Origin of the sequence: Candidatus Nitrospira neomarina, from assembly GCF_032051675.1 — a bacterium.
GTDB lineage: Bacteria > Nitrospirota > Nitrospiria > Nitrospirales > UBA8639 > Nitrospira_E > Nitrospira_E neomarina.
Genome location: NZ_CP116968.1, coordinates 2248002 through 2305672 on the forward strand (window position 1 = coordinate 2248002; position 57671 = coordinate 2305672).

The 57671-nt window shown below is 49.5% G+C and carries 42 protein-coding genes, 1 tRNA gene, 4 pseudogenes and 1 riboswitch (1 of these 48 only partly in view); of the genes and pseudogenes, 28 read left to right on the forward strand and 19 right to left on the reverse strand.

Annotated elements, in window-relative coordinates; all coding sequences use genetic code 11:
- Nucleotides 1-134: 134 nt before the first annotated feature.
- The gene (locus PQG83_RS09810) at nt 135-842 is read right to left on the reverse strand and encodes a polysaccharide biosynthesis/export family protein (protein ID WP_312748919.1); all 708 of its coding nucleotides are present in this window, start codon (nt 840-842) and stop codon (nt 135-137) included.
- 915 nt (nt 843-1757) lie between these two features.
- Here PQG83_RS09810 and PQG83_RS09815 point away from each other — a divergent pair.
- Nucleotides 1758-1940, forward strand: coding sequence for a hypothetical protein (locus tag PQG83_RS09815; RefSeq protein WP_312748920.1), 183 nt, complete (start codon nt 1758-1760; stop codon nt 1938-1940).
- A 96-nt stretch (nt 1941-2036) separates the two neighbouring features.
- Here PQG83_RS09815 and PQG83_RS09820 read toward each other — a convergent pair.
- Nucleotides 2037-2195: pseudogene (locus PQG83_RS09820) on the reverse strand (hypothetical protein); the annotation flags it as partial.
- Nucleotides 2196-2359: 164 nt separating this feature from the next.
- Here PQG83_RS09820 and PQG83_RS09825 point away from each other — a divergent pair.
- Nucleotides 2360-2506: pseudogene (locus PQG83_RS09825) on the forward strand (IS4 family transposase); the annotation flags it as partial.
- Between the two features lie 179 nt (nt 2507-2685).
- A complete protein-coding gene (locus tag PQG83_RS20965; protein ID WP_376753589.1) occupies nt 2686-2907 on the forward strand; it encodes a transposase in 222 nt (73 codons plus the stop codon).
- A gap of 415 nt (nt 2908-3322) precedes the next feature.
- On the opposite strand, the gene PQG83_RS09830 is transcribed toward PQG83_RS20965, so the two are convergent.
- Together PQG83_RS09830 and PQG83_RS09835 are read right to left on the reverse strand one after the other, a co-directional pair.
- Nucleotides 3323-3399: transfer RNA gene (locus tag PQG83_RS09830), tRNA-Arg, on the reverse strand.
- Nucleotides 3400-4398: 999 nt separating this feature from the next.
- Nucleotides 4399-6693 (reverse strand): tetratricopeptide repeat protein, encoded by a 2295-nt coding sequence (locus PQG83_RS09835; protein ID WP_312748921.1) that lies wholly within the window; start codon nt 6691-6693, stop codon nt 4399-4401.
- A 607-nt stretch (nt 6694-7300) separates the two neighbouring features.
- On the opposite strand from PQG83_RS09835, the gene PQG83_RS09840 reads away from it, so the two are divergent.
- Nucleotides 7301-7873 (forward strand): PEP-CTERM sorting domain-containing protein, encoded by a 573-nt coding sequence (locus PQG83_RS09840; protein WP_312748922.1) that lies wholly within the window; start codon nt 7301-7303, stop codon nt 7871-7873.
- Nucleotides 7874-8815: 942 nt separating this feature from the next.
- On the opposite strand, the gene xrtA is transcribed toward PQG83_RS09840, so the two are convergent.
- Nucleotides 8816-10414, reverse strand: coding sequence for an exosortase A (xrtA, locus tag PQG83_RS09845; RefSeq protein ID WP_312748924.1), 1599 nt, complete (start codon nt 10412-10414; stop codon nt 8816-8818).
- Between the two features lie 159 nt (nt 10415-10573).
- Nucleotides 10574-10807, reverse strand: a complete 234-nt coding sequence (locus PQG83_RS09850) for a hypothetical protein (protein ID WP_312748926.1) — start codon at nt 10805-10807, stop codon at nt 10574-10576.
- Nucleotides 10808-11269: 462 nt separating this feature from the next.
- On the opposite strand from PQG83_RS09850, the gene PQG83_RS09855 reads away from it, so the two are divergent.
- The 8 genes and pseudogenes from PQG83_RS09855 (at nt 11270) to PQG83_RS09885 (ending at nt 19108) form a co-directional block, all read left to right on the forward strand.
- Nucleotides 11270-11500, forward strand: coding sequence for a transposase (locus tag PQG83_RS09855; protein WP_312748928.1), 231 nt, complete (start codon nt 11270-11272; stop codon nt 11498-11500).
- Between the two features lie 71 nt (nt 11501-11571).
- A pseudogene (locus PQG83_RS09860) lies at nt 11572-12186 on the forward strand (IS3 family transposase); the annotation flags it as partial.
- On the forward strand, nt 12183-12581 hold the full coding sequence (locus PQG83_RS20970; protein ID WP_376753563.1) for an integrase core domain-containing protein: 399 nt from the start codon (nt 12183-12185) through the stop codon (nt 12579-12581). The pseudogene PQG83_RS09860 and the gene PQG83_RS20970, both read left to right, overlap by 4 nt.
- A gap of 194 nt (nt 12582-12775) precedes the next feature.
- On the forward strand, nt 12776-13795 hold the full coding sequence (locus PQG83_RS09865; RefSeq protein WP_312748932.1) for a PA0069 family radical SAM protein: 1020 nt from the start codon (nt 12776-12778) through the stop codon (nt 13793-13795).
- A gap of 319 nt (nt 13796-14114) precedes the next feature.
- A complete protein-coding gene (locus PQG83_RS09870; protein ID WP_312748933.1) occupies nt 14115-15347 on the forward strand; it encodes a tetratricopeptide repeat protein in 1233 nt (410 codons plus the stop codon).
- Nucleotides 15348-16330: 983 nt separating this feature from the next.
- Nucleotides 16331-17509: an SGNH/GDSL hydrolase family protein gene (locus PQG83_RS09875; RefSeq protein ID WP_312748935.1), complete on the forward strand. Its 1179-nt coding sequence runs from the start codon at nt 16331-16333 to the stop codon at nt 17507-17509.
- A 339-nt stretch (nt 17510-17848) separates the two neighbouring features.
- Nucleotides 17849-18706 carry a hypothetical protein gene (locus PQG83_RS09880; RefSeq protein ID WP_312748937.1) on the forward strand — a complete coding sequence of 286 codons (858 nt, stop codon included), beginning with the start codon at nt 17849-17851 and terminating at the stop codon, nt 18704-18706.
- 12 nt (nt 18707-18718) lie between these two features.
- A complete protein-coding gene (locus tag PQG83_RS09885; RefSeq protein ID WP_312643091.1) occupies nt 18719-19108 on the forward strand; it encodes a hypothetical protein in 390 nt (129 codons plus the stop codon).
- A gap of 34 nt (nt 19109-19142) precedes the next feature.
- Here the strand turns inward: PQG83_RS09885 and PQG83_RS09890 are convergent, their stop codons facing one another.
- The 3 genes from PQG83_RS09890 to PQG83_RS09900 are packed head-to-tail and all read right to left on the reverse strand — an operon-like array spanning nt 19143 to nt 22418.
- The gene (locus PQG83_RS09890) at nt 19143-19739 is read right to left on the reverse strand and encodes a VOC family protein (RefSeq protein ID WP_312748939.1); all 597 of its coding nucleotides are present in this window, start codon (nt 19737-19739) and stop codon (nt 19143-19145) included.
- Between the two features lie 15 nt (nt 19740-19754).
- Nucleotides 19755-21275 (reverse strand): L-piperidine-6-carboxylate dehydrogenase, encoded by a 1521-nt coding sequence (gene amaB, locus PQG83_RS09895; protein WP_312748941.1) that lies wholly within the window; start codon nt 21273-21275, stop codon nt 19755-19757.
- Nucleotides 21276-21311: 36 nt separating this feature from the next.
- A complete protein-coding gene (locus tag PQG83_RS09900; RefSeq protein ID WP_312748943.1) occupies nt 21312-22418 on the reverse strand; it encodes a saccharopine dehydrogenase family protein in 1107 nt (368 codons plus the stop codon).
- A 405-nt stretch (nt 22419-22823) separates the two neighbouring features.
- Here PQG83_RS09900 and PQG83_RS09905 point away from each other — a divergent pair, with 405 nt between their 5' ends.
- From PQG83_RS09905 to PQG83_RS09920, 4 genes are all read left to right on the forward strand, one after another.
- A complete protein-coding gene (locus PQG83_RS09905; protein WP_312748945.1) occupies nt 22824-22982 on the forward strand; it encodes a hypothetical protein in 159 nt (52 codons plus the stop codon).
- A 63-nt stretch (nt 22983-23045) separates the two neighbouring features.
- Nucleotides 23046-23735, forward strand: coding sequence for a DUF2490 domain-containing protein (locus PQG83_RS09910; protein ID WP_312748947.1), 690 nt, complete (start codon nt 23046-23048; stop codon nt 23733-23735).
- Between the two features lie 633 nt (nt 23736-24368).
- Nucleotides 24369-25607 (forward strand): FG-GAP-like repeat-containing protein, encoded by a 1239-nt coding sequence (locus PQG83_RS09915; protein WP_312748949.1) that lies wholly within the window; start codon nt 24369-24371, stop codon nt 25605-25607.
- Nucleotides 25608-26747: 1140 nt separating this feature from the next.
- Nucleotides 26748-26829: riboswitch (cyclic di-GMP riboswitch) on the forward strand.
- Nucleotides 26830-26896: 67 nt separating this feature from the next.
- Complete coding sequence (locus PQG83_RS09920; RefSeq protein WP_312748951.1) at nt 26897-29752, forward strand: Ig-like domain-containing protein; 2856 nt, start codon at nt 26897-26899, stop codon at nt 29750-29752.
- 9 nt (nt 29753-29761) lie between these two features.
- On the opposite strand, the gene PQG83_RS09925 is transcribed toward PQG83_RS09920, so the two are convergent.
- Nucleotides 29762-30019, reverse strand: a complete 258-nt coding sequence (locus PQG83_RS09925) for a hypothetical protein (protein ID WP_312748952.1) — start codon at nt 30017-30019, stop codon at nt 29762-29764.
- A 594-nt stretch (nt 30020-30613) separates the two neighbouring features.
- Here PQG83_RS09925 and PQG83_RS09930 point away from each other — a divergent pair.
- The gene (locus tag PQG83_RS09930; RefSeq protein WP_312748954.1) at nt 30614-30979 is read left to right on the forward strand and encodes a cupin domain-containing protein; all 366 of its coding nucleotides are present in this window, start codon (nt 30614-30616) and stop codon (nt 30977-30979) included.
- Between the two features lie 117 nt (nt 30980-31096).
- On the opposite strand, the gene PQG83_RS09935 is transcribed toward PQG83_RS09930, so the two are convergent.
- Nucleotides 31097-31543, reverse strand: coding sequence for a hypothetical protein (locus tag PQG83_RS09935; protein ID WP_312748956.1), 447 nt, complete (start codon nt 31541-31543; stop codon nt 31097-31099).
- A gap of 323 nt (nt 31544-31866) precedes the next feature.
- Here PQG83_RS09935 and PQG83_RS20975 point away from each other — a divergent pair.
- The 5 genes and pseudogenes from PQG83_RS20975 to PQG83_RS09955 all read left to right on the forward strand — a co-directional run.
- A pseudogene (locus PQG83_RS20975) lies at nt 31867-32445 on the forward strand (DNA-3-methyladenine glycosylase I); the annotation flags it as partial.
- Between the two features lie 75 nt (nt 32446-32520).
- Complete coding sequence (locus tag PQG83_RS20980; RefSeq protein ID WP_376753590.1) at nt 32521-32862, forward strand: DUF488 domain-containing protein; 342 nt, start codon at nt 32521-32523, stop codon at nt 32860-32862.
- A gap of 1051 nt (nt 32863-33913) precedes the next feature.
- A complete protein-coding gene (locus PQG83_RS09945; RefSeq protein ID WP_312748959.1) occupies nt 33914-35494 on the forward strand; it encodes a sensor histidine kinase in 1581 nt (526 codons plus the stop codon).
- Nucleotides 35481-35942 (forward strand): response regulator, encoded by a 462-nt coding sequence (locus PQG83_RS09950; RefSeq protein ID WP_312748961.1) that lies wholly within the window; start codon nt 35481-35483, stop codon nt 35940-35942. Before PQG83_RS09945 ends, PQG83_RS09950 begins: the two co-directional genes overlap by 14 nt.
- Nucleotides 35943-35957: 15 nt before the next feature.
- Nucleotides 35958-39020, forward strand: coding sequence for a PAS domain S-box protein (locus PQG83_RS09955; protein WP_312748963.1), 3063 nt, complete (start codon nt 35958-35960; stop codon nt 39018-39020).
- Nucleotides 39021-39042: 22 nt separating this feature from the next.
- Here PQG83_RS09955 and PQG83_RS09960 read toward each other — a convergent pair whose 3' ends face one another.
- Both PQG83_RS09960 and PQG83_RS09965 read right to left on the reverse strand, forming a co-directional pair.
- A complete protein-coding gene (locus PQG83_RS09960) occupies nt 39043-39486 on the reverse strand; it encodes a CBS domain-containing protein (RefSeq protein WP_312748965.1) in 444 nt (147 codons plus the stop codon).
- A gap of 72 nt (nt 39487-39558) precedes the next feature.
- A complete protein-coding gene (locus PQG83_RS09965; RefSeq protein ID WP_312748967.1) occupies nt 39559-39699 on the reverse strand; it encodes a hypothetical protein in 141 nt (46 codons plus the stop codon).
- A gap of 435 nt (nt 39700-40134) precedes the next feature.
- Here PQG83_RS09965 and PQG83_RS09970 point away from each other — a divergent pair, with 435 nt between their 5' ends.
- The 3 genes from PQG83_RS09970 (at nt 40135) to PQG83_RS09980 (ending at nt 43225) form a co-directional block, all read left to right on the forward strand.
- Nucleotides 40135-40554, forward strand: a complete 420-nt coding sequence (locus PQG83_RS09970; RefSeq protein WP_312748969.1) for a DUF5069 domain-containing protein — start codon at nt 40135-40137, stop codon at nt 40552-40554.
- 598 nt (nt 40555-41152) lie between these two features.
- Complete coding sequence (locus PQG83_RS09975) at nt 41153-42067, forward strand: glutaminase (protein WP_312748971.1); 915 nt, start codon at nt 41153-41155, stop codon at nt 42065-42067.
- Nucleotides 42068-42166: 99 nt separating this feature from the next.
- On the forward strand, nt 42167-43225 hold the full coding sequence (locus tag PQG83_RS09980; protein WP_312748973.1) for a zinc-binding metallopeptidase family protein: 1059 nt from the start codon (nt 42167-42169) through the stop codon (nt 43223-43225).
- A 245-nt stretch (nt 43226-43470) separates the two neighbouring features.
- On the opposite strand, the gene PQG83_RS09985 is transcribed toward PQG83_RS09980, so the two are convergent.
- The 4 genes from PQG83_RS09985 to kaiC form a co-directional block, all read right to left on the reverse strand.
- Nucleotides 43471-45525 carry a response regulator gene (locus PQG83_RS09985; RefSeq protein WP_312748975.1) on the reverse strand — a complete coding sequence of 685 codons (2055 nt, stop codon included), beginning with the start codon at nt 45523-45525 and terminating at the stop codon, nt 43471-43473.
- Between the two features lie 76 nt (nt 45526-45601).
- Nucleotides 45602-45946, reverse strand: coding sequence for a circadian clock KaiB family protein (locus PQG83_RS09990; RefSeq protein WP_312748977.1), 345 nt, complete (start codon nt 45944-45946; stop codon nt 45602-45604).
- Nucleotides 45943-46302, reverse strand: coding sequence for a circadian clock KaiB family protein (locus tag PQG83_RS09995; RefSeq protein ID WP_312748979.1), 360 nt, complete (start codon nt 46300-46302; stop codon nt 45943-45945). The genes PQG83_RS09990 and PQG83_RS09995 overlap by 4 nt, the downstream gene beginning before the upstream one ends.
- Before the next feature lie 128 nt (nt 46303-46430).
- A complete protein-coding gene (kaiC, locus tag PQG83_RS10000; protein WP_312748981.1) occupies nt 46431-47855 on the reverse strand; it encodes a circadian clock protein KaiC in 1425 nt (474 codons plus the stop codon).
- A 436-nt stretch (nt 47856-48291) separates the two neighbouring features.
- Here kaiC and PQG83_RS10005 point away from each other — a divergent pair, with 436 nt between their 5' ends.
- Nucleotides 48292-48978: a tetratricopeptide repeat protein gene (locus tag PQG83_RS10005; protein WP_312748983.1), complete on the forward strand. Its 687-nt coding sequence runs from the start codon at nt 48292-48294 to the stop codon at nt 48976-48978.
- 76 nt (nt 48979-49054) lie between these two features.
- On the opposite strand, the gene PQG83_RS10010 is transcribed toward PQG83_RS10005, so the two are convergent.
- Entirely contained in the window at nt 49055-49924 is an 870-nt protein-coding gene (locus PQG83_RS10010) for a transporter (protein ID WP_312748985.1), read from the reverse strand.
- Nucleotides 49925-50168: 244 nt separating this feature from the next.
- Nucleotides 50169-53672: a PAS domain-containing protein gene (locus tag PQG83_RS10015; RefSeq protein ID WP_312748986.1), complete on the reverse strand. Its 3504-nt coding sequence runs from the start codon at nt 53670-53672 to the stop codon at nt 50169-50171.
- Nucleotides 53673-54723: 1051 nt separating this feature from the next.
- Here PQG83_RS10015 and PQG83_RS10020 point away from each other — a divergent pair.
- Together PQG83_RS10020 and PQG83_RS10025 are read left to right on the forward strand one after the other, a co-directional pair.
- Entirely contained in the window at nt 54724-56994 is a 2271-nt protein-coding gene (locus tag PQG83_RS10020) for an AAA family ATPase (RefSeq protein ID WP_312748988.1), read from the forward strand.
- A gap of 61 nt (nt 56995-57055) precedes the next feature.
- Nucleotides 57056-57671: the 5' portion of a CpsD/CapB family tyrosine-protein kinase gene (locus tag PQG83_RS10025; RefSeq protein ID WP_312748989.1), read on the forward strand. Its footprint extends 131 nt past the window's final position; 616 of the gene's 747 nt are visible here — the first part of the coding sequence; it begins with the start codon at nt 57056-57058; its stop codon lies off the right edge, out of view.

A 57671-nucleotide genomic window follows, 5' to 3' on the forward strand; every position in this document is an offset into this window, starting at 1 on the left:
CGGCTAATATCGTTTCTCAAATATCCCTATCGGTAAAAATCTAAGGAATAAAAGTAAACGAGCAAATAAACACGTCTGGTATTCTCCTCCTAAATACCCACTCAAATTCCTAAAGGTATTTGATCCCATCGAACCTATGGCAGGAATATCTGAGTTTGTGAGGGGACCACGATGGTATCACCGGGTTTAATTTCAATATTTTCTCCATCCCTCAAAATAATATCTTCATAATTTACGACAATTTTTTTCGGTGCCTCACCATTAATTCCTAATCGAAAGATCGTGATTCGACTCCTGACCGCATCGGAGCTTAATCCACCGGCTAGACCAATAGCTTGAACAAGTGTGGTATGGCTTAAGAGAGGTATTTTTCCGCCCCCTCCCCCGCTCTGCCCCTCTGCACTTCCGCCCCCTCCAATGGCCCCTTGAACAGTAAAAAAATAACTCTTTATAGCTTTCACAATTATGGCCACCGTAGGATTTTCCTTGTAAACTTTCAGCTTCTCCGTGATGTCATCACGGAGTTCCACCGTCGTACTACCCACTGCCATCACCTCTCCGATAAGTGGAAGCGATATTCGTCCGTCTGGGCGAACCACAATTTCGCGCGACAATTCGGGAGTTCGCCAGACACTGACCTCCAAAATATCCTCTGGGCCAATAATATATTGGTCTGTGACAATCAACGCCCTTTTCTCCGCACGACTTTCTGCTCGTTTTCCCTCTTGGGATTCCGGACCAAAATTTGAGTCAGCAAAAGTCAATCCCGCAAAGCCCATGTAGAACAAACTGACCACCAGTAAAACGAACTGGCCACTTCTAGGATACGCAATCCGAATCATGAGGCACCTCATTCCCCTTTAAAGATACCCTCGCACTTGTAATGTTAGGGATTAAAAATAAATTAAACAATAAGATTACATTCATTAGTTGATCTGCATGTAAAACTAATATGGGAAGGAAGAAAGCTTTCATTGTAATTTAGATGGTAGAAGGATAAAACTACAACGATAGCAATTCAGTTGAATAAGGTATATACCAAATCTGTCTGGTTGAACTGAGTGTGGAGTCATTGCAAGGAGCCTGGTCGGCGTTTTTGGCTCGTGGAGCTTCCTACCATAACCTTTGACCGCCTCATAATCCCAATTCCCTTGCCGGTAAAATTCGAGCAAATTCATATCCCATTTAGGAATCGATTCATTTACATCCACCTCCCTCTTGAGACTAGTTCCCAGCTTGATCAGCCTAACCGGCTGGCATCCAGAATACGTCCAATTAACTATACAATCGGTAGGGATACCATGAAAATTAAATAACGATATTCGAAAATCGCATTTAAAGTATACTCACATGGTTACAATTAATTGGAGATTAAGAGAATCCCCTATGAAGTTGGCGTGCTCCTGAAACGCAAGCATAAAAATAAGGCTGGAAAACTTCCAACTTCAATAGGACACACGATTGGTCCTATGAAATTTTTAATTGCTGTTTGGTTAAACGAAAGGGCAATTTGCTGAAAGCCATTATTAAGACTGGATTTCGAGCGATTGAGGGCGTCTTCGTTCGATATGAACAGCGAATGGTGGGGTTGGCAGACTTCTGGTTTTTCTTCAAATGAATGCTATCAACATCAGCAAGACGCTGTTCGCTCAACTCATAGACTGCCTACCACGAAAGACTTTATACCGTATCGTCGTATACTTCCCTTTTTGAAAGTGAGACACCTTTACCAATAGTAGCTTAAATAAGGCAGGGACATGGGACAGGACCAATCAGAACCGATTGAACTCTGGACGGCGAAACGACGGGCCAATTTGGTGTTGCAAAATCTCAAGGGAGAGACATCGATCCCTAAGGCAGCCCCGCGACATGGGCTAACGGTGGCGGAAGTGGTCTGCTGGCCGGACCAGTTTCTCCGGCCAGCCGGCCACTGGGGATAGCGTTTGGCCACTCCCGCAGGGCCTCGACCTCCAGCCTGGATGTCGTGTAGAGCCAGGTGGCCCGGGCTACCCGTCGTCGTGCCCGTGGGGTTCCCACTATTTAGCCTGCAGTTCCTTCATCACTTCCACCTCTAAATCCCATTCGGCCAAGACTTTTTTCAGTCGGGCATTCTCCTGCCGGAGGCGGCATAACTGCCAGACATCGTCCACGTCCCTCTTCCCGAACTGGTGCTTCCACCGAAAAATGGATTGATTTGAGACACCATGCTATCGAGCCGCCGCTTCAATGCTGGTAGTCTCCGCGGTCCGCAAAATCCGGATAATCTGTTCTTCGGTGAATCGCTCCTTCTTTATGTCGGTCTTCCTCAGGGTGAGGAAAACCTACCATAACGGTCTGGACCAAAATTCGTGGAGAACTCCAGAATCTGCGTATCAGAATTTTCTCCGGAAACTGCCAGAATGCGGTGAAGTCGCAATTCTGGACCGCCGTGCCGGTCCATGTTCCCGTCGCAGATGTCAAAAAGCCCCTCAACCTGGACGCTTCGCTCTATACGTTGTTACAGATTTTTCATTAAAACGAACGTGGAATTCCCGCTCTTTGATCGGGGAGGAACCGTTCAACTGGCCAGAGGCCAGTCTAGGTTGTGAGACTGTGGGGGCACGCCACTGAAGCGAACGGAAATGCGGCTTACGACACGAAATATCATCTGGTCTGAGCCCCAGGAGGTAAATCATTCGGGAAGATATCCGAGCACGCCTTAACCGGGTGTTTCGCAAAATTGCGGAGGACTTTGGCTTTGACCCGGTCGAATTGGAAGTGGCGAAGAAGCAGGTGCCTGTCTTTCTGAATTCCCCCCAGTATTCGATTGCCAAAGTGGTGGGGATCTTTAAGAACATTTCAGCCAGAAAGGTAATTAGGGAAAATCCAGAGTTGCAGAAGCATTTGAGGAAGCAATCGTTTTGGTAAGAGGGGTATTTTGTTCGCAAATTGGGAGATGCAGTAGCGGCGGCTGTGTTGCAACGACATATTCGATATCATCGGCCTGAAGAACACGAGGCTAAGCAATTGAAGCTGTGTAGGGTTTTGGAAAGCCCCGCCCATTGGGCGGGGAACCTTACTCATACCATACTTTTCGAGAACATGCCCATCCAGCAAACCTTTTCTGGCCGCAACAACAAAATGACGGACGGGAGAAACAATCAACTGAATCTGTTCTCGCTTAACCTGGGTAGCAGTAAAAATCAATACGTATTAGTAAAATTGATCAGCCACTAACACTAAGAAGATGAACAAAAATAGATAAGGGAAATTTTGGAAAGGGTAAGAACATGAATGGAACCACTACGTTAACTTCGAAAAACCGTTAAACTTCATATAAATATGGTGCCCCCGACACGAATTGAACGTGCGGCCCGCGGTTTAGGAAACCGCTGCTCTATCCGACTGAGCTACGGGGGCAGCCTTTAATTTAGAAATGGTACAGATTTCCCACCGGAAAAGAAATTGGCAAGTGCTATTAGGGTGTTTAGTTTACCCAATGACTTCAACCAATCCTCTTTTATTGAGGTTGCTGTAAAGAATTGAACAATTGGGCGTAATGCTCGTTTTTATGACCAAAGATCATCCCGCCAGTCCCAGTATCCAAACTAATCTTCACAGGTTCGGCATTGTTCAAAGCCTCAGATCATAAAAACGAAAGTTCTGAACAGCAAAATATCTGAAGCAATCTTGAACGCTTTTCAATAGAATCACCGTAAGAGCCATCCCCTTCGCCGAATTATACAAAAGAACATACATAGTTAATAGACTTCAAATCCTAACTTAAACAAATCCCCAAGATGATATTGTCGAATATTGGCAGTCGGAGGCACCAATAGTGAATTACATTTGTTGGTGGCTTCCTCTGATAATGGGATAAATCCCCATTGAAGGTCAAACTAATCTTTATGTTCGATTTAAAAATTCCTTCCAAGACAAAATCCCATGGAAGGACCCATTACCAGAACTGGCTTAAAGGGAGTACCAGAAAGATCTTATAAATTGGTCCATTCCCTTCACCGAGTACCAGGCCCACTCTTTCATCAGAACAGGCATTTCACATTTTAGCCACATTTATTCCAATCAATTTCATTGAGGGCCTGGTATCGACGAGATCAAAGACAATAGAGCCAATGGGGGGAACCAGAGGATTTTTAACTCACCTCACGCATCCCGAAAACCATGCTCTGGCTAAGAAAACCAATCTCATAGCCACCAGGCTCTTCAGGCTAAACCACGGAGGTCTGCGAAATCATGAACCAAGGCATATTCCGCTTTCATGCAAACGGACGTTCAAGGGGAGCCCGCCCAAAGTAATTCGCGCTCAAAAAATCGACGATCCAACGATGCTCAAAAAAGTGTGCCATTTTCCTTTAAAAAAAAGCGCACAAGAAACTTACATCACACCTCAATGGAAGATTACAAACTCTCCAGGGTCGTCCTGGCTTCCTCCGCTCCTGGAAAAGTTGGACTCATCTTTAAAGCAAACTCCAACGTCTTTTTGGCATTATTGGGCTCCCCCTTTTTAAGAAGGGCCATGCCCAAATGATACCGAACCACCGGGTTTTCCGGCAGTTTTTCAACCGCTTCCCCTAGGAGGGAAACCGCCTTAATATGGGCATTCTTTTTATAATAAATCCATCCCAAGGTATCCGCGATATGGGGATTACCGCCTTGCTGGGAGAAGGCATCTTCTGCATGCGCTAACGCCTCATCTAAATTGCCCCCATTTTCTGCCATGAGCCAAGCCAAATTATTGGCAGCCGGCGCAAATTTGGGTGAAATCTCCAACGTCTTCCGATAGTACCGTTGGGCCTTCTCGACTTCATTACGTTGTTCAGCCATTATCCCAAGGATCATATGTGCAAAAGCCGCCTTGGGGTTTTTGTCCAACAGACGTTCATATTCCATGACCGCCTCATCAACCCGATTCATTCGATGGTATAATTCGGCCAGGTTCATATAAGAATCTTGCAACTGATCGTTCAAATCCAGCGCTTGCTTAAACGCCTTCTCCGCTTGATCAATCTGCTTCGCCTGCATCCAGAGGCGTCCTAATAAATTATAGAAATACGGGTTTTTAGAAGACCGTTCAATTTGTTGTTGCACCCGTTCTCTAGCTTGCGGTGCTTCTCCCATCGACAGTCGGATATTGGCAATGTGACTCAAAGCTTGCACAAAATCGGGATTGTACTTAAGGGCTTCCTCAAAATGGTCGATGGCTTCTTGGACTTTCTTATCCTGTTGGTCAATGAGGCCTAATTGAAAATGGGCGATCGCATCTTGAGGGATTTGGTCAATGATCGCTTGATACACATTTTTCGCCGATGAAAAGTCTTTTTCACCAAAGTAGGCCTGTCCCAGGATATGGACGGCTTGGACATCACGAGGATTGAGACGAATGGCCATTTGTGCTTCCTCAATGGCCATTTTGTATGATCGCTCAGCCATACGGGCCACCGCCAAGGCCTTTCGCACCTCTCGATCTTGTGGAGCTAATTTCTTGGCTTCTGTGAATTCTTGAATCGCTTGGACCGTCTCATTTTTTTGCGCAAACGCTGATCCCAAATACTGATGGGCCATTGCCTGGTTGGGCTCATCCTTAATAATTGCTTGAAATAAGGGAATGGCTTCATCCACGTTTCCACGCCCCAGTATTAGTCTGGCTTCAAAAATCTTAGTCACAATGCTCTTCGATTTGGCTTCTAACAGCGGCTTCATAAGTTTTTCGACATCATCCCATTGTCGGTTATCCAGATAGAAATTGATCAGCGAATTTCTAGCCGGATCAGATTTGGGGTTCAACTCCACCCCCTTTTGAAAATGTGCTGACGCTTTCGCACCATCCCCAATAAACGTATAGAATTCACCCAAAAACATTTGGGGTACTTCACTCGCGGGTTTGCGTGTGGCGAGCCGTTGATAGATCTCTTCCGTTTCTTTCCATTTTTGGTTAGTTTGATAATAACCTGCAATTTTCACGTAGTAATCATAATTCTCTGGATCTAACGCCAGGACTTCCTGAAAAAGGGCTTCGGCTTCGGTATTTTTTCCTTGCAGCGAGTAGAATTCGCCCTTGGCCAGAATAAGCGTGGGCGAATTTGCCTTCTTGGTTAATCCTTTGTCCAGAACGTCCTCAGCTTCCTCGGGTTTTTCAAGGATCAGATAGGCACGCGCCAGATCGACGTATACCTGCTCATTGTCGGGATCAAGTTCCAAAGATTTTTTGAGTTCTTCAATGCCCTTCTCGAAGTCCCTTTCCATAATCAAACTTCGGCCTTGTAGCAGATGGCCTTTGGGATCGTTTGGGGAGGAAACCAACACGACTTCCGCATGTTGTTTCGCCTTTTGGGGTTGTTGGGAAAGCAGATACAATTCACCGAGTTTAAGTTGGGCATCCTGTATGGATGGATCCAACTCGACAGCTTTGGTAAGTTCCCCAAACGCCGACTGAAGATCAGGCATTCCACCCAATTTGAGGTGAATCAAAGCCATTTGATGATAGGCCTTAGCATCCTTCGGATCGAGGTGGACGACATTCTTCAATTCGATGAGTGCTTCTTGATATTTTTGCTCCTCAAAATAAGCTTTTCCCCGCTCCTGATGTCTAGCCTTTTTTTCCTCGTCCGATAACTGGGTACAGTTGGCGATATTGACGAGCAAAAATGGAAGAACCACACAGCACAAAAATGCCATTCTGGTTTTATGTCTCATACGAATCCCTAACTTACAGTCGTTCACTCGTTCCCATTCTTCAGTATTTCCCCCTCTATTATTAAACGGTATCAGACAAAATTAATTAGGTAAACCATTGTAATTTTAGGCAAAATCATTTTACTTAGAATGATTTCTGCACATAGCTTCGACCTGAAACCTTATGACAGGTCCTGGTTGATGCAAATGAACCCTTATGCCTACAAGTAAAGGAGCCTCTCCATATCTAGTCCAAACCTGGAAAGGTTCGCATGGAGGTGGGGTATACTTCCTTGGTGTCCCTGCCCCGCCGTCCCCTGAGCTGCTGTATTACCCATTGGAGTTATTGATCAATCAGATTAGGTTTTATTTTACTATCAAATCACTTAGATGGGGTGGGAATCTCAATAAAAAAGACGTAGGCTGGGAGTTGGAACAATTATGAAATTAACTGGATGCCTCATTAGAGTTATTGATTCCAGCGGTTGCCTATATTTTAATTACTAAACTTTGATAGCGAGGGATAAAAAGGACATAAACCGTTCTTAGGTAAAATATTAAGTAAAATTATTGAAATTGTCGGCCTAGCATCAAGTCAATGACAAAGGAGGGGGGTGTAATTTAATTTATGAACGCTAAACGATTCCTCACAACGTTATTAGGTGTGGCTTTAGTGTTTGGTATGGCCGGGCAGGCGCAGGCGGTCTCCATGCCATTTGACGTTTATGGCGGCCTCAGCGGCGAGGGTAGTATCGCTGGAACTATGGATATTGATTCCGACGCTGGATTTTTTGGTAACATAAACCCATTGACGTGGACGTTTACGACTGCAGGCGGGTTTGATCCAAATGGAAACCCAATAAATAGCTTTGCATACAATCCTGGCACAGCCAGCTTAAGTTTCAATTCGGCGTTTGGAACGCTCATTTTGACTGACTTTAGCACGGGCCGATCACTGACATTTTCGGGGTATAACCCCCTGCTGAATCAACCAGGGCCTTACAATATTGGACTAATAACGGAAACATACATGTACGCTAACTCTTTTCAATTATTTAGCCGAACTATCACGCATGATAGATTGGCTGCACGAACCGGATCGGGGACCGCTACTGTCCCTGAACCCGCTAGCGTTCTTCTTTTCGGCTCAGGGTTAGCTTCACTGGGGGCTTTGCGATATCGAAAAGGCAAGAAAGCCTGATCAAGGAGAAATTTATAGGTTTTTCAAAAAGCCTGGCTCCACCCGGAGTCAGGCTTTTTATTGGTGTGAAGTCTGGAAGAGCGTAGTTTTTGACCCTGAGAGGAACAAGTTGAAAGAAAAGAGACACCCATAGGGACAGGGAAAATCTTTCTACATTTTCCACTACTCTTCACTCTAGTTATGTGTGAGGGCCGGGACGATGCAATCAGAGCATTTGGGATGAGAGAGGAGATCACATTATGTGGAAACGGCTATCGGTTTGCACGGTCCAATTGTTCATCAATTGCTGTGCCTATAACCTCCAGCCCGTGAGATTGCTCTGGCTTGATGAAGGCAAAGTATCGGACAAATTTATAGATCTAATCACACTCAAATTAGCAATGTCCAATCGCCTTTTGCGCATGAATTGGGATGCTATGCCTGAAAAACTTTACCACCTTCTTCACTCTTCAACCCGGTGAACCTTGTTTTCTTGTTTTGGCGGTGATTCAAGGATCTGCTGACGCAGACCAAATATATCCCACCTAATATTGTGATTTACAATTATTGCATCAGAGAGAGCAGCATCTTTTCCTTCTCAATACAAACCTATTGATCTTGTCATGCATGGTTGTGAGTAACCATAAGTCCATCTGTAATCAGGAGCAAAACCATGACCAGCCATTCACAAACTATTCCATAAGATTCACCAATTGTTCACCCCTACTCCCAATGTGCACACCTCTCCCCCGCCAACTTGGGGAATGGGCCCCTCTCGCTCCCCACGAGTAGTAAATGTTTTTCTCCCTTCAAGCCCCTACTTCAGTTTGCAGCAACACACAAAAGCCCATCCCCTGAGAAATCAGGCCGGTAGACCAGGCCTTTTATCTCTTTTGCTAGGGTATGCTGTCAAAACTACTCATTTGCCGGACAACTTGCCCAATAAATTTATCCCAGCAACGGTTACGCTTTCGGGGAAGAGTTCGTGGCTTGAAGGAAAGACGTGTGTTGGAGAAAGTCCTCTATAACGTTCACGGCCTCCGCCGAGGAATAGCTGTAATCGGCTGCGATCGCGATGACGGCCCCTTCCGTCGCCCCTCCAAAAATATACGCTGTGGCATGCAGGAGTTTGGCCATATAGGCATTGGAAGTCATATGACCACCCAACCAATACCAACTCCACACAAGACGAGGGGCCACCTCGGACCGAAGATGACTCTCCTTCACTGTTAGAGGGAAATTCTCCACAAGGGTCTCTCTGCGACTCTCGGATACCAGCTCCCAGCGGTCCCCATCTATGAGCGAATTGGTCTGACTGACCAATTCCCTCCCCTGCTGCTGCTGGAAATACACGGCCAGGAACAGATGAACCTGCCGGTGCCCATCGGTGTAAGTCCTGGTCAGAACGGTGTCGGCTCCCTCAAAGTGTGGAGTCCAATTGCCAGCATAGTCCGACAGGGTGTGCCAGGGGGAGGAGACCACCAGGGAGAACGGAGAGGGACCCAACGACGTCGGAGGAGAAGGGGATAATGCCATCACACAAAGAGGCGCCAGGGCCACCACACCCACTCCACACCCCGCTGTCTTAGCCATCCGTGCGAACGATCTTCTCTGAGTGCTCCGACGAAACCACTCTCCTTGAGAAGGAAGGTCTGCCTCCCCGACGGATGACGCACGCACCTTTTCCTCCAAGAGAGAAGGCTCAGGTTCTCGCATCGCCAAACCTACCCAAAAGAGTAGGAACATGACTACACTAAAAAACACCCACCCATACAGAATATGATCCGCGCTCGCCGCCAGTTCGTGATCCACGAGATACCCTAAGAGCGTAATGCCGTATGCGCGCATCCCGTTGGCCAGAATAAGGGCTAGAACCGCGAACAGAACAAATACCACGCGCCTCGTCCAACTCCGATAAACAACGCCCGCAAAAAACACACCCATCGTGGCGCCGGAAATAAGATACCGGACCCCCGCACAAGCTTCGGCCACGTGCCACCTGCCTGATGGCGTCGTAATGTAACGTCCTTCCCAGAAGACCGGTATGCCCGACACCTGAAGCGCGTTGACGGTAAAGAAGGCAGTAAAGTCTTGCAGGGGCGGAACCAGATCCGCCCCAACGGGGACGGCGAAGAAAAGAAACGCCAAAGGGAAAAGCAATACCTTGGTTATCTTAGTACCAGCCAGGGCCCAAACCATGCCGGCGACCATAGTAACCCACGCGAATTGTTGGACTACTACCACCGAGGTCAGGTGACCCAGAAGCCACACCCCGGCGGACCCGCCAAGCAGCAACAGAGCCCACGAGTTCGGCCTGGGCACCAGAGTAGCCAGACGATGCCGCTCCCGCCATACGAGATACCCACTCAAGGGGAGAATCAGAAACCCATGGCCATACGTGTCCGAGCGAGACCACGTTTCGACCAGAGAAAAGGCCGTTTGGAAATAGAGGCCAAGCAGCGCGGCCCACCCAATGAGGAGATGACCCAGAACCTTCGCCCACTCGGATGAGCGAAAACGACCGGTGGGCACAGGAGAATAGGGAGTGCTATCGGTCTGCATCCGAACACCTTCCTACGAATTCCGGGCGATGGGTGGGAGTAGGAGCTTTTGTTGTGATGAGTAGGGTCATTCTACGGGATAAAGGTGGGTTTTTCCAATTGGATCCCGCAGGCAGGATGCTTACCTCATTCAGATAGAGAAGTGCGAAAAACTGAGTGGTTATTTTATCCGCCCGCTCGCCACCGCCACACTCCAATTCATATTTGAAAAGTTGCGCCAAATAATAGCATCGTGAAAAATCCGGGAATGAGTGCGACCACTTCGCCGAAATGAACAGGCCATGCGAAGGTGCGGTTGCTTTCGCCGTTGATCCGAAATTCCCTCTTCTGATTGGCGGTTCATCAGTCCATCAGCTTCAACTCCTGGAAGTTGGGCAAAATTGCCGTCTTTCAATCAGATGACGCCTTGATCATCAGCGTACACCAAAAGAACGGTTGGTCCCCCTGGAAATCCATCGGCATCAAACAGGCAGAAATCAAATAGATTCACGGAAGCGGCCGGCCAAATCTTGATCCCGATCAATACAACCAACAACAAGCTGAGCGAAATGAGAATTCACTTTGACCTTTTCCTGCACGTGCATTTTTCTACCCAATAAGATCCCCCGCAGCTCTATTCAAGCCAAGTAGTCACCACCATGCTACTCTTTACAACTTAATTTTCGTCTAAAGATGTGCTGAATTACCCGATCATCTGTCTCACGGTATCAACCTTCACATGGCTGGAATCTGGGTCATTTCCTGTAGGTATTAAAAGTTTTCCATTTTCTTCTGAAAAGGAATAGACAGGTGAAGTGGTCTAATAATCGTGGACACCCGTTTAGGTGGTAAACTCCAACCCAAAACGAGGTGAACGATGGGACGGATCCGACGCAGTTCTACCACAGCATTCAAAGCCGATGCGGTAAGGCTCGTTCGGCAGCAAGCCTATACCGTGGCCCAAGCCTGTCAGGCCTTGGACCTCGGCGAAACGGTCTTGCGCCGTTGGCTGCTGCAGTATGAGGGTAAACTCAGAGGGCAGACGCCCCAGGGTAAAGGCGCTGACATTGCAGCAACAACGCTTCCAAGCTTTGGAGGCCCAGGTTAAGGGTCTGGAAATGGAGAAAGCCATTTTAAAAAAAAAGCGGCCACACTCCTGGCGGAAGCCGCACCGCTCGGTATGGGCTGATGAAACAACTCGAGGGGGACTATCCACTCACGGTCTTATGCCGAGTATTGGCCATGCCCCGAAGTGGGTACTATGCCTGGCGGAAACGACCGGCACGAGAGCTAGCAGAGCACTGGCAGCAGCAAACATGTGAGTGCTATAGACAGATTCGAGGGGCGGCTGGTTCAAGAACGATTGTGAAAACGTTGGGGATGAGTCCATGGGGCGCGCGCCAACTCATGCAGGCCTGCCAGCTAGTGAGTAAACAAGCGGGGAAACCAAAATATCGGACCGCACGGAATGAGGCCACGGTAACTTCCAATCAGCTCGATCGCGCCTTTCAGCCGACGGCCCCGAATCGAGTGTGGTGCGGAGACATCACCTATGTGCGGATGGCTGGACAGTGGACCTATCTCGCCGTCGCGTCGGATCTCTACGCTCGCCAGGTTGTGGGATGGAGTCTCTCTACGACTCCAGATGTGGCCTTAATCACACAAGCCATGCGACGGGCCGTGGAGACACGGTGCCAAAAGCCCGAACTGCTTTTCCACTCTGATCAAGTGGGACAATATCGAAGTGACCGCTATCGCGCGTTCTTGACGCAAGCCCACATGACCCAAGTATGAGTCCCAAAGAAAATTGCTGGGACAATGCCCCAATAGAACGGTTATTCCGGAGTCCCAAGACCGAGTGGATACCTGAGGAGGGTTATCAGAAGTTTCAACAAGGGCAGCAAGATATTGGCACCTATCTGATGGACTATTACAACCAGGTACGACTCCATAGTTATAAGAACTACAGCGCGCCAGCCGTCCAAGAAGCACGCTGGGCACCACCAAACTTGGTGTCTACAAATACTCGACCACTACAAGGTGCTATTTTGGCTAATGGGATTGGGATTTGTGAGAGGAGGAGATGGGTGAGGGGTACCCAAATAAAAGGAGTTGCTAGCGTTTATGCAGGTAGGAAAAGAAATTACTTGATGCGTCAAGCAATTTTAAACTCTTTCCAAAGTGATTAGGAAACCGTTGAGCTATCCGACTGACCGACTGAGCTCGGGGGCCAAAAGTCTAATGTGCAGAAGCCTTGGCTTTCATCTACAATCCTGGAAGACCTTACATATTCCAGAATGTCCAAGTCGTACACAGCAGACGTGAAAAAGTACCGTTTTCATATGGTGAGAACAAGAGGACCCAGCGGATTCTTTGGCCTGACATGAAACCGATCTCCAATCCCCAAAATCCTTTTTCTCCGGAAGTCCGCGAGCGCCTGGAACCGCCCGCACCCGTGACCCCGGACATCTACGAAGAAACGGTGAAGACCGTCCTCAGCCACAATACCAGCCCCGACCTCCCCTTTCGATGGAGCGTGAATCCCTATCGAGGGTGCTTTCATGCTTGCGCCTATTGCTATGCCCGTCCCACCCACGAATACTGGGGATTTGGATCTGGAACGGACTTCGAATCCAAGCTGGTCGTTAAGGTCAATGCTCCTGCTAAACTTCAGGAATCATTGTTCAAACGATCCTGGCAAGGAGAATTGATTGTTTTTTCCGGCAATACCGATCCCTATCAACCCCTGGAAGCCACCTATAAACTGACCAGATCCTGTTTACAAGTCTGTGCAGAATTTCATAATCCGGTTGGACTCATCTCCAAATCCGCCCTTATCGTGCGAGACATTGATGTATTGCAAGAGCTGCGTCACAAAGCATGGGTGCGCGTCTTTTTGAGTATTCCGTTTGCCTCAGATGACATTGCCCGGAAAGTTGAACCGCAAGCCCCCTCAATTACAAAACGGTTTGAGACCTTAGAACAGTTGTCCAAAGCCGGCATTTCAACCGCGGTCTCGATTGCCCCCGTCATTCCTGGATTAAATGAACACGACATTCCACAGATTTTATCGCGAGCGCGCGATGCCGGAGCCCAACATGCTGCCTATATCCTGCTGCGTCTCAACGATAACGTGGAACAGGTATTTATTGAACGGATGACGCATCATTTTCCCGATCGAATCCAGAAAATCCTCGCCCACCTCAAAGAAGTTCGAGGAGGACAAGTTGGGGATCGAACGTTTTTCAAACGCCATGTGGGCGAGGGAAAAACATGGAATGTCATCGAGCAACTATTCGACACGGCTTCAAGGAAATATGGATTTCAGGACATTCCCGATACACCTATTCCTGCTACTTTTCGACGGCCAGGACCCACGCAACTCTCTCTGTGGGAGCTCTGAAAAGCTCACCAGCGGCGTTCTCGCCCCTTGGCCTGGCTCTCGTACTCTTCCGTACGTTCCGCCAAACCAAGAAGCTACGGCCTTGCTGGAGGAACCTTCTTTGAATACTCTCGAATTTTTTCATATGGCTTTAGATCAAACGCATGTGGATCTAAATAGGAATGCTATTTCAATTTTTTCACAGATTCTTCGTTAGAGGATCCTCCCTCAAATACCCCAACCGGACACACGCAGTTTGGCAAGACCCTGAGTCCTTCAGTACAATCCATCTCTGACAATTCTTCTTGCTCATTCAGAACCAAAGGACACACCCTATCTCATGATTCTTTCTTTTCGGCCCTCACATGTCTTGCGGTACCTGCCCCTTACCCTGTTCATCATTACCCTCATCGGGTGCAGCGAAGACAAAACGCCCTGGCAACACCACACTGACCAAGGCACGACCATGATGGAACAGGGAAAGTTTCTGGAAGCTGAACAGGAACTGAAGGCTGCGCTTGAACTGGCCGAACGGTTCGAAGGCCAGGATCCTCGTTACATCCAGTCCATCACCAATCTGGCGATTCTGCACAATGCGAAAGGAGAGCCCGAACAGGCTGAAACCCTCCTTCTGAAAGCTGTGGCCATTCATGAAGAAGGATCAAACCCTCAGACAGCCGAGTTAGCAGCAAGCCTCAGTAATCTTGGCGCGCTGTATGTTACCCAACAGAAGTTTGACCAGGCTCAAGCCTCATTTGAACGAGCCTTGGCGGTTCGGGAACAAGCACTGGGTCCTGATAACCCTGAGGTCATTCGTGACCTGGAAAATCTCGCAGCACTGTTTGTCCGGCAAGCCCGCTATGCCCAGGCGGAACCCTATCTGAAACGGGTTCTCGACAGCCGGGAAAGAACCACAGGACCGGAAGCACCAGAACTCATTGAACCACTCAATAATCTCGCGCTCCTCCATCGAGCCCAGGAACAGTATGACCAGGCAGAGGCCTTATTACTCCGGGCTTTAGCCATCAAAGAGAAGCAAATTGGCCCCACCAATCCCCATCTCCTCGGCAGCTTGAACAACCTGGCGCTTCTCTATAGTACGGCTAAGCAATTTTCACAAGCGACCCCTGTGTTGGAACGAATGCTGACTATTAGCGAAGAAGGGTATGGCAAGGACCATCCCCGGGTGGCCATCATCCTTAATCAATTGGGAGAAATCCACAGGCTACAGGACCAACCTGAGCAAGCCATCCCCTTAATCCAACGCGCCATTGCCATTATTGAACAGGCAGAAGGGCCCGAACATTCAAGCTTGAGCGGCCCTCTCAATAATTTAGCGTTACTGTATGTCACCACAGGACAATATGATAAAGCCGATCCCTTGTTTCAACGAACCATCACTCTCACGGAGCAGACCATGGGGAAAGATCATTTTCGGGTGGAACGAGCGCTTAGAAATTACGCCACCCTATTGCGAAAAATAGGTCGAACCGAGGACGCCGTCACGCAGGAAACGAGGGCCAATGCCATTCACGAAAAAAATAATCCTAAACTGACATCTTCTCCGGGGTAGGAGCTATCCTCGATACATCCGTGGAAGGCATGTTCTCACATCACGGACTCCGGTCCTTGCTTAGACTACCTTCCTACAGTTGTGGCCCAGGTCGCATCGAGATCACGGGCCACACGTTCTCATTCTCCTGACACAAAGCCCAGCTCTGCTAGAACAGGCTAATTCCCTCTACCCATTATCACGTTTACAATCCTCTGTCTAGCCTATAGGCCAGATACTCGCTTGAGCCTATGAGCATCTCGTACTTTGAAACCCGCTACCCTCGCATGGCTGCCGCCAAGCCATCCCGACATCAAGATCCCTTGAGTAATCAGTTAAACCGCCTCGTGTTTTATTTCATGGATAACGTTTCATCGGTCCTCTCTCCTTCATGAGACACCACCTGTCCCTTTGAAACCAATTCGAGTTCGTACGCCTAACCAGGAGAGGCTTACTGTCCAAACTCGATATAAAGGGGTAGACCCGTCTTCCTTTTTCAACGTCCCATCCCAAGTCCTTGAATACTCTCTTTGCTGCGGAAATGTGATCACCGGCATACGGAGATATCTTGAAACTCAATACAGAAACCTCTTCTTTCGCTCAATTACGAGATTGTCCAGAAATTCACTTCCCATTGCTTGTGAAAGAGAAGGATCGCTCAACATTCTTTCATTTAAGCTGAACGTGTAAAAAACCGATCTGAACCTAGAGAGGACAAACTTGCCGTAGTCGAGGACGTCCATCAGTTCCCTGGCATTGCCGGATAATGGGGTGGAAGTCGTTGCTTTGGCCAAAATCAATCCTTCCACATTTCATGAAACATGTTACTTCCCCCATTCGTCAGAAACGAAAACCGTTGTAACGCTTTTCGGGGAGTTTGGATCACTTTGGAATAGGCCCGTGGTCAATACCCTTAGGACTTATCATTGAGTACGGGGGATGTTCTCCCCGCTGCAAGGAAAAATGAGAAAGGCCGATGACGAGATAGAGGAGGATGACTTACGGTGAGCAAAAACCATTTCAATTACTTCGCGAAAATTGGCCTGTTAATTCTGATAGGTGTCTTTGGAGGTTTCCTGATTGCGGAAGCCGGGCTTCGTCTATTGGACATATCCTATCCGGTATTCCACGGGTTTGACCCTGAAAGAGGACGGGTTCTTGAACCGGGAATGGAAGGGTGGTTTCATGGTGAGGGAAACGCCTACATCAAAATTAACTCAGCCGGATTTCGGGATGTCGAACATCCACTTCAAAAGCCAAAAAACACATACCGGATTTTGCTCCTGGGAGACTCCTATACGGAGGCAAGGCAGGTCATGCTGGAAGACACCTTCGGCAGAAAAGTCGAACAACAGCTCCGATCATGTGCGCGATTACTCCCGCACAATGTGGAGATTATTAATTTTGGTGTTCCAGGGTATGGAAATGCTGAAGAATTAATCACCCTACGCTCCCGTGGCTGGGACTATGACCCCGACCTTGTGCTCACCATGTTTTTCAGCGGGAATGATCTCATCGACAATTTTCCCCGGGCGGAGCTCCGCGAACCTGAGTATATCCCTCGTCCGTACTTTCATCTTAATCGAGGAGAATTGAAACTGGTGTACAATTTTCAAGAGTGGTCTCCACCGCTGCTCAAATATCAACTCCTTCTTTGGGGAGTACATCACTTTCGTACTTTGGAATTACTCAACCAAGCCAAGCGGGTGCTGGCGGTACGGCAAATCGGAGTTAGTCAGGAACAGGGCTCTAGCCAGGGAGGACTGGCAGACTTTGTGTATGCCCCACCCCAGACACCGATCCATCGTGAGGCATGGGACATTACCGAGGGCATTTTGAAATTAATGCATCAGGAAGTACTGGAGCATGGAGCAAAGTTTTTTCTGGTCACAACCACAAGTCCTGATCAAATCGACCAGGAAGGTAGGCTATTGTTGCAGGAGCGTCTTGCTACCCAAAAACTAGATTATCCGGAGCAACGACTTCGAGCACTTGGGGAATCCGAAGGCTTTCCCGTGCTCAATCTGCTGTATGATTTTCAGCGGCATGCGAACCAACATCACGTGCATCTTCACGGATTCCCGAATACGAAACTTGGGGCTGGGCATTGGAATGAACAAGGTCACGAATTAGCTGCGCAATTGATTTCCGAACGGATATGTCAGGATCCTTCCATACTATAAAGACATCATGTAGGTCTCACGATACCCTATCGCCGAAATCCAGTGGATAAGGTACTACCAATCATTCGCCACTATCACTCCCAGAGACCTCCTGTTCCCTGTTCCTTATTTGCGGTCGCTTTCGACTGTGCATATGACGGGATTGTCCCAAGAAAGTTCGGTTCGATATATAATCAAAAACATCTTCTATAGCCTCCAGCCCTCCAACATATTTTCGCCTTGAGGAGAAAGGTGAATCTCTCTTGACACTTTTTTCCCAATCACCTATGGTGCCCCTCAACGCATACATCTTCCATTACCTATGGAGCTTCTTCTCCGGATCAGTTCACTTCAGGAAGGATGATGACAAGCTACACTTCGCTCTCCCGCCTGCGTTTCATTACGATTGTTTTCAGTTCGATGGTCCTGGTCGCCTTCACGCAAGGCTGCACGACAAACCTCAAAGCCATTCAAGATTTTGCCAATCTGTCCGCAGAATCTGCTCAGTACACGACCCTGGTTGATGACTACCTGGATTTTCCTCAGCGGCAAAAACGCTATCAACCCCCAAGTCGCCATGCCAATCTTGATGCCATGGCCCAGAACCGTGCCTCACAAAAAACGTCTTTACTCCTCCGCCAATCAATTATCGAGACATACATGCAATCCCTGGGGCGTCTCGCGGCTGATGAAGTGGTTGATAACACCGAAGAACTGGCGCAACTCTCGGCTGCCTTAGAGTCTCAGGCCCCCACCACTCCAAAAGAGGCAGAAGCGTTTAAAAAAATAGCCGGCATCGTGACCACCGTGGCGGTGAAACGATGGCGACAAGATCAACTTCAGAATCTTATCGAACAAGCCAACACGCCTATTCAACAGGTACTCGAATCCTTACACCGCATCGTGTCAGACGGGTTTGGCGGAGATCTCCAAACTGAAGAAGCCGCCATCCAAAATTATTACATGACTCTGACCATGGAATCCCAAGATCCCGCAGGGAAAGCCGCGTTAGCCGAATGGAAAGACCTCAGAATGTCCCAGGTACACGAACGATCTGAAGCTGTTCAGATATACGGGAAAGTTTTGGACCAAATTTCTGATGGGCACCAACGACTTTTTGATCAACGTCAGAATTTGACAAAGAAAGAAGTATTACAACAGGTTGGGAAATCCGTCAAAGACCTTCGGTCATTACTGGAAACCATTAAAAAACTGTAAGCGAGGACTGTGATGCCTTTGAGCGCTGAAGACGCTTTTGAATTATCCAAACAATTCCGTGATCTCGGCATTAACCTCGGAAATTACCGGTTTGCCAATTGGAATAATCTGACCCCGACACAACGGCGCGACTTAGAAGACGAGGAATGGTCGCTGTTGAACTCCTCTTCGGACATGACCACGAAGGCCGTGGGGTTGGCTTTGGAAGAATCAGAGATTAATGCCCAAAGCATTAAAAGTTCGGTAGGCAAAGCCAAGCGGGCGATCAAGAAATTAGAAAAAGTCGGTGAAGTAATCAAAGTCGCTACCGCCACGGTCGGCCTTGCTGCAGCAATCGTGGCTAAAGACCCAGGCGCCATTGCCAAAAACGCTAAACTTGTCCTGGAAGCTGCCGACGTGTAGGTCCCCCGGTCTTTCCCGTCTCCTTATACAGCCCTCACCGGGCCACAGTCGATTGCATGAGACTATTGGCTTGCGGCGGGGAAAATCCTTGGAACCCCCGATGACGCTCAGTCAATTCTAAGACTGAAAACGCGTGACCGTTCACTTGCTCGGGCATGGTAAAAATCTGCCGGAGATCTGCTCCCCGTTCCCCCACAATCTGTCCAGCAAACTTCACCCCTTTGGCGGTCAACCGTTCCATACTGGCTTCGATCTCCGCCACGCGCAGGGCAATATGATGCAGGGTGCGATCCCCGAAGTGCTTGACCCATCCGGGAATAATACTCGTCTTTCCCCGTTCGTCCGCATACGCCTGATCAACAAATAAGGCGGGACATCCGGGTGCCCGGTAGACCTTGGCCCACCAGTCGTCATACTCCAATGTTTCAGAATAGGCATATCCCAATAACAGAAATTCCTCGGCCCGTGGATCAATCGACGACGTGCGCACGGTGATATGATCCACAACCGGGAACAGCCCGATGCCAATCTCCTCCAACGCACCTTTGACAATCGCCGCCGCATGGTTTTTGGCAGCATATTCGTGAATGTATCGCGTAATCACCTGTTCGAGTTCGGAACCCTGATTCATCGCTCTCCTCCCTGGTTAGTCCACAGAAAATGTGATTCCTTGCGCCAGCGGCAGCTCCGTCCCCCAATTAATCGTATTGGTTTGCCGACGCATATACGCTTTCCAGGCATCAGAACCGGCCTCTCGCCCCCCGCCTGTTTCTTTCTCTCCACCAAAGGCGCCTCCAATCTCCGCCCCCGAGGTGCCGATATTCACATTCGCAATCCCACAGTCGCTCCCTTGCCCAGACAAAAACTGTTCGGCATGGCGCACATGCAAGGTGAACAATGAAGACGACAACCCTTGTGGCACTTGATTTTGGAAAGCAATCGCGTCGTCTAATGTGGCATACGGCATGACATATAAAATCGGCGCAAACGTCTCCCGCTGCACCACCTTCCACTGATTCTCAGCACGTACAATCGTCGGCTCGACAAAAAACCCAGGGCCCTCGATCACACCCCCGCCAGAGAGAATCTGTCCACCATCCTGCAACACTTCCTCAAGAGCAATACGATATTCCTCCAAAGCCCGCTCATCGATCAGCGGCCCCATCAACACCCCTTCGTCCAGCGGATTACCCACCCGAACCTGCTGATAGGCCCGAAGCAGACGTTTCACGACCTCCTCATACCGTGTCTCCTGCACAAACAACCGGCGGGTAGTCGTGCATCGTTGCCCGGCAGTGCCCACAGCCCCAAAGACAATGGCAGGTATGGCCAGATCCAAGTCAGCCGTCTCATCGACAATCACGGCATTGTTTCCGCTAAGCTCCAACAGACTACGCCCCAATCGTTGGCCCACGACTTTCGCGACCTTTTTCCCCACGGACACAGAACCGGTAAACGAAATCAATGGCAAGCGTTCATCAGCCACCATCGTCTGCGCCAATTCAACCTGGTCCGTAATGAACATGGAAAAAATCCCCGGAACACCCTGCTCCTCCATCACCTGGTTACAGATATGCTGAACGGCTAAAGCACAGAGGGCGGCCTTAGGGGAAGGTTTCCACACCACCGTATCGCCGGCGATGGCGGCCAGAAACGCATTCCACGCCCATACGGCAACGGGAAAATTAAAGGCCGTGATCACCCCCACCACGCCGAGTGGATGCCACTGTTCGTACATCCGGTGTTGTGGCCGTTCGGAGTGCATCGATAAGCCATACAGCATGCGGGATTGCCCCACCGCAAAATCCGCCATATCGATCATCTCCTGCACTTCGCCGTCGCCCTCAGCCTTAATCTTTCCTACCTCCATCGAGACCAGGGACCCCAGCGCACCTTTTTTGGCGCGCAATGCGTCCCCGATCAACCGCACCACCTCCCCGCGCTTCGGAGCGGGAACTTGCCGCCACTCCCGATATGCCCGTTGCGATTCCTGAATGAGGGCCTCGAAATCCGCCCCGGAGCACCGGTTCACTTGGGCCAGAACCTGTCCCGTCGCAGGATTCACCGAATCCAGCAGACCCTCGGCGGTCGTCGACATCCAACGCCCCTGGCCGGAACACGCGCCGGCATTTACCGCTTTTAACCCCAGTTCATGGAAGACATCCATCACGCGCTCCATTTCCTTTATCACACCATAGGCTCATCACGAGCACGAATCATACGGTTGAAAATACCGCCCGAACCGGTTATCCAGGATTGAGGGCAGATCAAACGTCTCCTGGGTCACAAATCCCCGATACGTCCCGGGACGCTCAAAGACCAGGTCGACCACACTGCACATCCCGGCTGCCGTCGTTACCTGAATCGCAGACCACAATTTACCGGCAATCGTCTGTGGATAGATCTTCTGTACAAAATTTTCCTCATAGAGCTCTCCTTTTCGAAGACCCGTCACCGACGTATAGATCAGGACCACATCCTGCAAGGTCTTCGGCACGGCCTTTTCCAAAATACGCTTCAAGGTCTCCCGGTCATCATTGAGTTTAAGGTCATTCATCAACAGATGAATTTTTTCACAATGGCCGGGATAGCGCAGGGTCTTATAATTCATTGTCCTGACCTTGCCCGCATACGTATCCGCCAACGTACCCAACCCACCCGAGGTGTTAAAGGCCTCGTACAACAATCCATCGATCGAAATGGTTTCGTATCCTTCGAGAGGCAGCAAAGACACTTCCTGACTATTCTCAATCCCATAGCACGTATTGCCGTATTCATTAATCAAGCCGTCCGTCGACCACGTCAGCGAATATTTCAACACATTGCTGGGATTCACCGGCAACGCCCCTACCCGCATTTTCACAATATCCACAGTCTCAAACCGGGTCATGAGTTCATGCGCGACAATGCTGATAAATCCCGGGGCCAATCCGCATTGCGGCACAAATGCCGAGGACGCTCCCTCACTCACCTCACGAATCTTCCTTGTAACTTCCACATCCTCGGTTAAATCAAAATAATTTGCCCCACACGCGCGAGCTTGCTCTCCGACCGCCTGGTTGCAAAAATACGGGAGACAGGAAATAATGCCTTCCGGTCCGACCGAATCGATAAACCGACCCAGGGCTTTGCCATCTTGGACATCGACAGACGACACCTGGAAATGGTCATGGGCGATTTCCTCCTTCAGCCTGGCAACCACTTCCGGATCAACATCTCCCAACACCACTTCAAAGTCTCCGCACTCCACCAGTAATGTGGCAATCAGAGATCCGATTTTGCCCCCTCCCAGAATACAAATTTTTGGCATACGCCACCCTTTTTTAAAAAATCCCTCTGTTGACATATTTTACCCTTTTTGACACCCATGAGAGTAGACTCGAACCCAAGAAAAAAGAATAGATGAATCTCTTCGGTCAAGACTTTCCAATCATCCGGGGCCGGTACCTTCCAGTCCCTATGCATCCGCCAAAACGCAGGAAAAGTCGATGCCAGATCCGACTAATCGTCCTAAGTTTCAGTGGCTAAACTTCCAATTGACAGGATTTTCAGGAAAGAGTAGCGTTTCCCTCCCGAAGGGGTGCTTTCCTAAAACATGACCCCCCAAAACACCTTCACACTTCAGCCATCCACCATTTCAACTAGGGGCAACATTCCCACAGATTCGACGAGAGTGCATCGGCACTCATCCTCTAACAAAAAGGAGAATCTCGTGATGCGTGTAATCCTCGTGTGGCTTGTAGCAAGTATCGGACTGGCAGCTCCCCTCCTCGCATGGGAAGGCCCGCAGGTCGAGTATTCCGCCAATACCCGAATGGAAACAGCGGATGGAGTCATGGAAGGCATGGTCTTTCACAATTTCGATCATTCCTAGGAAAGCACGAAGGATGAGTCTTACGATGAGGTGGGGGTGGGGAACAGGGTGAATTCAAAAATAATGAAGAAAAGAATACTGGCAGGCTTCGTTGCCGGATGCCTACTGTGGGCACCCGCCTTCTGCTTTGGAGGCACCGAGCCTATTCAGGATTTTCGACTATGGGCACCTGTGTATCTCAATTTTCCTGTTTCCGGACCGGTCAAAGGGTACATGGAAGCCAATCCCCGGTTCTCCGACGATGCCTCACAAATCGACCAACTACTTCTCCGGCCGGCAGTGGGGTATCAACTTACCCCTACCATCTCACTCTGGCAGGGGTACGCCTGGGTAGCCAACTACCATCCACGCTACTCTCAGGAACATCGAATTTTCCAGCAACTCATCTATAGCAACAAATTTGCAACGTTTAAATTGCTCAGCCGCTCCCGTATCGAAGAACGGTGGATCCAACACGCCATCGGGACAGCCGTTCGCGCCCGAACCATGCTTCGTGGGGATTTCCCACTACCGGCTTATCCGACCTTGGCCCTCGCGGTCTACGACGAAATTTTTGTGAATCTCAATACCATCCGCCAGGGACCTGAAGCCGGATTCGATCAAAACCGGTTTTTTCTGGGCATCAACTATACCTTCTCCCCAAATCTCAATGTGGATGCGGGTTACCAATTACAGCTCATTAACACAGCCCTTTCGGGTCTGGCCAATCAAGCTAACCACATTCTTCTTCTGCAGTTCTTCATCAATCTATAATATTTTCCACCCCTATCCTAGTAAGGTCGACATACCATGATCGTGTCCCAAATCCCATATTCGATAACATCTCCGGTTTATTTTCCATTCAAATTAAAGACATTCAACACAAATTTTAATATAGGGATGTGATATCCAGCATACCTTCTGCATAAAAAACTCCAACTGAGCCCCCTGACGATTGTTCGAAGATTTTCTTAAAAACACTTTTCTCAACCTCTTATTCATGATTTCTATCATGAAAAATTTCCTTCTATTATGAGGCAACTACATGTTTTACCCTATATTCTCTTAGAATGACCTTCCTATAAAATTCGTTATCATTCTATTTATTTTTTTCGGGACCCATGGTTTGACTAAAACCAAGAGTCCCTTCTAATTTGATGTTTCCCTAATTCTCTGAATCAATCGACAGCCCATTCATTTAGATGTGGGGATAAGAATGCAGAGGAATCTTTAGCGAAAGCCTATCAATTCATAAGGGCTTCTTTTCAAAAAAGGCCCGCTTACTATAAGATAACCTGCGAAATCCAGTAGTCAGGTACGCACCTGATTTCATCCAGCCACCCAAGGAGGGGGTAAGCATCATGAAAAGTATTAGGACTGCCGTCCGAATGTCAGAAGGAATAGAGTATGCCCCGAAAAATACCCTCCTTGAGCTTTGCGACCAGAATTACGATTGGCCTTGCCTTTTTCCTCGGATTGTCTTCTAGCCCCGTTTTCTCGGCTTCTTCCATTCAACTAACCTGGGATGCCAGTCCGGAACCTGACCTCATGGGATATTACGTGCATATGGGCACATCCCAAAGATCTTACAAAACCACAAAAAATGTCGGTCCCAACCCTTCATACATTTTCCAGAACCTAGTGGGGGGAATCACATATTATTTTACGGTCACCGCGTATGATCGATCCGGAAACATCAGTGCACCCGCGAAGGAAGTGTCTATAGCCCTTCCAACAAATAACACAAATCCAAATTTTCCAAAAAATCAGGACCTGAATGGGGACGACAAGGCCGACCTCGTCTGGCACAACACGAAAACGGGCCAGATAGCAGTGTGGCTGCTCAATGGCCCAAGCGTCACAGCCTCGGCCTTTCTGGGGCAGTTGTCCACTGAATGGGCCTTAAGTGGAGTGGACGATCTGAATGGGGACGACAAAGCCGACATCATCTTGCGACATAACACCAGCGGTGCGGTGGCCGTATGGCTAATGAACGGCCTAACCATCACCTCCACGGGCTTTCCCGGCAGCGCGTCGACGGCTTGGGCCATTCAGGGTGTTGGGGATATCAACGGCGATGGCAAAGCCGACCTCGTCTGGCGCAACACCCTTGATGGCCACACCGCAATTTGGCTCATGAATGGGACGACGATTGTTGCAACGGGATTCCCTGCAGGTGTCCCCTTAGAGTGGCAGATCGCGGGAGTAGGCGATGTGAATGGGGATGGCAAAGCGGATGTCCTTTGGCGTCATAGCACCAGCAGCACGGTGGCCGTATGGCTAATGAACGGCCTAACCATCACCTCCACCGGCTTCCCCGGGAGCGCCCCGACGACTTGGACCATTCAGGCCGTCGGAGATGTCAATGGCGATGGCCAAGCCGATCTGGTCTGGCGCAACCACACTGACGGCAACACCGCCATATGGGTCATGAATGGGACGAGGATTGCCCTTTCCGCCTTCCCGGGGGCGGTGTCGGTTGCATGGCAGATAGCAGGAGCTCACGATGTGAATGGGGATGGCAAGGCTGACGTCATCTGGCGCAACAACACCAATGGCGCAGTGGCGGTATGGCTAATGAACGGGGTGACCATCACCTCGACCGGCTTTCCGGGTGCCGCTTCCACAGACTGGAAAATTCAGTAAAACAGGATTGTAGAAAAACACAAAAACGCTTATCTGGATTGGGCTTGTGGACTATCCCAGCGAATGGACTCCTCAGAATAAGTACTAAAAAGGGGAAAGGGGATAAATCATCGACTCCAACCACTGGCAATGGAAAGAAAACTGTCGAACGGACTAAACCTCACGTCAATCTCCTTCACCAACAACATGCTTCCTATCCGGTTCTCCACCAGGAATAAACCCCTCTCTAGGGGAAATTTTCTCCCCAATATCGCCTTCCCCATAAATTTTGACTTCATCATCCTACCCTTGTTGTGGCAAGGGGTGTTTTCAAGCATTAGAAGAAATCTCTTTTCCTCACAGCAGCTATGGCATGAATAATCAGGAGCCCATCTCCCGTCAAACAGGTTATTCCTGCTTGCTGTCGGCAGAAATCCCCTACCGAGGATAGGCTTTCCCGTGAATAGGGAGAGATCTTCTTCCCCCTTCCCACGACCCCGAAAATGGTTACCTTGATTCCCAAAATGTTTGTAGGGGTATTCGGATCAGCCCACAGAATTGTTGCCAACCAATCAATCCGCATAGTTAACAGCCTGAAACCACTTCATGGAACCATTAGTCGTTTTCCTTGCTTCATCGCTAACTGCAACCATTAGCATTCCCCTTCATAAGGTGTAAGGGGAAACCTTCACCCATTGGATTGCTCGAAGTCACATATTCCACAGCAGGCGGGCATTCCTCAAAATGCCAAAGAACCAGCCGCTCCAAGTTTCTTATTTACACTTCACGTCCCTTCATCTCCTACATCTTCCCAATGGTAGAGAAAGCATTGAAATGATCACATTTTGACCGAATTGAAAGTTTCAATCGATTTTCAATTCGCAGAGAACCCTAATGATATATATTTTTTTAGAATGAACGGATGGAATTTCCAAAAAAAATGCGTTCAAGTATTTCATTATTTCGATGGCCTTTTTGTTCGGTTTTTATAATTTCTCGTGTTTGCTCTTCTAAAATTTCTGACCAATCGCCTCGTCATCCTAATTCTCTCTAAAGTTTTTCCTTACTTCTCCGAAATGTTCGCCAGACCGTTTAGAGGTGCGAAAAAATCAAAAATGAAGGGATACAGACTTTGACCACCCATTAGTTCAAACAATCCTCTTCCCGAAAGGGCACACCTACTGTGAAGTAGGGCCGCAATGCCAGGAGTCAGGTAGTATCGCCTGATCGTCCGGCTACCGAAGGAAGACCTAATCCATAGGGGGAGGAGAAAATGCGGACTTCGATCCGAATACGACAAGGAGAAGAGTATGATCCGACCAACCACCACCTTGGGTTTCGTAATCGCGCATACGGCACACCTTGCGCTTCTCCTCTTCGGGTTGTTCGTTAGCCCCGCGTATTCGGCCTCCTCTATCCAACTAACCTGGAATGCAAATACCGAATCGGATTTAGCAGGATATAAAATTTACAAACGGACGTTATCTTCTCAAAATTTTGGACAACCCGTATTTTCAGGATTTCCCAATAATCCATCCTCCCCCTCAACCATCGTTTCCGGGCTCAGTGGAGGCACAACCTATGGATTTATTGCGACCGCCTTTGATACAGCAGGAAATGAAAGCACTCCCTCGACAGAAGCAACAATTACTATACCCACAAGTACACCGCCCGCAGATTCGACCGCCCCGACGGTCACGCTGACGGCTCCCAGTGGGGGCACCGTCTCCGGCACGGTGACGGTCAGCGCCAGCGCCAGCGACAATGTCGGCGTCACCGGCGTCCAATTCCGGCTCCAGGGCGCCAACCTCGGCGCCGAAGATACGACCAATCCCTACAGCACCAGCTGGAATACCACCACCGTGCCGAATGGCGCCTACACCCTCACCGCGATCGCCCGCGATGCCGCGGGCAATACGAAAACCGCCGCACCCGTCACGGTCACGGTGAGCAATACCAGCACGCCACCACCCTCCTCAGGACTCACTATTTCCAATCTGACCGTCGCCAGTGAACAACCATACGTGGTTGGAACAAGCCTCCAAGCTGGGGGCACCGTCTATATTGACCGCAATTATACCTTTACGACGGTTCCCACTAACGTGCAGGGAGCCGCGTATATCCAAACCGCCAATGCGGACAAAGGGGCGACCAATGCCTCCTTTCTGAGCTTTACGGTCAATCAACCTGTGTCGGTGTCTGTCGCCCATGACGTGCGTCTCATCCAAAAACCATCGTGGTTGAGCACCTTTACGGATACCGGCGCGAATCTGGTGACCTCGGATACTACCCACCGCCTGTTTGTGCGGTCCTTCCCCGCTGGCACCATTACCCTCGGGGGCAATGCCGGTAGTGCCTACAGCATGTATTCCGTTCTCGTCAAATCAGAGGGTGGCTCCATAGCGGACACCACGCCCCCGACGGTCACGGTGACGGCTCCCAGTGGGGGCACCGTCTCCGGCACGGTGACGGTCAGCGCCAGCGCCAGCGACAATGTCGGCGTCGCGGGCGTACAATTCCGCCTCCAGGGCGCCAACCTCGGGACCGAAGATACGACCAGTCCCTACAGCACCAGCTGGAATACCACCACCGTCCCGAATGGCTCGTACACTCTCACGGCCATTGCCCGCGATGCCGCGGGCAATTCGAAAACCGCCGCAGCCGTCACGGTCACGGTGAGCAATACGCCGGCAGATACGACCGCCCCGACGGTCACGCTGACGGCCCCAAGCGCGGGCACCGTCTCCGGCACGGTGACAGTCAGTGCCAGCGCCAGCGACAATGTCGGCGTCGCGGGCGTGCAATTCCGCCTCCAGGGCGCCAACCTCGGGACCGAAGATACGACCAATCCCTACAGCACCAGCTGGAATACCACCACCGTCCCGAATGGCTCGTACACTCTCACGGCCATTGCCCGCGATGCCGCGGGCAATTCGAAAACCGCCGCAGCCGTCACGGTCACGGTGAGCAATACGCCGGCAGATACGACCGCCCCGACGGTCACGCTGACGGCCCCAAGCGCGGGCACCGTCTCCGGCACGGTGACAGTCAGTGCCAGCGCCAGCGACAATGTCGGCGTCGCGGGCGTGCAATTCCGCCTCCAGGGCGCCAACCTCGGGACCGAAGATACGACCAATCCCTACAGCACCAGCTGGAATACCACCACCGTCCCGAATGGCTCGTACACTCTCACGGCCATTGCCCGCGATGCCGCGGGCAATACGAAAACCGCCACAGCCGTCACGGTCACGGTGAGCAATACCAGCACTCCACCCTCACCCCAAAATCACGATCTGAATGGGGACGGCAAGGCCGACCTGGTTTGGCGGAATACGAAAACCGGGCACGTGGCTGGGTGGCTGCTCAATGGCACAAGCGTTGCCGACTCGGGATTTCTTGGCCAGTTGCCTACGGAATGGGACCTGAAGGGAGTGGGGGATCTAAACGGAGACGGCAAAGCAGATGTCGTCTGGCACCATAGCACGAGCGGTGCGGTGGCCGTGTGGCTTATGGACGGCGTGAACATAGCCTCCACAGGCTATCCCGGCACCGCCTCGACGGCTTGGGACATTCACGGAGTCGGGGATCTAAACGGTGACGGCAAAGCAGACCTTATTTGGCGGCACGCGAATGGCAGCACCGCGGTATGGTTGATGAATGGGACGGCGCCTCCTTCTTCCACCGGCTCACTGGGCGGTGTGGGCTTAGCCTGGGAGATCGCGGGAGTGGGGGATTTGAATGGGGACGGCAAGGCGGACCTCGTCTGGCGACATAGCAAAAGCGACAAAATGGCGGTATGGCTAATGGACGGCCTGACCAGGACTTCCGTAGGCTTTCCCGGCAGCGCCTCGACGGCTTGGGACATTCACGGAGTCGGGGATCTGAACGGTGACGGCAAGGCGGACCTTATTTGGCGGCACACGAATGGCAGCACGGCCGTATGGTTGATGAACGGGACGGCGCCTCCCTCCTCCACCGGCTCACTGGACGGTGTAGCCTCAACGTGGCAGATTGTGCAAGTAGGTGATGTGGATGCGGACGGACGCGCGGATATCATTTGGCGCAATGAGACGAGCGGCGCGGTGGCGGTATGGCTGATGGACGGCCTAACCAGGACTTCCGTAGGCTTTCCCGGTGCCGCTTCCACAGACTGGGAAATTCGGTAGGCACGAAGGTTAAAAACACAAGAACGCCGACCTGGGATGGTCTCGTTGGCCATCCCGGCTAGCTGTTAATAGAAACCCACTGTCCGGAATAATCATTCGTGCCGCACTCCCACGCGGCACACGGATATCCAACAGACCCCTTGGTCCTAATACAACTTCCAAGGATATGCATGGAACACATTCGACCCCCATATCGGCATTGCCCGTCCCGCCATCAATACTGAAACTCCTCCCCGCCAGTTTGGCAAACCCGATAAGCACTGACATAAATAGTTTGTTGGGAGATGGTTCGCACAACCCCTCTGAAAGTCTCGGTGCAATCAGACTACAATTTGTTCGTGAAATAAATAGCGTGTAGATTAATTTTGACAGACAAGGCTAGGATCTTATTCATGATACCGCACCATTTCTACAAAGCCACAAATCATCCTACAGAAGGCGTGGCACTTCAAACTTGAATCCACCTCTTCCTTGCTGCCAGATGGTATCTGAGGCTATTCTTAATTTGGTATTTATTGGACTGTTTTGTTATGACGTGTAAAATGGCTTCAAAAGTTTTTCCTGAGAAATGCCATATTCAATGTTTAAAAATTTTACAATTTCAACCCATTGGATAAAGAAATCCAACGACTGTACATTGTTTTCCTCAACCCCGCGCGACCTATCATTTGATTGGTTCGTCCTGGTTACAGGAGTTTCGTTCGGCCTATGGAAAAATTAATGGCAAGTACGATATCAACCAATCAAGCGTGCAACAAAAATGAGAACAATGCCGGGCCAGTAGGCCGGGGATAAAATTTGACAAGGGGAAGTCCCCGGCTGATGCGCTTCAATACACAAAGAGGAGGTCAATGAAACAGGATGGCTAAACTGATCGAGCAACCCACAAGAATTAAACCTGCAGGGAATAAACCCAAACTCATCGATGAATTTATCGGACGGGTCAATTCCGGCACAGATCAGATCAGCATTGCGCGGATGCACAGTCCTTCCGGATGGGAAGAGCCCGGCCAGACGCCGGAGTTCGATGAATATACTCTGGTCCTGTCAGGTCAATTGCGGGTGGAAACGAAAGAAGGGGTGATTGAGGTAAATGCCGGTCAGGCGGTCATCGCCTTTCGCAATGAATGGGTGCGATACAGCACCCCGGGCCCTGAGGGAGCTGAGTATATCGCGGTGTGTACCCAGGCCTTTTCCCCGGAGACCGTGCATCGCGATCCGGATTGAAACAGGTTTCCATGAAAGCACCCAACAGAGAGCCAGTCCTAACCGCCGGCTAATAATCCGCCCACGGGCGTGGCAATTGGAGATGTCCAAAAGAGGCTAAAGATGTTAATGCAATGCTTACCGGTGGTGATGACGATGACCTCCCCCAAACCTGAACCCAAACCCTATTGCAGGAGGCCCATATCCCCAATATCCTGGACCCTGGCCGTAATAGCGTGAATATCCCCATGGAGAATGGAGGTAGAAACCGTTCAGTGGAAACCGGGCATAGCCATAGGAAGAACCATAGGAGTACGCGTAGGGGAAAACATAAGGCGGCCGATACCGGGAATTCTGCTTAGAGGTCTGAACTTGGCTCAGGGCTAAGGCTTCCTGACGATCCACTTTCTCTTTGAGCTGGTTGACTATCCCCTCCTGGGCCTTCAATTGTTTTGCCAAGGTATCGATCTTTTCTTGCTGAAGCTCCATCAACGTGGTCACGCATCGGGCTTGAGCATCTCCAGAATATCCGGAACATTCCCAGGGAACATTGGTGGCTTCTGCAAAGGCATGAGGATTGCTCATAGTCAAACCTACTCCTCCTCCAGAGATTAGCAGGCATATGATCCAACGGTTTAACCGGAAGGACTTTGGCGGGAACTGCATCATGAACCTATTCATCTCCCCCTCCAATTGAAGGCATGAGGCATTTTATCATGGCTTCACCTAGCCCTACAAATGAGAGACCTTCACACTGAAGACCTGAAGAGCAATGAAGTCCCGAAAGATCCGTTGACAGCCTGTTCAGGAATTCGTAGCCTTCACCTGGCTTCCCTTGCACAGAAGTTTTCATGGTTTAAGGCCATGGCACACAAAAATGTTCTTCCGCAGAAAGCCAATGATTTCCCATGGGACGCACAACCACCATTCTAGGGAAGGAACCTATCCGCTGCGGATGGGTGGGCACCAAACCACACTTCATCCCCTATCATGATGAAGAATGGGGAATCCCTGTTCACGAAGACCAACGCCACTTTGAAATGTTGACATTGGAAGGAGCACAGGCCGGCTTATCCTGGTCAACGATTCTCCTTCGTCGTGAAGGGTATCGTCGCGCTTTTGCCGGATTCGATCCCGAAAAGGTCGCACGCTTCGATTCCAGAAAAAAAGCGGCGCTCCTTCAAGATACCGGGATCATTCGGAATCGCCTTAAAATTGAATCGGCCATCACGAACGCCAAAGCGTTTCTCACAATTCAGGAAGCCTTCGGATCTTTTGATCAGTACATCTGGGACTTTGTGGGAGGTGCCCCAATCATCAATTACTGGAATGAAATGGCACAAGTTCCAGCCACCACTTCTCAGAGCGACGCCCTTTCAAATGATCTCAAGAAGCGTGGGTTTAAATTTGTAGGGAGTACCGTGATCTACGCACACATGCAAGCGGCCGGATTAGTCAATGACCATACCACGGATTGCTTTCGACATCCCTCAAACCATTCCGCGCAGACCACCTTTCAAGGAACGGGCCATTCCCGACCAGCAGCCCCCTCCACCATCAGGATCAAACGAGTATACGACGCCCCTGCCCCGGATGACGGATGTCGGATTCTCATTGACCGGCTGTGGCCACGTGGACTTTCAAAAGAAGCGGCTTGCGTCAATCTGTGGCAAAAAGATCTTGCCCCGTCAACAAGACTGCGTAGCTGGTTCCGGCATGACCCGGCCCGCTGGCAAGAATTTCAGACACGGTATTTCACCGAGCTTGATCAGAATATCAATGCCGTGAAGGATCTTTGGCAACGAGCCCGATATAGTCCGGTGACTATTCTTTTTGCGGCCAAGAACGAGAAATACAATCATGCGGTCGCCCTGAAAGTCTATCTCGCTCGTCATTTTAGATGAGGGGCCTGTATTCTTCCAGAGCTTTTGATCAACCCACATGAAAGCGGACTTCAGGAGGATCTCACAGGATGCGGAATCGCCTGTGTGGCCGGTTTAGCCAACGTCACTTACCAACAAGTCAAATCCGTGGCAATGACATGGGGCATGACGTCGGCGATACGCGTCTCTGGACCAATACGGTCTTCGTTCAAATATTGTTAAACCATTATGGGATTCAATCCCTGCCGGGAGAATCCCGTTTCGATCCTAGCAGGGTCTGCTGCCACTCGCCCTTTTCGCCACGAAATGGCACCACAAAAATAATCAGGCCTTGTGGCAGTGGATGATTTATTGGAAGAACCCAGCCGGACCAGTGATGTTGGACTCTCAATTCATTCTACGTAAACACGTCCGTACCGATTTCGGAAGGATCAAACCCAGAGGGTTTAGCACGGTTCATGATCCTGTTTTAAGGAACTTCCATAAGAAACTTTTTTGAAGTTAACCTTCTTAAATTGAAAGCATTTTCCTTGCGAATAATAAAAAAAATCGTTACTATTTCTCATTATTTTAAATTATTCTTCATTCCCATTCATCCTGCCCTTATTTTTATCATGTCGAGAGATGTCAGACGTTCGATCCAATTGCTCATGGAAAGGAGCAGCATGATCGAGGGTTTGCCAATGTACCGGCAAATTCAACATTATTCTCAAACATCGGCTTGATAGAACAATCATTTTTCTCAGGTGCGCATTCGTCGTTTCCTTAAGTCATCATTAACCAAAGGTCGGATGATGTTGGTGTTCATCGTTTGACCAAAACGAGTCCTGCGTGAGGACTCCACATTATGGCCATGTGGTGCGCCGGAGCATGAACCGTTTCGTCCAATTTCTGTACCATAGACTACCTCCAGTGATGATGTTCGGAGAGTTCAGGCTGCCATCAGATCCAGCTCCGGCAGTCCGGATAACGCGATCCCCTGTAATCAATTTCCCCCGTGCATCGAATCATCCCGGGCTTCCTGTTATGACTCATTCATTGTATGGACCAATGGAAAAAGTGAGTCGATAACATGTCATTCAAATCTCTGACCATGGATGTTCCCGCCGTAACAGCCGAACAGCCACAGCCAAACCTTCATAGGGCTCTCATTGTGGGGCTGGCATTGGGGATCTTCGTGGCCGATTGCCTGACCCCACTGGGGATTGGTATGGGCAGTCTGTACATTCTGGTCGTCGTGGCCACTTTCCCCCTCAATCATCCCTGGACCACAAAAATCGCGATAATCGGCGCAATATTTTTAATTTTCCTCGGCTATTGGGGCTCTATTTCAAGGCTAGGATATGAAACTGCGGTTATTAATCGCTCCCTATCGACTCTTTGCGTTTTGGTAACGGGATATATGACTCTAAAAAATATCTCTTCCCGACAGGCACTCCAGACGGTCAAAGAAGATCTCGAAGTCAAATATGGCTTGCAGACGAAGGAACTCAAAGAGCAAAACCAAACGATGTCTGTTCTCCTCGAGGATTTGAAGCTGACCAAAAATGATTTGGAAGACAAGGAGCGTCGGCTACGCGTGTTTGTTGATGCCTTTCCAAGTGGCATGTTAATTGTTAACCATCTCGGAAACGTGGTCTTTGCCAACAAATTAATTGAAACTCTCTTTGGGTATTCACAACATGAATTAATCGGACAATCCATTGACACCCTCGTTCCTAAAAGATTTCAGCAGAACCATGCCCGACATCGGGTGGCATTTCTCGAAAACCCAAGCACCCGGGCCATGGGGGCCGGACGGGATCTGTTTGCCCGACGCAAAGACGGAAGTGAATTTCCCGTAGAAATCGGCCTGAACCCCATCAGCACGCCGGACGGCCTCATGGTGCTCAGTTCAGTCGTGGACATTTCAGCCAGAAAACAACACGAAGCTGAGCTCAAACGCCTCAACCAACAATTAGCCAACCAGAATCAGGAACTGGAAGCCTATAATTATGCCGTTTCGCACGATTTACGAACACCCTTGAGAGCAATTCATAATTATGCGGATTTTCTGCTGGAAGATTTGTCTACAAAGGTTTCATCAGAACAAACCGAGTACTTGAACGGCATTACCACCGCCGTATGCGAGGCGGAAGAGCTCGTCTCCGATCTCCTTGAACTCTCCCGGTTGAATATCAAAGATTCGGTTCCGCAGGTCTGTCATGTCGGGAACATCATTGCCAAAACGCTTTTCCTGCTGAATTTCGACAAAGACGTGGAGATTCATCAACCAGCTGAATGGCCGATAGTCCTTGGCCATGAACATCTGGTGAAACAGATTTTCCAGAACCTCCTTGCCAATGGAGTCAAATTCAACCACTCCTCCCCAAAAATTCTGAAGATGAATTGGAGGCAGGAATTTCATGGCGTGATCACCTTTACCGTCGAGGACAATGGCATTGGGATCTCTGAACCCTATCAGGATAAAATTTTCCAGGTCTTCGAACGATTGCATACGAACAGGGAATATGAGGGAACCGGCATCGGCTTGGCGATTGTCAAAAATGCGGTGTGCAGGCTTGGCGGAGAAATCCGCGTGAAGTCCGAATTGGGCAAAGGCAGCATTTTTTCATTTACGGTACCGATTGGAGAAAATTATGATGATGCATGAAACCAGGAATTTAACGATTTTAATGGCGGAAGATAATCCCCACGATGTCCTGGCCACCAAACGTGCCTGGGAACAATTCGGCTTTGGAAATCATCTGCATATTGTGTCGGATGGCGAAGAATGTCTGGAATACCTGTTTCATCAAGGAAAATATCTGGAATCGAACATTTTTCCTGATCCTGACCTCATCCTACTTGACCTCAAACTTCCGAAACTGGATGGACATCAGGTTCTCAAAACGATTCGGGCGAAAGACCAGTTCCGGTTTTTACCTGTCATCATTCTCACGAATTCAACCCTCGAGACCGACCGGAACAAGGGATATGAATACGGATGTACGGCGTTTCTCAAAAAACCGGTCGGGTACGCCAACTTTGCCAATCTCTTGAAATCCCTACGGACGTTCTGGAGTTGCGTGGAACCCTATGCCAAACCATTAACAGCTTAACCGAACGGGTCACCCATGTCCCTAGTCCAGGATCCCGGATTATCAGCTCTCCTCGTCGAAGACAATTCCCATGAGCGAATCGCGATCCGCCGTTCCCTGAAGAAGGACGTTCACACCCTTCTTGAATGTGAAAGTGCGGAGGAAGCCCTTCGCCATCTGGAACACGCTCCTTCGGAATTTGACGTCATCATCGCCGACTTCAAGCTCCCAGGCATGGATGGCCTCACACTGTTTCGCACCCTGCGTCAGATGAAATGTGTATCGCCGTTTATTCTCTTAACAGGCAATGGATCCGAACAGATTGCCATTGAAGCCTTCAAAGCCGGAGTGAATGACTATTTGGTCAAAGCGTCCGAAAGCGACTACTTGGATTTATTGCCGGCGCTCGTGACGGAAGTCATCCAGAATCATCGTTTGAAAATAAAAAATGAGTTACTCGAATTGTCGCTCAAAGAAGCCCAGGAACGGTTTCACCAATTCATGGAGCATTATCAGGGGATTTTTTGGCTAACCGACTTTCACGAACCAAGAAGATTATTGTATGTCAGCCCGACCTATGAACGGATTTGGGACCGCCCGGCTCTTCAGCTCGCTCAAAACCCGTTGGATTGGCTTGAAGCTCTTCATCCCAAGGATCGGGACCGTATCAGGAACGCCTATCTCAAGTTAAATATCAGCGGAGAATATAACGAAATTTATCGAATCGTGAAAGCAGACGGGTCGACACGCTGGATCCATGAACGCGGCCTCATCAACCACAATCAAGGGGGGCATCCATATCGGATCACCCGGCTGGCAGAAGATATTACCGACCGCACCACGATGTCAGAAGCCCTTCAGGCCAGCGAGGAACGCTTTGCACAGTTCATGGCCCATCTTCCGGGATTGGCCTATATGAAAGACGAACAATATCGTTTGATGTATCTGAATCCGGAATTTGAGCAGGTGTTCAATATTGATCTCAAAAACTGGATAGGCCAAACCGTTCACGAGGTCTTTCCTCCCGACACGGCGGCAAAGCTCCAATACGATGATGACTGGGTGCTCTCTCGTGGTCAATCCCTGGAAATCATCGAGGACATTCCACTTAATGACGGCCTCCATCAGTTTTTAACCTGCAAATTTCCTATTCTCCAACATGACCGTCCACCGATATTGGGAGGGGTATCGATCGATGTCACCGGGCAATTCAAGGCGGAAATCCAACGAGATCACATTTTTTCCCTCTCCCTGGATCTCATGTGTAGCATCGGCATTGACGGGTATCTGAAAAAAACCAATCCTGCCTTCGAAAAACTTCTTGGGTACACCCAGGAAGAACTGCTATCCCAACCATTGATCTTTTTCACTCATCCGGATGACCGGATATCCACCCAGGCAGCGTTCTATCAACTCGCTGAAGAGAAAGATGTAATGGATTTTCAGAACCGCATCCGTGATATCCGTGGCAATTATCTCTGGCTGGAGTGGCGTGCCACTCCCCAGCTTGAGGAAAAAACCATCTATGCCGTGGCGCGGGATATCACCCAGCGATATCACGCAACCAAAGCGCTCCGTCGGTATGAACAAATTGTGTCAACCAGTTCCGACTTTCTCTGCTTTTTAGATGAGAAGAATTGCCTGCAAGCCGTGAATCATGGATTTTGTGAATATTTCAATCTTCCTGCCCGGGAAATCACCGGTCGTCACATTCGGGATTTTGTCGGAACGGAACTATTTGAATCTCAACTCCAAAGCCATTTAGATGACTGTCGAAAAGGGCGGGTCGTCTGCTTTCATCAGCATGTGACCTTTCCTGAAGAAAACGTGCGCTTCATGGAGGTGAAGCTGAATCCCTATGTAGAGTCGGACGGAACAATTTCAGGCGTGACCGCCATATGGAGAGATCTCACCGAGCAAAAACGTCTGGAACAGCATGTCAGACAGACACAAAAAATGGAATCCATCGGAACCCTTGCAGGAGGAATCGCCCACGATTTCAATAATATCCTGATGGCGATCCTCGGGTGGGCAGAAATGGGAACTTGGAAACATCCCCAAGGCGATCCCGCAAACAAATATTTTGAGCAAATCGGAATCGCGGGCAAACGTGGCCGGGATCTCATCCAGCAGATCCTCACCTTCAGCCGGCAAACCGAACACCATCCTCGTCCGGTGGATCTGGGCCCGGTTATCGAAGAATCCCTTGCGCTTTTTCGGGCCACCTTTCCCTCAAACATTGAGCTACATTTTGGTAGTCATCACAACATGAATATGGTGTTTGCCGACCCCGTTCAAATACAACGAATCATCATGAACCTCTGTTCGAATGCGGAACATGCCCTTCGCCCCCATGGCGGCACCCTGAACATCGACCTTCATGCCATCATCATTGAACATGGCAACTTGCAATTTCCACCGACACTGAGTCCCGGAAGGTATGTGCAGATCGTCGTCAGTGATTCCGGCCCTGGGATTCCCGATCATATCCTTCCAAAAATTTTCGACCCGTTCTTCACCACCAAACCCGTGGGAGAAGGAACCGGAATGGGATTGTCCGTGGTACATGGCATTGTAGAAAATCTCCGAGGACACATTTCGGTCAAGTCTTCCAAAAAGGATGGAACCACCTTTCTCATTTCCATCCCCGAGTACCAGGTCCCCACCGACTCCTCCCTTCATGTAAAGCCTTCCACCCTGAGTCCTGGAAGTGGACACGTGCTGATTGTGGATGATGAAATATCGATTACCGAAGTCTTGAAAGAATTTCTGGAGCATCTGGGCTATACCGTCACGGTCCGGACAAATCCCTTGGAGGCCCTTGAAGAATTTCGCATGAATCCCCATCGATTCGACTGTCTCATCACCGATCAAACGATGCCCGGACTTGGAGGAGACCAGTTATCTCGAGAAATCCTCAAAGTACGCCCGGATATGCCAATCATCCTTTGTACGGGGTTCAGTCATACGATTGACAAGGAAAATTCTTCGGAACAGGGGATTACCGCATTCCTTTATAAGCCCATTTTATTGGATCAACTGAGCCAAACGCTGACCCACATCCTGTCACATTCCAAGCCCGAAATTCCTAAGGTATAACTCACAACCTCAGGCTTCACGTCTAAAACACTTTTGTCTGTCGTGTCGCGTTCAGATACCCGAGAAGGATATCCCGTCGTGCGACGACGCCGAGGAGTTTTCCCTCCTCATCGACCACCGGCATTCGGATCAGATGTTTCCCTTCCAATCGATCAATAATCTCCATAGCCGGCGTCTCCCGTTTTACGGTCACCGGGGCAGGAGTCATCAAGTCACTCGCCGGGACGCCGGCCAAAGACCGATCTTCTTTGATCGCATGGAGAAGATCGAACTCGCTGACAATCCCAAGCAAATGCTGGTCACGGTCGACAATCGGCACACTTCCAAACCCCTCCTCGGTCATCGTCTGCGCCAACGCTTCTGCTGAATCCTCAGGATGATAGGCATACACGGCATCTTGCATGAATTGCTCGGCAATGAGTCCCTTAAAGTCACGAGACCCGACAATATAATCAACGCGTCGCATAATCCACCCTCCTTCATAAAGGGAAATCGTGTGAGCGTATGTGTTGAAAGACGAACCGGCACCACAGATCTTTCAATCTAAAACCACTCTCCACATTCCCAAGGCTATGAGGCTAAAAATAAGACCTTCGACCATTCCTTCCCCCCAAGCTGCCACACGGGGGCTGAACAACCACAGTTTCACCATCATCCAGCCCGGAAACTCTTTTCTCATGGACTCACCTCCTTCCGATCCTCGACGACCCTTCACTCAGAGAATTCCATGTTGTTCCTTAAAATGTTCATGTTTCCCGCATCATGAAAACACGAAGGCCTTCCGGACATATTTCCGGAAGGCCTTCGTATGGATCATTTTCGATAGGATGAAGAAAGAACGATTTACCCCATGACGACCTCGATTTTTTTGATGTTTTTCTACCATGCGCTTTTTCTGAATAAAAGTAAAGCGCCTCATTCTTGGAAAACTGGAGCACAATGAAGAAGGTAAGTACCTTGAGGAAAATGCCCACGACCAGGACCATGAGAAAAACCTCTGGTATGTTTTCAACATTCCGCTAAATGCTTGAAAATCCTGCATGACATGGTCCGCGAGAATATGCCTCCCCGATGAAATGAGGTAAGATTTCGTACGGGTCCATTCATTCAACTCATGATGAAACTTCGTCGCCCACAAGAGACCTTAGCCAATTGCTGTTGGCTCGCCCGTATGGCGGATAAAGTGCGGGCTTCTCAAGAGGGAAACTTTCCACTCCTCTACCGCTTGTCTTTAGGCAGTCCGATTGGAATTGACGGCTATTTCCTTCGACACTTCAGGCTGTCTTTTCGTCAATTTCGCACTGCCGTCATAGAAACTCATACGGACCAGGACCTGGAACGGTGGTTCCTGGGTCAGCCGGGGGTACATTCCTCAACTATATCGAGTTGGAATGACTTTGCCCCCAAGCTAGGCACTCCAGGCTACCCTGTCTCCTTTGTGCGCCATCTCATAAAATGGTTTGTCTATCCCAAATCCATCAAGCAACCCGTGAACAGTCTCTTTGAAATGATCGAACAGGATGAAGCCCCGTAAGTCAGTGTCGACGAACGACCAGCACAGGAGGATTGGAGATCACACGGAAATTGTGGCTCGAGGCCTTCGACGTGACTCTCAGGACAAGCTCTAAAAGGTCCGTACCTCTGCTTGTCATCCTGAAGAAACGAAGGATCTGAGACCAGCCCAACCAGGCCATGGCTCAGCCAGATGCTTCGGGCGCCTGCCCTGAGCGGAGTCGAAAGGGCTCAGCATGACTATTCGGTTGAGGGTGTCTCCCATCTGGTTTTCTTGTCATCCTTACACGTGTATAGACCCCATCAGGATTCATCTGTTCAGAATGATGAGCGCTGCGGGGTGGAGAACTCAATATGTTGCCTGATCCGTGATTTGGGGAGTTTACGATTTTTTGAAAACACCTTTCCTGACAAAAAGACCTCCCAATTTCCTCACTTCCATGACGTGATCATATTTGAGACCGCTGGATTCGCTGCCAGAGGTGCGCGGTTATAAAATTTGTCTATAGATTTCCCTTGTCGAAGGAGTTATAGCGTAGAAGAGCACTCCTCCACAGTTGCCGTGAAACCTGACCCTTTCACTTCAATTTGGTAATTTCTCAAGAAAATCGGTGAGACTTATGGACTATCAAGGAATTTTAGAAGAAATCCATCATGAAGTGCTTCAGGTATTACCTTCAGGGACAGTCGCCACGTACATTCCCCAACTGGCGTCCATTTCTCCTCACAAATTTGGCATGGCGGTCCAGACTGTTGACGGAGAAGTGTTTCACGTTGGACAGGCCTTGGAGCCATTCTCGATTCAAAGCATTTCGAAGGTCTATACCCTGACACTCGCATTTCCGTTTGAAGGCGACAAAATCTGGACACGAGTCGGAGTCGAACCATCCGGATCGACCTTCAACTCTCTCGTCCAGCTCGAGTTTGAACATGGCATACCCAGAAATCCCTTTATCAACGCAGGAGCTTTGGTCATCTCCGATATCCTCCTCTCTCATTTACAGGACACCAAACATTCCTTTCTCGATTATATCCGGCAACGGGCCAATAATACGGCCATTCAAGATGATCCCCAGGTGGCCCGCTCCGAACGACGAAGCGGCTTTCGGAATGCGGCCATGGCCAATTTCCTCAAAAGTTTTTCCAACCTCACCAATGACGTTGAAGAGGTGTTGGAGTTTTATTACTTCCACTGCTCACTGTCGATGAGTTGTGTCGACCTGGCAAAAGGTTTTCTCTTTCTCGCCAACAAAGGGCACTGTCCTTGGACCAATCAGCAGGTCCTCACCCCAAGCCAGACGAAAAGAGTGAATGCCCTCATGCTCACCTGCGGAACCTACGATGCGGCAGGAGACTTCGCCTTTAATGTCGGATTGCCGGGGAAAAGTGGGGTGGGTGGTGGAATTGTCGGGGTGATCCCAAACCGGCTCACCGTTGCCGTCTGGTCCCCCGGTTTAAACGAAAAGGGCAATTCATTCGCGGGACAATACGCACTCGAATTGTTTACCACCAAAACCGGTGTTTCTATTTTCTGATTTATGATGATGATGGCTGTTTGTACAGCAGATGAAGGGTCGTCCTTCCCTCGTCTGGATTCTCACATTCACTTAACCGGTAACCAGGAATAGATCACCATGAAGATGTATACCTGCCATTGCGGCAATACGCTGTTCTTTGAAAATACCCACTGCCTGTCCTGCCATTCGGAAGTGGGATGGTGCCCGACTTGCCATCGTATTTCCGGGTTACTCGTGAGTCCTGACGGTGCCTATCGATGTGGCTACACGGCATGCCATGCCCCACTCCTCAAATGTCATAATTATGCCGTTGAGCAGGTGTGTAATCGGTGCCTTCAAGCAAACCCCAATGATCAACCCGTCACGCAGCTCTGTGACTACTGTCGCTACAACGACACGATTCCCGATCTTACTGTGGAGGGAAATCGAGAGCGTTGGTATCGATTGGAAACAGGCAAACGACGTCTACTCTACACCTTGGATTTATTGGGTCTCCCTTACGGGAAAGCAGAAGATGGCATTCAACCCGGCCTATCGTTTGACTTCAAAGCCGATGTGAATCTTTCCGGGAATGTCTGGCACACAATGGGAGAGCATGAACAGGTGTTGACAGGACATCACAACGGAAAAATCACCATCAACCTCCGTGAGACCGAAGATGTTGAACGGGAAAAGTTACGTGTCTCCTTTGGAGAAGCTCATCGGACCATCATTGGGCACTTTCGCCATGAAATTGCGCATTATTATTGGGAGATGCTGATACGGAACACGCAAGAGGAGGCCTTTATCCGGATCTTCGGCGATCATCAACATCCGACGTATGCTGAAGCCCTTGAACGGCATTATTCGGAAGGTCCGCCTTCTGACTGGCAGACCAGCTTCATTAGTGTCTATGCCACCATGCACCCATGGGAGGATTTTGCGGAGACCTTTGCCAAGTATCTTGCCATCGTCAGTGTGCTCGATACCGCGAGGCACACGGGTATCGGAGAGGGGATCGATCCGACGACAGCCAACATCGAAGACATGATTCGTTCCTACCAACGGCTTGGGCTGGGACTGAATGAAATGAATCGAGCAATGGGCTTATTAGATTTGATACCGGAAGTGCTGGTTCCACCCGTTATTGCAAAGCTCCAGTATATTCATCAACTGATTCGGGGGACGCGATCATGATTTTCCATTCTGGCATCTATCCGTTCGCGCCAAATCTACATTAGCTCTGCAGGAGTTCGTGTAGGTTGTTCTGCCAACGCGAATCTGCCACGCCCCTCCTTGCAGGAAGGGGTAAGGGAGGTAGAAACGCCAGATGCCAACTTGCCGCGAGGACTGCCGGCACGATAAAAAGAAAACCGTCAAAGTAATCAGAGAAGGAATGTACATCCACCCATCTCATCGGTTTTGGGATGAAAGTCAGGAGGTTAGGGAGATGAGAGAACCAGACGACGAATGCCGTCGACGAGTTGGCTGGCAATGCCATTTTTGGTCAAATACAGGGAAGCTCCTGCTTCCAGCATGAGTCCTTGTACGTGTTTATCTTCCTGGACAGACAGGCCGATAATAGGCATCGAGGGGAATTCCCGCACAATGTTTCGAGTCGCCTCAATGCCATTCATCTTGGGCATATTCACGTCCATCACAATAATATCTGGGTGAAGCGTTCGTGTGCTTTCTATGGCTTCCAGGCCATTTTGTGCCTCTCCCACGACAAGAAAATCCGGTTGAACCTCCAATAATCCCCGCATGCCTTGCCTCACAAGGGCATGATCGTCGACGAGGAGAATTCGAATTCCCTTTTCCCGTGCCGTGGTGGAAGACGAAGATCCCATGAAGATCAAGTTACCCGACCGGCTATCAGAAAGTTCTGATGGAGGGAAAGAATCATAAGGGACATGAAGTGTGATGCAGGTCCCCTCCCCCTGTTTTGCCTCGATCTGAATTTCTCCCCCCAGGGCTTCGACACGCTCACGGATACTGAAGAGTCCGAATTTTCCGGGCCTGGCAAAATCCTGCGATTCGCTTGAGATGTGAAACCCTCTTCCGGCATCCTTTACTTTCACTTGCAGTTCGTGGGGTGCTGTCTTCTTGAGTGAAATCGTGGCGTGTTTCGTGTCGGCATGCTTCAGGATATTAAAGAGAAGTTCCCGTACAGCCTGAAACACAAATATGGCATGATCTTCCGGGAGTGAAATATCTTTATCTTCCTCCCGGACATCCACATGAAGATTATGTCGTTCAAATTGCCCCCCAAGCCAGAACAGGGCAGGCACAATCCCCAATTCATACAAAATACTGGGACTGAGCTCCGCAATGAGGGTCCTGGTGTACTCAAGGGAATCCGTCAGGATTTTATCAATGTCCTCGATATTTGTTTTCAATTCCGGAGTCCACCCCGCCCGATTCAGTTGGGCAAGTTTCATGCGGCAGACAACTATTAATTGGGCAAGATAATCGTGAAGTTCATTGGCCAGACGTCGACGTTCCCGTTGTTCCGTCACGACAAGCTCCGAAGTCATTTCCCGGAGATGTTTTTGATAACTCAACAAGTCCCGCGTGCGATTCACGATGCGTTGTTCAAGGGAATCGTTGAGATCTTTTAAAGCCTGTTCAGCCTGTTTTTGCTCGGTAATATCCACCATCGTAATGATGGCCCCGATCGTATTCTCGTGTTCATCCAGCAGGGGTCGGCCACTGAGGAGCAAGGGCACGGTCCTATTGGCAACTTGCAACGTTACTTCCAGCCCGTGGAGCGTCCTTCCTCCAATCACGTCCTCAATCACATTCCTCCCTGCACTCCATGACTCGCTTCCGCAGGCAGCCATTCCGGTGATAGAGGGCAAAAATTTGAATTTTTCATGAAACCAGGTATGCAGTGTGGATTGCTGGACGAGTCTATCGGTCGCACGACTGCTGCGAATGATTCGGCCGGACGGTTCACACACGACCACCGCCTCCCCCGTTTGTTCCAGAATCATCCTGGAAAATTTTTCTTCCACTAGGGCCCGGTCGTATTTCTTCTGTTCCGTCAGGTCGGTCAAAATCGCACAATGCAGATACTGGTTATCAATCTTAATGGAGACAAGGCCGACAAAAACGGCAAGATCATGTCGGTCTTTGGGCACCAAGCGAATAGTCCCCGTCCCCCCGGCTGAGTGGGAATGAGAAGAAGTCAGAGTTCTAAAAAACTCCCGATCTTCCTCATCAATAAATGAGTCAAGCGAATAGCCGAACAGCTCCTGATGCGAGTGATTGACCATTCTGGCAAATGTGGCATTCGCATAAAAAATAATCCCGGCATCATCAAAAATGACCGCCCCTTGGATCATATTATCGATGATGAGTCGATACGGATAGTCGGCGCTCCTAAGGGTAAAGACTTGATCCCCTTCCCCCGTCTCGACGATGAGGGCATCTACCCCTCCTTCCCGGATTGCCTGGAGCGTGTCTTCCGCTTCCTTCAACCGTTGCTGTAACATTTCCTCCTGGCTTGGAGGAACGTATTTGGCTAGAGATGGTTTATGCTTGGAAGCCATGGATATATGCCGTTTATCCTTAAGAGGGCAGAGGAGGAGACGGAGTCAATCCCAGAGAATGCAGCACACGGTCCTTTTTTGAAAGATCGCCGATGATTCTGCAACTGGGAAGAGGAAATTCTTTGATGAGAGTCGGAGCGGCAAAAATTTGGTTGGCACGAGCGGAAGCGGGATTGCGATACAAATCGATGATTTGTAAATCAGGATTCAGGTCTTTGAGATAGTCCCCGCAAATGGATTTGATATTGGCCATAGCCCGAAGCGATAGGCTGGTCGCGCCGGTTACATACAGCCGAAGCCGAATACCGGCTTTCTCCCCGGCAGGACTCTTCTTTCCGGTGGTTGATGGCCCGCGCGCGCTCATGATGCCGGCTCCATTGAGCTTGAAAGAATCACTTCACCTGACTCATCATGCAGATCGAGCCCTACCAATACTTTTTCTGTGTTCGATAAATCTCCAATAATCTTTTTTAAGGGAAGCGGTAATTTTTTGACTAATGTGGGAATGGCCACAATCTGGTCCAGTCTGGCCCTGTGGGGCTCCCGGAGAAGATCCACAATTTCCACAGTATACTTCGAGGAAAGACGGGTCTCACACAATTGCTTGAGATTACTCATGGCCAGTCGCGATTTGGGCGAATATCCCGCGACATAGAGTGTTAAGTGGTAGGGAGAATTCTTTGGAGATTGCCGCCTAGGCCTCTGAGATACTTTGTTCATGGTTGGAAGACCCTTCAAGAGTCATCTGACATTGTGTGACATCCCGGTGTTATGGTCCTTGACGATTTTTTCATCCAAGAATAATTGAAGCGATCCCGTCCTGGTTTCGGCGATGGCCACAGAAACCCCTAAAATGAAAACCCCCGATGACTCATCGTATATTTCCGAACCTTATTAGAATGCGCCATGCCACGGGATTTTAAAATATACAATTGCCGATGGTGTTCGCCCTCGAATTCCAGATTTGACAGCAGTATCCAGGTATCAGCGAGGGAGGACACGCCGATCTCCGTCTCCTGAATGAAATCCGCATGAGAGACGAGGCCTGTGCAAATCAACGTTATCTGATGAGACTTGAGGAAATCCACCATTCTCAAAAATAAGGACTTGATCTCCCGGGTTGACCCGATGGAAAGAAAGTCGTTGATCGGGTCCATGATCACGAGACTCGGGTGATGGGTATTCACGGCATTGTAGAAATTCACAAGATGGGATTCCAATCCGTATAAGGTCGGACGTGACGCTTCAATGTGCAGCAATCCCTTTTGCACCCATTTTTCCAGATTAAGTCCGATGGATTTCATGTTCCGGATGATCTGAGGACTCGACTCCTCAAAGGCAAAATACAAGACATGCTCTCCCCGACGACAGGCGGCTTCAGCAAAATGCGAGACCAGACTCGTCTTGCCGGTCCCGACTCCTCCAGTCACCAACACCGTCGACCCACAGAACACCCCTTCCCCCCCGAACATCTCATCCAATTGCGGAACCCCGGTCGAGATTTTTTCTTTGGAAACGGTATGTTCGAGTTGTAAGGAGGTGATGGGCAACACGGACAATCCATGTTGTCCGATGAGAAAGGGGAATTCATTGGTTCCATGCATACTTCCCCGGTATTTGACCACCCGCAGCCGGCGCGTGGACATCTGCTCATTCACTCGATGATCCAGCAGAATCACACAGTCCGATACATATTCCTCAAGTCCCTGACGGGTGAGGGACCCCTCTCCCCGCTCGCCGGTGACAATGGAGGTCATATTTTTGTCTTTCAGCCACTGAAACAAACGCCGCAACTCGGAGCGGATAATACCTTGATTGGATAACCCGCCGAACAAGACCTCGATGGTATCCAACACAATACGTTTGGCCCCGATAGCGTCAATAGACTCACCCAGTCGCACAAACAATCCTTCGAGATCATACTCTCCGCTTTCCTCGAATTCGGTGGCTTCAATGGGGATCGTATCCAAAATCAATTTCTTATCTTTGATCAATTGGTCCAGATCAAACCCCAGGGACCTGACATTTTGGGTCAATTCCTCTGCCGTTTCCTCGAACGCCAACATCACACCGGGTTCGTCCATGTGGAGGGCCCCGCGGACCAGGAACTCCATGCCTAATAGTGTTTTTCCACAGCCCGGGCTTCCGCAAACCAACGTGGTTCGTCCCCTGGGAAGCCCGCCAGACGTGATGTCATCCAGGCCTTGAATGCCGGTGGGCGCTTTTGGAAATTCCGAATGGACGATTTTGTTTGATGATTTTTTCCGTGGCATATTTTACAATTTCCTGAGCTGGGATAGATTGACGTCGAAATTTAACACAATGCCCTAAAAAAGCCTATAACCTGACGACAGTCTGAGAAATTCAGACCACAATGGTTGGTGGACGATGTCCTAACAGCCACATCAATTCTCTGCCTCATCCCAGGTGTGTTTTAGCGGGAGGCAATCCTCTCCATGCGTCATGTTATAAGTTTGACAGACGCCCTATCAATTAATAGGAACAGAGACGAATGGACAGAATAGACCGAAGGATGGCTCATTTGTCGACCAATCACCTCAATTTTTCCTCATGTGATACATTCCGTCTCAGTGTCACAATATCTTTGCCCTTCATTTCCTCATGATGTGGAACAGGCATTCATATTTCCTTTTTCGGGCGTCCAGCTGCTATCAATCCATCCTCCTGCTGTTTCTGGTGGGATGGATCATGAGCCCACCCCCTTCTCTTCGGCCGGAAGTCCTGCACATTGTTCCTGCAACCTCACCACCTTCAGAGACCTGCACCGCCCACGCCCCAGTCACGAACGAATGTGTCGAAGCCGGTCTTCGGAGGAAGCGTGAATTGCTCCGGGCGGAACCCGCATATCAGGTCAATTCTCCCGCTACTCATCTCAAATTGGCGGAAATACTCACCCAGCAGGGAGATCCGAACGGCGCCATTGAGGAATATCGGGCCGCGATTCAACTTAATCCCGATCTCGCCGGTGCGTTTCAGGGTCTGGGAGCCGTCTATCTTGATCAACACGAATGGAAACAGGCCGAAGTAGCCCTTGATAGAGCCGCACAATTAGAGAGAGGGAATAGTCAGACTGAATACTGGCTGGGACGGTCACGATTGGCACAACAAAAATTTCACGAGGCTCAGCAGGCATTCAGCACCGCGACAAGATTGAATCCCAACGATGCGGAGGCCTTCTCCGATTTAGGCCTGACCTACATGGCACATGGTCAACCCTCGAATGCCATCAAGGCTCTTCGTCAGGCCATTGGCTTGCGACCGGATTATTCAGAGGCCCATTCCCGCCTGGAGCTGGTGGAGGCCTTTAAACACCACCAGGATCAACTCGTCCTTGAGACCGAAAAAATTTTACATCTTCTCTTCCGAAGGGAATAGAGGTCTCTTTCGCCCCTGAGCTCAACCCTCATGTCAGGTGAAAGAACGACGCCTTCCGCCTTCTTTTCCATTAAGGCTAAAATCTCCACGAGATTCCCGCACCCGTCAGGAAATCATCGCTTCCATGAGTCAGGCCGCCTCCGACGAGTGCATCCAGTTGAAGATTGTATGTCAGTTGATAGAGCACACCCGTTTGAAGAAAATTTGCGCTCCCACTCGCCACATCCCTGGGATACAATCCGAAATATTCCACAAATCCGGTTAAGCGATCACGAAGGATGGCGCTGAGCCCGAGCGACGAAGAAACTCGAACAAACCGCGTTCCCTGAGAAGTGGGACTGCCGATATTCACCGTCCCGAATATTCCCACTTGTTCATCCAACCCATACGTCAAAATCGTCCGGAATAGCGGGTCGACCCGATCCGAAGAAAAATCCTTATCTCCCGTGGGAATCGACAGTCGGCCGACGAAACTCAACCGTGGCCTATACCCTTTTTGCTGCCAGACCTGCACTTTAAATCCCAGGCCAAGATCATTAAACCCATTTACATCACGGCCATTGTCAATGTAAGTCAGGTTTGGCCATTCCACGCGAAACTCCACAGTCTCGGTCAATCCAATACGGACGAGGGTCTCAGGGAAGTTATGCGTTTTGACATCGGGAGATGCCTTTTCAAGAGAAAAGGTATATCCCGTTTCGATTTGAATGCGTCCTGGAGCGATCGTGGCCGGACTCAGGCTGAATGTCGGCCGATCCGTCGCAATCGCCGCGGAAAAAGAGCTGGCCTGCCCCATGATCCACGGACGAGAGGAAGTAGCTTCGCCTCCATTCTCCTGCCCGAAACACCAGGACTGTCCGATCAGGACCATACACAGTGACCATCCTAAGACTCCAGGGAGCGATCGACCAATTCTTTTAATGTTGGGAAAACAGGATATTCGCAAAGAATTTCGAATCCATTTAAAAGGCTCAAAGATACCGTGATTGCCGTGAGGGTTGTCGTCCAGAAAATGATGAAATGGAGCCTTCCTTTAAACCAGGTCGTAGCCGGAGGCTCATCTATGAGATCCCGATAATATGAGAGAGCATTCCCAAGGATCAATTCGGCATTTTCTTACAGACTTTGCCTAGATGAAACCCGTCTATCCCACCTACGGGTGATTCTCGGAAAGCACGATACGAAAAGGCTTAGGAAATTTGATTCACGACCTGTCGGATGGCCTCGACCAGTTGGCTGGCGACACTCCCTTTGGTCACATACGTGGCGGCCCCGGCTTCGAGCAGCATTTTTTCGATCTGTTTGTCTTCATGAACCGACAATCCGATGACCCTGATTGAAGGGTGTTTCCGGGTAAGCCACTTTGTCGCCTCAATGCCATTCATTTTTGGCATGTTGACATCCATGATCACCACATCGGGTAGGACCAGTTGGGCTACCGCTATCGCTTCTTCTCCATTTTTTGCTTCTCCCACGATGACGAAATCTTCATGGTTTTCCAACAGGGTTCGGATTCCTTCACGAATCATGGCATGATCATCGACCAGAAGAATTCGAACAACTTTTTTCCTTGAACCACCTTGCGCGATTGGATCGAGAGGCTTTGGAATTCCTTTGGAATCTGAGTTCGACGCAACCGTTGGTGAGACCGGCTGAAGCGGAACCACGAGGGTCGCCTGCGTTCCCTTCCCTGGCGCGGATTCGATGTAAAAGTGACCGCCTAGCGCTTCCGTTCGTTCTCGAATACTAAATAGCCCGAATCTTCCAGGTTTGGAATAATCTGTTGAAATCGGCGATGGGTGAAAGCCTTTCCCCGCATCCTCCACCTTTACGTGAAGTTCCTGGGATGCGGTCCTCTTGAGGGAAACGAGGGCTTCGCTCACTCCGGAGTGTTTAATGATATTAAAGAGCAATTCGCGAACGGCCTGAAACACAAAAATAGCCTGATCCTCTGAAAGCTCTATGGCCTGGTCTCCATGCTGTACCTGCACACGCAGGTCATGGCGCTCCATCTGCTGACCCAACCATTTCAGCGCCGGAACGAGCCCGAGTTCATACAAAATGCTGGGACTCAGCTCGGCAATCAACGTGCGTGTATAGGAAAGGGAGTCGGAAAGGATTTGATCGATTTCATCCAGATTGGTCTTTAAGGCAGGCATGCTCCACTCATTGAGGGCTTGAGCCAGTTTCATCCGGCAGACCACAAGCAATTGCGCCAGATAATCATGCAGTTCGGTGGACAAGCGTCGCCGTTCCCGTTGTTCCGTGACCACCAACTCGGAGGTCATGGCCCGCAGATTCTCCTGATAGACCAACAGATCACGAGTCCGATCAGACACCCGTTGCTCCAAGGAATCGTTCAATTCCTGCAGGGCCTGCTCTGCCTGTTTTCTCGCGGTAATATCCGTTGCAATTCCACAGATCGCATGGGGAATTCCTTGGGCATCGTATAAAGGAAATTTCACGGACAGATACGTATGCACCCCATCCGGCAGTTCTATCTGCTCTTCAAATTCTTTCGGGGTTCGGGAGTCGAGAATCTCCTGGTCATTCGCCCGTAGGCGTCGGGCATCAGCCGGGTTCATTAATTCATAATCCGTCTTTCCCAAAATGGCTTCCCGAGGCATTTGGAAAATGGTTTCAATCCGTTTATTAATCAGTTGATAGGTCCCATTCAAATCTTTCACAAATTTTGCCGTTGGAGAATTTTCCCATATCGCCTGGTGGCGGCTTTCACTCGATCGAAGGGCTTCTCCAATTCGTTTTTGCTCGGAAATATCCCGTTCAATCAAGGAGTGGCCAATCAGGTTTCCATCCACGTCCAGAATTGGAGAAATCGTCAAGGATACAGGAAACACCACACCCTCCCTTTTCATTCGGAGGGATTCCTGAAGCGTCGCCCCGGTTTGGTTTAAAAGAAAGGCTAAGTCTGAAAAGATGTCCTGTCGTGATTCCGGAGGAAGGAGAATGGAGAAAGACTGATCCACGATTTCGGAGGCAGCATACCCATACATCTTTTCCGCCCCATTGTTCCAACTGGTGATCATCCCGGCCCTATTGAGACTATAAATGGCATCCTGAGATGATTCCACAATTGAGGCCAATCGTCTCAGATTTTCCGAAACGTGTTTTCGCTGTTCAATTTCTTTCTGAGCGGATTGGTATAAACGGGCATTATCGATGGCAATCGCAGCCTGCGAAGCAATACCTATGAGAATGGCTTCACCCGTTTGGGTAAACATGTTGGGTTGTGAATGCCCGAAAAATAATCCCCCCAAAACTTCTCCGGAGCGGGATACGACCGGGACCGCCAGATAACTCTTGACGGGAAGATGCCCGGGGGGCATTCCGTGATAAGGAGGCATTTGTCCATATCGAGGGTCGGCCGTCACGTCGGCGATTCGAACAACCTCATCCCCAGAAAATGTCGGAGCGAAAATAGGCGTATTTCTCGGCATGGGAAACCCATCAAAGGCTTCGCGCGGAACACCGGAGATGGTATATAAGGCATAAGACTCTCCCTTTTCATTCACCATATTATAAAAAAACGCCCCGAATTCCGCTCCCGTTAATTCCCGACACGCATCCGTGACGGATTGAACCAGTTTTTCTAAATTCAATTCGGCTGCCAACGAACTGCCGATTCGATTCACCACCTCCAGCGCATGTTTTTGCTGCAGAAGCCGTTCCTGAGCCTGCACTTTTTCAATGGCAATGGAGGCCGAATGCGCAAGAAATTCCAGATACTCTTTTTCTTCAGTGGAGGGTAACCGTAGAACAGGAGCATATAAGGCAAAGGTGCCGAGGACATGCCCATCACTCGCGAGAATCGGCGTAGACCAGCAGGCCTGTATCCCATGTCTCCCGGCTAATTCCTTAAAATGCACCCAATTCGGATGCTCGGAAATGTTTGCCACATACACAGGCTCTTTGAGATAGGCTGCTGCACCACAAGATCCTACCTCCGGACCGATTTCCAAACCATTTATTGCTTGACTATAGCTCTCGGGTAGAGAGGGGGACGCAGCATGACACAGCCGACATCCATCCTCCAGCAGAAGGATAGAAGCCCGAACACCGGCCTTAAAATATTGCTCAATTTCCAGGCAAAGCTTTTCCAATATAATGGAAAGAGGGTTGCCGGCAATAATATTTTCCAGCACGTCGTTATGGCGTTTGAGAATATATTCGCTATGGAGTAGTGGCCCGCTGTCGCCAAACGTCATAATTGCGCCGATCACTCTCTGGTGTTCATCTTGTAGCGGGTGGGCACCGAACAGGACCTCGGCAAACGTTCCATCCTCTGTTGTCAGGCAGACGGCTTCGTTGTGCAATGATTCTCCGGCCAGAATTCGTGAGAGGTACTTTCTGCTCAGATTTGCTGAAGATCCAGCGGAAGGCTGCTTCATCCCGTGCGGAAGGGATAGATGAAAGATTTCATCAAATGGGCGATTCAAGCATTGAAGGTGATAGTAACGATTGACCGCATGGCTGGCGCGAATGATGTTTCCCGACGTATCGCACACAACCAGGGCTTCTTCAGCGTGAGCTAAGACTCCGAGGAGAATACGTTCCTCGAATCCTACGCTCTCACATTCCTTTGTCTCAGGTCCGACGGGAGCCATGGCCAAATCGGTGGCCTGGCCCGGCAAAATTTCTTCAGACTTGGTATGGGAGGCGTTCGGATTTTCCATCGGGTTCAATTTCAGGGAAAAATTTTATCCAGTCGAATCCTTATGGATCCCATGACCAGATTTGAGATTTTTAAGTGAGTTGAGAAACGGCCTGAAGGTTCTTACTGCTGAGTTTTGGCATTTAGGCACACCACGCCCTTCTCCTACACCAGGATCAAAAAACGTCTGCCATAAAAATGTACTTCCCATTATTTCAGTTTTCCGATGAATGGGAACCTATCAAAAACCCTTGACGGTGAACCTCAAAGCTAGCGAGGGGAACAGATTTACCATAATACATTTCCATTTTAATAGAGGTACCCAGGGCCTGGAATCGGTGAAATGAACGCTACTATATAGATAACCATTTATGAAAAATGAAGGGGGAAGGAATGAACACTCCCTAGCAATCCAACCATAGAGAGACTGGGCATGGCAGCCGAGGTCGCCCGGATTTTCAGGGGAGCGACCGCCGCGGCCTGCCCTCGAAAGTTTTTCAGGGGGCCGATTGTTCCCTGGAGGAGGATGCCTTGGGATATTTTAAATTAGAGTGGTCTCCTTATAGGAAATCACTAGCTATATATTGATATTTTTCGTTATAATCGCTCATTATTTATATAGTACATATTCTTAATGTTTTTTCATCCTCATATGCATACCTTTTTTACCCAAAATGGCGTATCTTGATAGACTAAACCTCTCAATTTTCTTTCATCCTTAAGTGCGGTGCATGCGAAGAAGTTTGCGAAGCTCGGATCTTCGTTCTTTCCCCCAAGTGCAGTGTCTTAACTCATTTTGGAAAGCCTTGTGGACATCGGTTTGATTGTGGACTGAGAGAATCAAAACGACTGTACATCAATCGACGGATGTTCCCCTAAATTAAGGGCATTTAGAACCAGAGCAACAAAAAGTTGTTGCTCCATTTCCTGAATTATTATAACTATCACCTGTGTGGACTTGTTAAATAAATATAAAGCAGGGGGCAGGGAACCGGAAGATAAGAAAGTTGCATAAATTTAGGTTTCCACTTTTAAGCGAGCGATGCTCAGAAACGCAAAATTAGGAATAGGCGATGTATTTTAATTTTTTCGGGTTACGGACCAAACCATTTAACACCACCCCGGATCCGGATTTTTTGTATCTCAGCCCCGGCCACAAACAGGCGTTGGGTTCGCTGATCTATGGAATAAAGGAAAAAAAAGGATTTATTGCCGTCACCGGCCAAGTTGGTCTTGGAAAAACGACGATTCTCCGATCGTTTCTGAATCAAAATCCTCAGGCCAATCAGGAAACGGTATATCTCCTCAATCCTAACCTGTCATTTACCAACTTACTCAAGACCCTGCTGCGTGAACTGGGACACACCCCCATCGAGGGGGACGATGCCGAAGTGTTGGAACAACTGCATTTCGTCCTCATAGACAAATACCGGGAAGGCCGGACCGTGGTGCTCTTGATTGACGAAGCGCAAAATATGCCGGTGGACACATTAGAACATCTGCGGATGTTGTCAAATTTGGAAACCCCAAAAGACAAGCTCATTCAAATTGTGCTCTTGGGTCAACCGGAATTAGATGCCCTTCTCGATCGGTATGAACTCCGGCAGTTACGGCAACGCATCGCCGTACGAGCCATCATTCAACCCCTCTCCAAGCCGGAAAGTTTTGAATATATCCGGCATCGGTTGGACAAGGCCGGAGGGGAAGGGAAAAAGATTTTTACCAAATCGGCCACAGCCCTAATTGTTCAGGAAGCCAAGGGAATTCCCCGGCGCCTGAATATTCTCTGTGATAATGCCCTGGTCACCGCCTTTGGGTACAACACAGCCTTGGTGACAGCTAAAATTGCCAAAGAGGTGATCGGTGACCTGACCGGCCGACCCGCTCACTCGCTCTGGAAATTAGTCCCCCTGATTGGCTTGGCTCTCATCCTTGTCCTTGGACTGGTCGCGCTCCTGCCCCTGACTGAGTCAAAACTTTCGGATATGTCTTCAATGCCTGGGGCTGGACAACTGGTTAAAGAAACGGAGAATCCGGATCAAGACCTCGCATCTGATCAAGATCTCCTCAGTGTAGAGGAATATACCCCATCCCCTACTCAAACAGGTCCGACCCTGACGGAAAGAGCACAGACCTTCGTAACGCAATCAGTATCTGAAGTCTTTGAGAAATTACGAAACCGGGTCAGCTCGAATGCCGAATTAACCACGACTCAACCCCCTGGCAAAACACCTATAAACCCTGACAACCAGGAAGACCTCCTACTTGCCGGAATGCCACCGGAAAACTTCCAACATGAGGCACCTCCATTTTCAGATGAGCGAGAGGCACCCTCAACCTCAAAGACCGTATTGCCTGAAATCCTTCCCCTCCCACAAGAACACTTCGATCTCTCCACGCAGGAAGAGGTTCTAGTGAAGGCTGAAGCAGGCAGTCCGGAAAATGAAGCGAGCCTTGGTCAGGATGAAACAGCAACACCATTTATCCAGTCAGACCAACATGCACTCCCTGAGCTCTTGATCCAGGAAGAGGGTATAGCGACGGCTGAAGCAAGTAGTATGTTAGAAGGAAATCCGGTACTTCAGGATGAGGCAAAGACACTATCTGAGAATGTCAGTGAGGACAATCTGCTTGGAATGAGTCCTGAAAACCTCAGTGAGCGTGCAGGACAAACCACAGTAGTCGCTGAAAAACAAATCAATCCACCTAGCCAAGATAGCCCTCCTTCGGTCCCTGTCGCACAATCACGTGTGACATCGCAGGAAAGTCCAAGTAAGCCAGAGGTGGGTTCCCCATCTTCACCCGTCACCAGGATCGTGAAAAAGGGTGACACAATGGCAAAATTATTGCATGATGTGTATGGGTCGGCTAGTCCATCTAGAGTTCAATTTGTTCTTGAACATAATCGTCACATTACGAGCGTGCGAAGAATGTATCCGGGACAAAAAATTATATTTCCGCCCTTAAAAGTGTTCGAGAGCAAAAGAAAGGTGCCTGAGGCAGACGTGACTTTGGTGTCGGTTGAAGATAAGCAATTACCTTCTTCGAAAAAAATATTTGCCAGCTCTTCCGAGCAAACCAAACCGAATGAAACCAAGGTTGAGGCCAAACGCGAATCCCCCTATGCTGTGGCTACCGTACAAGAGGGCGATACGCTAGAAAAATTGGTCAAGGTTGTCTATGGGTCGTCTCATCCGAGCTATGTTCAACGTGTTTTGGAGTACAACCCCAAAATACAGAATCCCAAGAAAATCTTTCCGGGGCAGGACATTGCCTTTCCGAAAATTCCTAAGGATGTGAAAACGCAGACAGACCAGACATCTGAAGCCAATCCATCTGAATAAACGGTGAATTAATTTTGCCAAAGTAGCAAAACCTTGAATATTACTGTATGAGAATCGCCAAATGAGTAAAGTATACGAGGCCTTGCAACAGGCCTACGAAAATCAACTAGAAGTCATCAAGATCCATCCAATAGAAGAACGCCCACGTTCGCAGCCGGTCGTCGTTTCCAATTTACCTCCCCTAAAAATGCGCCGAGAGATGGTGCAACTGGAACAACGCCTTGCCGGCCTTCTTCCTGATCCCCAACACAACATTATTCAATTTATCAGTAGCAGAAACCAGGAAGGGGTCTCGACTATTGTTCAGGAGTACGGAAGAGTCCTGGTTGAAACACAGGGGAAGTCCGTGTTGCTGGTGGATGGAGATTCTCAAAAAATAACACAACATCAATTCTTTGGGATTCCTCCAAAAATCTCGTTGCAATATATTATGCGTAATGGAGGGGATTTAGATCAGGCCATCACACCTGTTCAACATTCCCGCTTGTTCCTCGCCATGCTTTCTGGAGACAGTTCAGAAAGCTTGCAACACGAGGTCATCACAAATAAGCGGGATTTGTGGAACCATATACGAAAACAATTCGACATGATTCTCATAGATACCGCACCGATCGATATCTCTGATGAGGGCTTGGAATTGTGTGCAGCCGCTGATGGGGTGGTGATGGTGGTGGAAG

Bases quoted from the DNA above. Each gene is read 5' to 3' on its own strand.
- PQG83_RS09810 (WP_312748919.1), bottom strand. From the start codon at position 842: ATGATTCGGATTGCGTATCCTAGAAGTGGCCAGTTCGTTTTACTGGTG.
- PQG83_RS09815 (WP_312748920.1), top strand. From the start codon at position 1,758: ATGGGACAGGACCAATCAGAACCGATTGAACTCTGGACGGCGAAACGA.
- PQG83_RS09835 (WP_312748921.1), bottom strand. From the start codon at position 6,693: ATGAGACATAAAACCAGAATGGCATTTTTGTGCTGTGTGGTTCTTCCA.
- PQG83_RS09840 (WP_312748922.1), top strand. From the start codon at position 7,301: ATGAACGCTAAACGATTCCTCACAACGTTATTAGGTGTGGCTTTAGTG.
- xrtA (WP_312748924.1), bottom strand. From the start codon at position 10,414: ATGCAGACCGATAGCACTCCCTATTCTCCTGTGCCCACCGGTCGTTTT.
- PQG83_RS09855 (WP_312748928.1), top strand. From the start codon at position 11,270: ATGGGACGGATCCGACGCAGTTCTACCACAGCATTCAAAGCCGATGCG.
- PQG83_RS20970 (WP_376753563.1), top strand. From the start codon at position 12,183: ATGAGTCCCAAAGAAAATTGCTGGGACAATGCCCCAATAGAACGGTTA.
- PQG83_RS09865 (WP_312748932.1), top strand. From the start codon at position 12,776: ATGAAACCGATCTCCAATCCCCAAAATCCTTTTTCTCCGGAAGTCCGC.
- PQG83_RS09870 (WP_312748933.1), top strand. From the start codon at position 14,115: ATGATTCTTTCTTTTCGGCCCTCACATGTCTTGCGGTACCTGCCCCTT.
- PQG83_RS09880 (WP_312748937.1), top strand. From the start codon at position 17,849: ATGATGACAAGCTACACTTCGCTCTCCCGCCTGCGTTTCATTACGATT.
- PQG83_RS09885 (WP_312643091.1), top strand. From the start codon at position 18,719: ATGCCTTTGAGCGCTGAAGACGCTTTTGAATTATCCAAACAATTCCGT.
- PQG83_RS09890 (WP_312748939.1), bottom strand. From the start codon at position 19,739: ATGAATCAGGGTTCCGAACTCGAACAGGTGATTACGCGATACATTCAC.
- amaB (WP_312748941.1), bottom strand. From the start codon at position 21,275: ATGGATGTCTTCCATGAACTGGGGTTAAAAGCGGTAAATGCCGGCGCG.
- PQG83_RS09900 (WP_312748943.1), bottom strand. From the start codon at position 22,418: ATGCCAAAAATTTGTATTCTGGGAGGGGGCAAAATCGGATCTCTGATT.
- PQG83_RS09905 (WP_312748945.1), top strand. From the start codon at position 22,824: ATGCGTGTAATCCTCGTGTGGCTTGTAGCAAGTATCGGACTGGCAGCT.
- PQG83_RS09910 (WP_312748947.1), top strand. From the start codon at position 23,046: ATGAAGAAAAGAATACTGGCAGGCTTCGTTGCCGGATGCCTACTGTGG.
- PQG83_RS09915 (WP_312748949.1), top strand. From the start codon at position 24,369: ATGCCCCGAAAAATACCCTCCTTGAGCTTTGCGACCAGAATTACGATT.
- PQG83_RS09920 (WP_312748951.1), top strand. From the start codon at position 26,897: ATGATCCGACCAACCACCACCTTGGGTTTCGTAATCGCGCATACGGCA.
- PQG83_RS09925 (WP_312748952.1), bottom strand. From the start codon at position 30,019: ATGTCAGTGCTTATCGGGTTTGCCAAACTGGCGGGGAGGAGTTTCAGT.
- PQG83_RS09930 (WP_312748954.1), top strand. From the start codon at position 30,614: ATGGCTAAACTGATCGAGCAACCCACAAGAATTAAACCTGCAGGGAAT.
- PQG83_RS09935 (WP_312748956.1), bottom strand. From the start codon at position 31,543: ATGAGCAATCCTCATGCCTTTGCAGAAGCCACCAATGTTCCCTGGGAA.
- PQG83_RS09945 (WP_312748959.1), top strand. From the start codon at position 33,914: ATGTCATTCAAATCTCTGACCATGGATGTTCCCGCCGTAACAGCCGAA.
- PQG83_RS09950 (WP_312748961.1), top strand. From the start codon at position 35,481: ATGATGATGCATGAAACCAGGAATTTAACGATTTTAATGGCGGAAGAT.
- PQG83_RS09955 (WP_312748963.1), top strand. From the start codon at position 35,958: ATGTCCCTAGTCCAGGATCCCGGATTATCAGCTCTCCTCGTCGAAGAC.
- PQG83_RS09960 (WP_312748965.1), bottom strand. From the start codon at position 39,486: ATGCGACGCGTTGATTATATTGTCGGGTCTCGTGACTTTAAGGGACTC.
- PQG83_RS09965 (WP_312748967.1), bottom strand. From the start codon at position 39,699: ATGAGAAAAGAGTTTCCGGGCTGGATGATGGTGAAACTGTGGTTGTTC.
- PQG83_RS09970 (WP_312748969.1), top strand. From the start codon at position 40,135: ATGATGAAACTTCGTCGCCCACAAGAGACCTTAGCCAATTGCTGTTGG.
- PQG83_RS09975 (WP_312748971.1), top strand. From the start codon at position 41,153: ATGGACTATCAAGGAATTTTAGAAGAAATCCATCATGAAGTGCTTCAG.
- PQG83_RS09980 (WP_312748973.1), top strand. From the start codon at position 42,167: ATGAAGATGTATACCTGCCATTGCGGCAATACGCTGTTCTTTGAAAAT.
- PQG83_RS09985 (WP_312748975.1), bottom strand. From the start codon at position 45,525: ATGTTACAGCAACGGTTGAAGGAAGCGGAAGACACGCTCCAGGCAATC.
- PQG83_RS09990 (WP_312748977.1), bottom strand. From the start codon at position 45,946: ATGAGCGCGCGCGGGCCATCAACCACCGGAAAGAAGAGTCCTGCCGGG.
- PQG83_RS09995 (WP_312748979.1), bottom strand. From the start codon at position 46,302: ATGAACAAAGTATCTCAGAGGCCTAGGCGGCAATCTCCAAAGAATTCT.
- kaiC (WP_312748981.1), bottom strand. From the start codon at position 47,855: ATGCCACGGAAAAAATCATCAAACAAAATCGTCCATTCGGAATTTCCA.
- PQG83_RS10005 (WP_312748983.1), top strand. From the start codon at position 48,292: ATGAGCCCACCCCCTTCTCTTCGGCCGGAAGTCCTGCACATTGTTCCT.
- PQG83_RS10015 (WP_312748986.1), bottom strand. From the start codon at position 53,672: ATGGAAAATCCGAACGCCTCCCATACCAAGTCTGAAGAAATTTTGCCG.
- PQG83_RS10020 (WP_312748988.1), top strand. From the start codon at position 54,724: ATGTATTTTAATTTTTTCGGGTTACGGACCAAACCATTTAACACCACC.